This window comes from Methylobacterium sp. BE186, from assembly GCF_031457035.1.
In the GTDB taxonomy this organism is placed as follows: domain Bacteria; phylum Pseudomonadota; class Alphaproteobacteria; order Rhizobiales; family Beijerinckiaceae; genus Methylobacterium; species Methylobacterium segetis.
In genome coordinates this window covers 1-55600 of sequence record NZ_JAVDVV010000007.1, presented here as the reverse complement: position 1 = coordinate 55600, position 55600 = coordinate 1, and the positions used below count along the sequence as shown (strand labels likewise).

Annotated in this window: 55 protein-coding genes and 2 pseudogenes (1 of these 57 cut by a window edge); 26 read left to right on the top strand and 31 right to left on the bottom strand. The window is 69.8% G+C overall.

Translation table 11 applies throughout. From position 1 onward, the window contains the following. The 7 genes from pqqC to folK all read left to right on the top strand — a co-directional run. Positions 1–806, top strand: partial view of a pyrroloquinoline-quinone synthase PqqC gene (gene pqqC, locus J2X36_RS09795; protein ID WP_310348989.1) — the 3' portion only. Its footprint begins 280 nt before the window's first position; only the last 806 of its 1086 coding nucleotides appear in the window; its start codon lies beyond the left edge, outside the window; it ends in the stop codon at positions 804–806. After that, positions 803–1948 (top strand): pyrroloquinoline quinone biosynthesis protein PqqE, encoded by a 1146-nt coding sequence (gene pqqE / locus J2X36_RS09790; RefSeq protein WP_132255931.1) that lies wholly within the window; start codon positions 803–805, stop codon positions 1946–1948. Before pqqC ends, pqqE begins: the two co-directional genes overlap by 4 nt. After that, positions 1945–2655, top strand: coding sequence for a hypothetical protein (locus J2X36_RS09785; protein WP_310348985.1), 711 nt, complete (start codon positions 1945–1947; stop codon positions 2653–2655). Before pqqE ends, J2X36_RS09785 begins: the two co-directional genes overlap by 4 nt. After that, positions 2636–3004, top strand: a complete 369-nt coding sequence (locus tag J2X36_RS09780) for a hypothetical protein (RefSeq protein WP_132255933.1) — start codon at positions 2636–2638, stop codon at positions 3002–3004. Before J2X36_RS09785 ends, J2X36_RS09780 begins: the two co-directional genes overlap by 20 nt. A 204-nt stretch (positions 3005–3208) precedes the next feature. Then, positions 3209–3985 (top strand): dihydropteroate synthase, encoded by a 777-nt coding sequence (folP, locus tag J2X36_RS09775; RefSeq protein WP_207919269.1) that lies wholly within the window; start codon positions 3209–3211, stop codon positions 3983–3985. Further along, entirely contained in the window at positions 3985–4356 is a 372-nt protein-coding gene (folB, locus tag J2X36_RS09770) for a dihydroneopterin aldolase (RefSeq protein WP_310348981.1), read from the top strand. The genes folP and folB overlap by 1 nt, the downstream gene beginning before the upstream one ends. Continuing rightward, positions 4353–4829: a 2-amino-4-hydroxy-6-hydroxymethyldihydropteridine diphosphokinase gene (gene folK / locus J2X36_RS09765; RefSeq protein ID WP_310348978.1), complete on the top strand. Its 477-nt coding sequence runs from the start codon at positions 4353–4355 to the stop codon at positions 4827–4829. The genes folB and folK overlap by 4 nt, the downstream gene beginning before the upstream one ends. Before the next feature lie 48 nt (positions 4830–4877). Here the strand turns inward: folK and xoxJ are convergent, their stop codons facing one another. The 8 genes from xoxJ to J2X36_RS09725 form a co-directional block, all read right to left on the bottom strand. Next, positions 4878–5732, bottom strand: coding sequence for a rare earth element methanol dehydrogenase accessory protein XoxJ (xoxJ, locus tag J2X36_RS09760; protein ID WP_132255937.1), 855 nt, complete (start codon positions 5730–5732; stop codon positions 4878–4880). Then, the gene (locus tag J2X36_RS09755; protein ID WP_132255938.1) at positions 5732–6340 is read right to left on the bottom strand and encodes a c-type cytochrome, methanol metabolism-related; all 609 of its coding nucleotides are present in this window, start codon (positions 6338–6340) and stop codon (positions 5732–5734) included. The genes xoxJ and J2X36_RS09755 overlap by 1 nt, the downstream gene beginning before the upstream one ends. Positions 6341–6482: 142 nt before the next feature. After that, positions 6483–8285: a lanthanide-dependent methanol dehydrogenase XoxF1 gene (gene xoxF1 / locus J2X36_RS09750; protein WP_310348972.1), complete on the bottom strand. Its 1803-nt coding sequence runs from the start codon at positions 8283–8285 to the stop codon at positions 6483–6485. 694 nt (positions 8286–8979) lie between these two features. Continuing rightward, positions 8980–11184 (bottom strand): molybdopterin cofactor-binding domain-containing protein, encoded by a 2205-nt coding sequence (locus tag J2X36_RS09745; RefSeq protein ID WP_310348970.1) that lies wholly within the window; start codon positions 11182–11184, stop codon positions 8980–8982. 11 nt (positions 11185–11195) lie between these two features. Next, positions 11196–11666 carry a (2Fe-2S)-binding protein gene (locus J2X36_RS09740; protein ID WP_132253177.1) on the bottom strand — a complete coding sequence of 157 codons (471 nt, stop codon included), beginning with the start codon at positions 11664–11666 and terminating at the stop codon, positions 11196–11198. Positions 11667–11823: 157 nt separating this feature from the next. After that, positions 11824–12111 carry a hypothetical protein gene (locus tag J2X36_RS09735; RefSeq protein WP_132253179.1) on the bottom strand — a complete coding sequence of 96 codons (288 nt, stop codon included), beginning with the start codon at positions 12109–12111 and terminating at the stop codon, positions 11824–11826. Between the two features lie 119 nt (positions 12112–12230). Next, positions 12231–13388, bottom strand: coding sequence for a ribonuclease D (gene rnd, locus J2X36_RS09730; RefSeq protein WP_132253181.1), 1158 nt, complete (start codon positions 13386–13388; stop codon positions 12231–12233). 77 nt (positions 13389–13465) lie between these two features. Continuing rightward, positions 13466–13894: a hypothetical protein gene (locus J2X36_RS09725; RefSeq protein ID WP_132253183.1), complete on the bottom strand. Its 429-nt coding sequence runs from the start codon at positions 13892–13894 to the stop codon at positions 13466–13468. 143 nt (positions 13895–14037) lie between these two features. On the opposite strand from J2X36_RS09725, the gene aspS reads away from it, so the two are divergent. From aspS to J2X36_RS09705, 4 genes are all read left to right on the top strand, one after another. Continuing rightward, a complete protein-coding gene (gene aspS, locus J2X36_RS09720) occupies positions 14038–15852 on the top strand; it encodes an aspartate--tRNA ligase (RefSeq protein ID WP_310348964.1) in 1815 nt (604 codons plus the stop codon). 87 nt (positions 15853–15939) lie between these two features. Further along, complete coding sequence (locus J2X36_RS09715; protein ID WP_310348961.1) at positions 15940–16251, top strand: hypothetical protein; 312 nt, start codon at positions 15940–15942, stop codon at positions 16249–16251. Between the two features lie 59 nt (positions 16252–16310). Beyond that, complete coding sequence (locus J2X36_RS09710) at positions 16311–17183, top strand: glycosyltransferase family 2 protein (RefSeq protein WP_310348958.1); 873 nt, start codon at positions 16311–16313, stop codon at positions 17181–17183. A gap of 25 nt (positions 17184–17208) precedes the next feature. Then, a complete protein-coding gene (locus tag J2X36_RS09705; RefSeq protein ID WP_310348955.1) occupies positions 17209–17532 on the top strand; it encodes a hypothetical protein in 324 nt (107 codons plus the stop codon). On the opposite strand, the gene J2X36_RS09700 is transcribed toward J2X36_RS09705, so the two are convergent. Then, positions 17502–17765, bottom strand: coding sequence for a DUF3297 family protein (locus J2X36_RS09700; RefSeq protein WP_132253193.1), 264 nt, complete (start codon positions 17763–17765; stop codon positions 17502–17504). The two genes, J2X36_RS09705 and J2X36_RS09700, sit on opposite strands and share 31 nt — an antisense overlap. A gap of 42 nt (positions 17766–17807) precedes the next feature. Then, complete coding sequence (locus J2X36_RS09695; protein ID WP_310348951.1) at positions 17808–18416, bottom strand: CatB-related O-acetyltransferase; 609 nt, start codon at positions 18414–18416, stop codon at positions 17808–17810. A 78-nt stretch (positions 18417–18494) separates the two neighbouring features. Here J2X36_RS09695 and J2X36_RS09690 point away from each other — a divergent pair, with 78 nt between their 5' ends. Next, positions 18495–20828 carry an NADP-dependent malic enzyme gene (locus J2X36_RS09690; protein WP_310348949.1) on the top strand — a complete coding sequence of 778 codons (2334 nt, stop codon included), beginning with the start codon at positions 18495–18497 and terminating at the stop codon, positions 20826–20828. Positions 20829–20898: 70 nt separating this feature from the next. Here the strand turns inward: J2X36_RS09690 and J2X36_RS09685 are convergent, their stop codons facing one another. From J2X36_RS09685 to J2X36_RS09655, 7 genes are all read right to left on the bottom strand, one after another. Then, on the bottom strand, positions 20899–21780 hold the full coding sequence (locus J2X36_RS09685; RefSeq protein WP_245516514.1) for a PhnA-like protein: 882 nt from the start codon (positions 21778–21780) through the stop codon (positions 20899–20901). A gap of 61 nt (positions 21781–21841) precedes the next feature. After that, positions 21842–22183: a hypothetical protein gene (locus J2X36_RS09680; protein WP_310348945.1), complete on the bottom strand. Its 342-nt coding sequence runs from the start codon at positions 22181–22183 to the stop codon at positions 21842–21844. A 431-nt stretch (positions 22184–22614) separates the two neighbouring features. Beyond that, the gene (ppx, locus tag J2X36_RS09675; protein WP_405029761.1) at positions 22615–24156 is read right to left on the bottom strand and encodes an exopolyphosphatase; all 1542 of its coding nucleotides are present in this window, start codon (positions 24154–24156) and stop codon (positions 22615–22617) included. A 97-nt stretch (positions 24157–24253) separates the two neighbouring features. Next, positions 24254–26665, bottom strand: coding sequence for an RNA degradosome polyphosphate kinase (locus J2X36_RS09670; RefSeq protein ID WP_405029760.1), 2412 nt, complete (start codon positions 26663–26665; stop codon positions 24254–24256). 115 nt (positions 26666–26780) lie between these two features. Then, complete coding sequence (locus J2X36_RS09665) at positions 26781–27482, bottom strand: hypothetical protein (protein ID WP_310348941.1); 702 nt, start codon at positions 27480–27482, stop codon at positions 26781–26783. A 7-nt stretch (positions 27483–27489) separates the two neighbouring features. Next, positions 27490–28617 (bottom strand): AI-2E family transporter, encoded by a 1128-nt coding sequence (locus J2X36_RS09660; protein WP_132253208.1) that lies wholly within the window; start codon positions 28615–28617, stop codon positions 27490–27492. Between the two features lie 58 nt (positions 28618–28675). Continuing rightward, positions 28676–29221, bottom strand: a complete 546-nt coding sequence (locus tag J2X36_RS09655; RefSeq protein WP_310348939.1) for a CDP-alcohol phosphatidyltransferase family protein — start codon at positions 29219–29221, stop codon at positions 28676–28678. A 214-nt stretch (positions 29222–29435) separates the two neighbouring features. Here J2X36_RS09655 and purM point away from each other — a divergent pair, with 214 nt between their 5' ends. Continuing rightward, positions 29436–30494, top strand: a complete 1059-nt coding sequence (purM, locus tag J2X36_RS09650; protein WP_310348937.1) for a phosphoribosylformylglycinamidine cyclo-ligase — start codon at positions 29436–29438, stop codon at positions 30492–30494. Then, the gene (purN, locus tag J2X36_RS09645) at positions 30491–31156 is read left to right on the top strand and encodes a phosphoribosylglycinamide formyltransferase (RefSeq protein ID WP_310348934.1); all 666 of its coding nucleotides are present in this window, start codon (positions 30491–30493) and stop codon (positions 31154–31156) included. Before purM ends, purN begins: the two co-directional genes overlap by 4 nt. A gap of 36 nt (positions 31157–31192) precedes the next feature. Here the strand turns inward: purN and J2X36_RS09640 are convergent, their stop codons facing one another. Both J2X36_RS09640 and ndk read right to left on the bottom strand, forming a co-directional pair. After that, a complete protein-coding gene (locus tag J2X36_RS09640; RefSeq protein WP_310348931.1) occupies positions 31193–31555 on the bottom strand; it encodes a hypothetical protein in 363 nt (120 codons plus the stop codon). A gap of 182 nt (positions 31556–31737) precedes the next feature. Next, positions 31738–32160 carry a nucleoside-diphosphate kinase gene (gene ndk / locus J2X36_RS09635; protein WP_132253222.1) on the bottom strand — a complete coding sequence of 141 codons (423 nt, stop codon included), beginning with the start codon at positions 32158–32160 and terminating at the stop codon, positions 31738–31740. Positions 32161–32409: 249 nt separating this feature from the next. Between ndk and J2X36_RS09630 the strand changes: the two genes are divergently transcribed. After that, positions 32410–32955, top strand: a complete 546-nt coding sequence (locus J2X36_RS09630; RefSeq protein ID WP_310348927.1) for a DUF2147 domain-containing protein — start codon at positions 32410–32412, stop codon at positions 32953–32955. Positions 32956–32993: 38 nt separating this feature from the next. Here J2X36_RS09630 and J2X36_RS09625 read toward each other — a convergent pair whose 3' ends face one another. Beyond that, positions 32994–33629, bottom strand: coding sequence for a glutathione S-transferase family protein (locus J2X36_RS09625; RefSeq protein ID WP_132253227.1), 636 nt, complete (start codon positions 33627–33629; stop codon positions 32994–32996). Between the two features lie 261 nt (positions 33630–33890). Here J2X36_RS09625 and J2X36_RS09620 point away from each other — a divergent pair, with 261 nt between their 5' ends. The 5 genes and pseudogenes from J2X36_RS09620 to J2X36_RS09600 all read left to right on the top strand — a co-directional run bounded on the left by J2X36_RS09620 (position 33891) and on the right by J2X36_RS09600 (position 37959). Continuing rightward, positions 33891–34160 (top strand): hypothetical protein, encoded by a 270-nt coding sequence (locus J2X36_RS09620; protein WP_310348924.1) that lies wholly within the window; start codon positions 33891–33893, stop codon positions 34158–34160. 64 nt (positions 34161–34224) lie between these two features. After that, positions 34225–34641 carry a DUF4345 domain-containing protein gene (locus tag J2X36_RS09615; RefSeq protein ID WP_310348921.1) on the top strand — a complete coding sequence of 139 codons (417 nt, stop codon included), beginning with the start codon at positions 34225–34227 and terminating at the stop codon, positions 34639–34641. A 187-nt stretch (positions 34642–34828) separates the two neighbouring features. Continuing rightward, a pseudogene (locus J2X36_RS09610) lies at positions 34829–36719 on the top strand (FUSC family protein). A gap of 5 nt (positions 36720–36724) precedes the next feature. Next, positions 36725–36919: a DUF1656 domain-containing protein gene (locus J2X36_RS09605; protein ID WP_132253235.1), complete on the top strand. Its 195-nt coding sequence runs from the start codon at positions 36725–36727 to the stop codon at positions 36917–36919. Then, complete coding sequence (locus J2X36_RS09600) at positions 36919–37959, top strand: HlyD family secretion protein (protein ID WP_310348917.1); 1041 nt, start codon at positions 36919–36921, stop codon at positions 37957–37959. The genes J2X36_RS09605 and J2X36_RS09600 overlap by 1 nt, the downstream gene beginning before the upstream one ends. A gap of 518 nt (positions 37960–38477) precedes the next feature. Here the strand turns inward: J2X36_RS09600 and gatB are convergent. From gatB to J2X36_RS09575, 5 genes are all read right to left on the bottom strand, one after another. Further along, on the bottom strand, positions 38478–39950 hold the full coding sequence (gene gatB, locus J2X36_RS09595) for an Asp-tRNA(Asn)/Glu-tRNA(Gln) amidotransferase subunit GatB (protein ID WP_132253239.1): 1473 nt from the start codon (positions 39948–39950) through the stop codon (positions 38478–38480). Positions 39951–40020: 70 nt separating this feature from the next. Further along, positions 40021–40320: a hypothetical protein gene (locus tag J2X36_RS09590; protein WP_132253242.1), complete on the bottom strand. Its 300-nt coding sequence runs from the start codon at positions 40318–40320 to the stop codon at positions 40021–40023. Next, entirely contained in the window at positions 40317–41798 is a 1482-nt protein-coding gene (gene gatA, locus J2X36_RS09585; RefSeq protein ID WP_132253244.1) for an Asp-tRNA(Asn)/Glu-tRNA(Gln) amidotransferase subunit GatA, read from the bottom strand. Before gatA ends, J2X36_RS09590 begins: the two co-directional genes overlap by 4 nt. A gap of 100 nt (positions 41799–41898) precedes the next feature. Then, positions 41899–42186, bottom strand: coding sequence for an Asp-tRNA(Asn)/Glu-tRNA(Gln) amidotransferase subunit GatC (gatC, locus tag J2X36_RS09580; protein ID WP_132253246.1), 288 nt, complete (start codon positions 42184–42186; stop codon positions 41899–41901). 138 nt (positions 42187–42324) lie between these two features. Beyond that, positions 42325–42612, bottom strand: coding sequence for a hypothetical protein (locus tag J2X36_RS09575; RefSeq protein WP_132253248.1), 288 nt, complete (start codon positions 42610–42612; stop codon positions 42325–42327). A gap of 116 nt (positions 42613–42728) precedes the next feature. Between J2X36_RS09575 and J2X36_RS09570 the strand changes: the two genes are divergently transcribed. Both J2X36_RS09570 and ruvX read left to right on the top strand, forming a co-directional pair. Further along, entirely contained in the window at positions 42729–43319 is a 591-nt protein-coding gene (locus J2X36_RS09570; RefSeq protein WP_310348913.1) for an SMI1/KNR4 family protein, read from the top strand. Continuing rightward, the gene (gene ruvX / locus J2X36_RS09565; RefSeq protein ID WP_310348910.1) at positions 43316–43804 is read left to right on the top strand and encodes a Holliday junction resolvase RuvX; all 489 of its coding nucleotides are present in this window, start codon (positions 43316–43318) and stop codon (positions 43802–43804) included. The genes J2X36_RS09570 and ruvX overlap by 4 nt, the downstream gene beginning before the upstream one ends. Here the strand turns inward: ruvX and dprA are convergent. From dprA to J2X36_RS09545, 4 genes are read right to left on the bottom strand one after another with little or no spacing between them, the layout of a single operon-like run. Further along, positions 43798–44991, bottom strand: coding sequence for a DNA-processing protein DprA (gene dprA, locus J2X36_RS09560; RefSeq protein WP_310348908.1), 1194 nt, complete (start codon positions 44989–44991; stop codon positions 43798–43800). The two genes, ruvX and dprA, sit on opposite strands and share 7 nt — an antisense overlap. Before the next feature lie 45 nt (positions 44992–45036). Further along, entirely contained in the window at positions 45037–45642 is a 606-nt protein-coding gene (gene plsY, locus J2X36_RS09555) for a glycerol-3-phosphate 1-O-acyltransferase PlsY (RefSeq protein ID WP_132253257.1), read from the bottom strand. After that, positions 45642–46952: a dihydroorotase gene (locus tag J2X36_RS09550; protein WP_405029767.1), complete on the bottom strand. Its 1311-nt coding sequence runs from the start codon at positions 46950–46952 to the stop codon at positions 45642–45644. Before J2X36_RS09550 ends, plsY begins: the two co-directional genes overlap by 1 nt. Positions 46953–46957: 5 nt before the next feature. After that, entirely contained in the window at positions 46958–47905 is a 948-nt protein-coding gene (locus J2X36_RS09545) for an aspartate carbamoyltransferase catalytic subunit (RefSeq protein ID WP_132253261.1), read from the bottom strand. A 197-nt stretch (positions 47906–48102) separates the two neighbouring features. On the opposite strand from J2X36_RS09545, the gene J2X36_RS09540 reads away from it, so the two are divergent. The 3 genes from J2X36_RS09540 to topA all read left to right on the top strand — a co-directional run bounded on the left by J2X36_RS09540 (position 48103) and on the right by topA (position 52691). Next, positions 48103–48984: a cytochrome b/b6 domain-containing protein gene (locus J2X36_RS09540; protein ID WP_405029759.1), complete on the top strand. Its 882-nt coding sequence runs from the start codon at positions 48103–48105 to the stop codon at positions 48982–48984. After that, positions 48981–49778 (top strand): molybdopterin-binding protein, encoded by a 798-nt coding sequence (locus tag J2X36_RS09535; RefSeq protein ID WP_310348903.1) that lies wholly within the window; start codon positions 48981–48983, stop codon positions 49776–49778. The genes J2X36_RS09540 and J2X36_RS09535 overlap by 4 nt, the downstream gene beginning before the upstream one ends. Before the next feature lie 183 nt (positions 49779–49961). After that, positions 49962–52691, top strand: a complete 2730-nt coding sequence (topA, locus tag J2X36_RS09530) for a type I DNA topoisomerase (protein WP_310348900.1) — start codon at positions 49962–49964, stop codon at positions 52689–52691. A gap of 15 nt (positions 52692–52706) precedes the next feature. Here the strand turns inward: topA and J2X36_RS09525 are convergent, their stop codons facing one another. Then, positions 52707–52892, bottom strand: a complete 186-nt coding sequence (locus J2X36_RS09525) for a hypothetical protein (protein WP_310348898.1) — start codon at positions 52890–52892, stop codon at positions 52707–52709. 343 nt (positions 52893–53235) lie between these two features. On the opposite strand from J2X36_RS09525, the gene parE reads away from it, so the two are divergent. After that, positions 53236–55299, top strand: a complete 2064-nt coding sequence (parE, locus tag J2X36_RS09520; RefSeq protein WP_310348896.1) for a DNA topoisomerase IV subunit B — start codon at positions 53236–53238, stop codon at positions 55297–55299. A 204-nt stretch (positions 55300–55503) separates the two neighbouring features. Here the strand turns inward: parE and J2X36_RS09515 are convergent. Beyond that, positions 55504–55600 (bottom strand): annotated as a pseudogene (locus tag J2X36_RS09515) (porin family protein); the annotation flags it as partial.

Genomic DNA, 55600 nt, shown 5'->3' with positions numbered 1-55600 from the left:
ATCACGATGGCGACCATCCGGGCGACGGCGGCATCGAGCGCTGGCTGAAGCTTGCCGAGGGCGTCGGCTTCGAGCGCGACTACGTGCTCTCGACCAAGGGCATCCTCTCGGCGACCCGCTTTTCGGTCGATGCCTACGTGCATTTCGTCTCCGAGCGCTCGCTGCTCGAGGCGATCGCCTCCTCGCTCACCGAGATGTTCTCGCCGACGATCATCTCCGAGCGCGTCTCGGGCATGCTGAAGAACTACGACTTCATCACGAAGGACACGCTCGCCTATTTCGACAAGCGCCTGACCCAGGCCCCGCGCGACGCGGACTTCGCCCTCGACTACGTGAAGCAGCACGCCACCACCCCGGCCCTGCAGCGGCAGGCGATGGCGGCCCTCACCTTCAAGTGCAACGTCCTCTGGACGCAGCTCGACGCCCTCTATTTCGCCTATGTCGCGCCCGGCATGACCCCGCCCGACGCGTGGCGCCCGGGCGAGGGTCTGGTGGCCGAGATTGCGGCCGTCCCGCAGGCGGCCGGCACCGGCAAGGTCGAGGCCGGCGACGTCCCGCGCCTGCCCCGCGGCGTCCGGATGCGCTTCGACGAGACGCGGCAGAAGCACGTCCTGCTCGCGCCCGAGCGGACCTTCGACCTCGACGACAACGCGGTCGCCGTCCTCAGCCTCGTCGACGGCAGCCGGACGGTCACGGATATCGCGATCAAGCTCGGCGAGACCTACGCCGCCGACCCGAAGCTGATCGAGGCCGACATCCTCGTGATGCTGAACGACCTCGCGACCAAGAGGGTGCTGGAGCGATGAACGCGATCACGCCGAGCCGTCAAGCGGTCCCTGCCCCGGTCGGGCTCCTGGCCGAGCTGACCCACCGCTGCCCCCTGCGCTGCCCCTATTGCTCGAATCCGCTGGAGCTCGACCGCCGCTCGCGCGAGCTCGACACGCAGACGTGGCAGCGGGTGCTGACGGAGGCCGCTGCGCTCGGCGTGCTCCACGTTCACCTCTCCGGCGGCGAGCCGACGGCCCGCAACGACATCGTCGAGATCACCGAGACCTGCGCGAAGCTCGGCCTCTACTCGAACCTGATCACCTCGGGGGTCGGCGGGGCGCTCGACAAGCTCCAGGCCCTCTACGATGTCGGGCTCGACCACGTGCAGCTCTCGGTCCAGGGGGTCGACGCGGCGAATGCCGAGAAGATCGGCGGGCTGAAGAACGCGCAGCCTCAGAAGATGCTCTTCGCCGAGAAGGTGACGAGCCTCGGCCTGCCGCTGACGCTCAATTCCGTGATCCACCGCGGCAACATCCACGAGGTCGAGGGGTTCATCGACCTCGCGGTGAAGCTCGGCGCCAAGCGGCTCGAAGTGGCCCACACCCAGTATTACGGCTGGGCCTACGTGAACCGCGCCTCCCTGATGCCCAACAAGGCCGACGTCGACGCCTCGATCCGCATCGTCGAGGCGGCCCGCGAGCGCCTGAAGGGCCAGCTCGTCATCGATCTCGTCGTGCCGGATTACTACGCGAAATACCCGAAGGCCTGCGCGGGCGGCTGGGGCCGCAAGCTGATGAACGTCACGCCGCAGGGGAAGGTTCTGCCCTGCCACGCGGCCGAGACGATTTCGCACCTTGAGTTCTGGTACGTGACGGAGCATTCGCTGGGCGACATCTGGGCGAACTCCCCCGCCTTCACCGCCTATCGCGGCACCGACTGGATGCAGGAGCCCTGCCGCTCCTGCGACCGCCGGGAGAAGGATTGGGGCGGGTGCCGTTGCCAAGCGCTCGCGCTGGCGGGCGACGCGGCGGCGACCGACCCGGCCTGCTCGCTCTCTCCGCTCCACGCCAAGGTGCGGGCGCTGGCAGCGGAGGAGGCGGCGGAGAACCCGCCCGACTACGTCTATCGGACGATCGGCAGCAACGTCCGGTCGCCGCTGAAGGAGGAAGCGAAGCTGTGAGGATCCTGACGACCGCGGCCTGTCTCGTCCTGCTCGCCGCGCCCGTGCTCGCTCAAACGGCGCCGGCGCAAGCGCCCGCCGCCGAGAAGGTCAATGCCGGAAGCCCGCCGGCCGCCGCCGACCTGCTCTTCGAGCAGCCGCAGATGAAGAACACCACGCCCGGCACGACGCTCACCTACGCGTATCTGCGCCGCTCCGGCATCGCCAAGGGGCCGTTCGGGCCGACCCTCAACGACACGATCAAGCTGAAGCTCGAGCCCGGCAAGGGCGCCGACGACCGCACCATCCGCGTCGAGATGTTCTCGGGCCAGAACCGCTTTCCGGCCGGCCCCTTCGAGGACATGCCGGGCAATCCGGTCATGACGCTCTTCCTGGAGCATCACCTGATGGCGCTCGCCAAGGTGCTGGAGGCGAACCCGCGCTATCTCAAGAACGCGATCCGCAAGGGCCTGCGCGACGGCGCCACAGTGACCCCGACGAAGGTGACCTACCAGGGTCAGGAAGTCGACGGCTGGCGCATCCAGACCAAGCCCTTCGAGGGCGACAAGCTCGCCGACCGGATGCGCGGCATGGCGAACATGACCTACACCTTCGTCACCTCGCCGGCCGTGCCGGGCGAGCTGGTCTCGATCGAGGCCCAGTCCAAGAACGCCGAGGGCGGCGAACTCCTCGAGGAGCGGTTGAGCTATGATCAGAAAGCTGGCTGAGCGCGGCGCGTTCGCGGGGCTCGTTCTCGCGGCTCTGGTCGGGCCGGGTCTCGCGGCTGCGGATCTCGAGAACGACTACCCGACCGAGGCGCGGGCCGACTACGTGTTCGGCTGCATGGCGGCGAATGGGCAGACCCGCGAGGCGCTCCAGCGCTGCTCCTGCTCCCTCGACGCCCTCGCCTCGATCCTGCCCTACGACAAGTACGTGCAGGCGAGCACGGTTCTGTCCATGCGCCAGGGCATCGGCCAGCGCTCGAACGAGTTCCGGTCGACCAAGATGTTCGACGACAAGGTCGCGGAACTGCGCCGCGCCCAGGCCGAGGCGGAGATCCGCTGCTTCCGCGGCTGAGCGAGCCGGCACCCCGCGCCACTCTCGGGAACGGGCCATCGTCGCGTGGCCCTTCCCCGTTGCCTCCCCGGCCGCTTTCGTCCAAACCCGGGCGCTTCCGGGGCTGCGACGCCCCGCTCGTGCAGGGCCCCGCGTTTTACCGTGAGCGACACATCCTCCGCCCTCGCCCGCCTCCTGCCCGGCCTCGGCCAGCGGACGCTCGTGATGGGCATTCTCAACGTCACGCCGGACTCGTTCTCGGACGGTGGCCGCTTCCTGGGCGAGGACGCCGCGACGGCTCAGGCGGACGCCCTCGTCGCTGAGGGCGCCGCCCTCGTCGATATCGGCGGGGAATCGACCCGCCCCGGCCACACTCCGGTGACCGCCGAAGAGGAACAGGCCCGCGTCCTGCCGGTCATCAAGGCGCTCGCCTCCCGCCTGCCGGTTCCGATCTCGATCGATACCTACAAGGCCTCGACCGCCGAGGTCGCGCTGCAGGCGGGCGCTCGGATCGTCAACGACGTCTGGGGCCTCCAGCGCGAGCCCGACATCGCCCGCGTCGCCGCCGCGCACGGCGCGCCCGTCATCGTCATGCACAACCGCGAGACGATCGACGCCAGCCTCGACATCGTTGACGACATGCGGCTCTTCTTCGAGCGCTCTCTCGCCATCGCCCGCCGCGCCGGCATCCCGGATGCCGACATCGTCCTCGATCCCGGCATCGGCTTCGGCAAGAGCTGGGAGCAGCATCTCGAAGCCCTGCGGCGCCTGCCCGAGATCCGGGCCCTCGGCTTCCCGCTCCTCGTCGGCGTCTCGCGCAAGTCGCTCCTCGGGCGGCTGCACGACCGCGAGACCCGGCCCGTCGACCGCCTGCACGGGTCGATCGCGGCGCACGTCCTCGCCGGCACCCTGGGGGCGGACATCGTGCGCGTGCACGACGTCGCCGCCCATATCGACGCGATGCGCGTGGTCGACGCCGTGATGCGGCGGGACGCCCGCTGATGGCGGACCGCATCCTCGTCCACCGCATTGCTGTCTACGGCTATCACGGCCTCCTCGCGGAGGAGGCGCGGCTCGGGCAGCGCTTTTACATCTCCCTCGATGCCCGCCTCGACCTGAGCGCGGCGGGCCGCTCGGACGACGTTGCGCAGACCGTCAGCTACGCGGACCTGACCGAGATCGCGGTCGGGATCGCGATAGGACAGCGCTTCGCCCTGATCGAGGCGCTGGCCGAGGCGATCGCGGAGGCCGCCCTCGCGCGATTTCCGCCTCTCCTCTCGATCACCGTCCGGGTCGACAAGCCGAGCGCGCCGGTGCCGGCGGTGATCGAGGGTGTCAGCATCGAGATCACGCGCGGAAGGGCCGCCGGATGAACCATCAGGCCTATCTCGGGCTCGGCAGCAACATCGGCGACAAGCGCGCGAATCTCGAAGCCGCCGTCGAGGGGCTTCGCGCCCGGCGCGGTATCCGGATCACCGCGCGCTCGCGCGACTATCGCACGCCACCCTGGGGGGACACGGACCAGGACTGGTTCCTCAACGCCGCGATCGGCATCGAGACCGACCTGAGCCCCCACGACCTCCTCGAAGCCTGCCTCGCCACGGAAGCCGCCCTCGGGCGCGTGCGCGAGCGCCGCTGGGGCCCGCGCGTGATCGACATCGATGTCCTGTCCTATGCCGGTGCCGAGGTCTCGGACGAGCGCCTTGTCCTGCCCCACCGCTACGTCCGCGAGCGGGCCTTCGTGCTCGTGCCCCTCGCCGAGATCGCCCCGGACCTCGTCATCGGTGGCGAGACCGTCGCAGAGGCGCTGGCAAAGCTCGACGCCACTGGCATCACGCCGGTCTGACCGGGGAGCGGATATGCGAAGGGCCGGAACGCTGTCCCGGCCCTCGCCTCAGTTCTTCTCCGGCTCGAGGAGCTTGTTCTCCTCCTCCTGCAGGAGCGGCACCTGATACTCCCGCAGCACCTGCTCGATGTCGGCGCGGCGCTTGCGCAGGATGGTGTTGAGGGTCCGCTTCCAGTCGTTCTCCTCGTGCCGCACCCCCATCGAGATGCGGAAGGTGAGGGCCGGACGGTCGGGCTCCTGCAGAAGAGGGACCACGTCCATCTCGACCCCGCTCTGCTTGGCGAGCCAGCCCGCGGCCGGGCCCCAGAGGATTGCGGCGTCGAGCTTCTTCTCGGCGAGATCCGCGATGACCTCGGCCGCCACGGTCTGGTGCTTGCGCGAGGGATCGAGCTGATAGGGCGCGTAGGCCTTCATCACGCTGACGAGGCCGAGATCGCCCATACGGCTCACCGGCGGCGTGCCGGCGATGACGCCGATCGCCTTGCCCTTGAGCTTCGGGTCATCGAGGCGCGTCACGCCCGCGAGGTCGCCCTTTCGCGAGACCAGCGTGTAGGCCGAGCGGTAATAGGGGTTGGTGTTCTGCACGAGCTCGGCACCCGAGGCGGAGCCGATGATGAGGTCGCACAGGCCGGTGCCGAGTGTGTTCCGGACGAAGCCCGGCCCCTGAGTCAGCCAGTAATAGCGGAGCTTGACCTTGAGTTCGTCCGCGACGATCGCGGCGATCTTGTTCTCGAAACCATCCTCCTTGCGCTGGGAGAACGGCATGTTGCCCGGGTCGCCGCAGACGCGCAGAACGTCCGTCGTGACGAGGTCGGGCAGATGCTGCGCGGCGGCGTCCCGCGCTCCTGCTGATCCGAGCAGGAGCGCGAGCGTGGCAGCGAGAAGCCGGCTGGAGCGGGACATTAACCGCCCAGGCACTCCTTCTCGGTCGTCTTGACCGCCTCCGGCTTCTCTTCCTTCTCGCCCGGGCGGGCACGGCCCCAGGCGCCGGCGGCGCGGGCCTTCAGGTAGACGTAGAGGTCGTCGGCGTAGCACATCACGTTCTTGTTATCGCCGAAGGCCGGCATGACCTTCTCCTGGCCGGCCTCGGTGTCGCGCTTTCCGCCGGCGAGAATGCCGATGAACTCCTCGTAGGAGAGGCGCTTCAGCGAATCCTTGAGAGCGGGGGCGTAGGTCGAGCCCATCGCGTCCGGGCCGTGACAGACGTGGCACTCCGCGTGATAGCGGCGGTAGCCGGAATACAGATACCAGTCGACCTTCTTGCCCTCGTTGGTGACGCGGAAGGTCGGGTGACCCTGACTGTCGAGATACTTGCCGTCGTCCACCTTCACGGCAGCGTCGCGAGCCAGGAGCTTCTCGTCCTTCTCCTTGTCGTTCGGATTCAAGGAGTTGGCGAGGGCGGGATCGGCAGCGGGCTTGGCATCCTCAGCATGTACGGCGACCGATGAGACGGCCGCTAGGGCGAGGGCAGCCACGATGGGCCGCAGGACGGTGTTGCTGAGGTAATGCAAGAGACGTTTCTCCCTGAGACACCCGGCCGGACCGGGATCTGTGCCCGGCCGCTCTTCCTTACTTACAAGACATCTAAATCATAAGGATGCCGGCGCGGAAACCCGCGCCGGCACCCGTTTCATGCTGATCCTCTGCGACCGATTAGTTCGGCAGCGTGAAGACGGTCAGCTGACCACCGAGGTTGGTGTAGTTCGACAGAGCCGCGTAGCCGCCGACCGCGCCGAGACCGGCATTCGGATCGGTCAGGCCCGCCGCCAGGCCGATGCCGGCCCAGCCGCCGACACCCGACAGGACGCCGACATACTGCTTGCCCTTGTGCTGGTAGGTCATCACGTTGCCGATGATGCCCGACGGGGTCTTGAACTTGTACAGTTCCTTGCCCGTCTTCGAGTCGACCGCCTTCAGGTAGCCTTCCAGCGTGCCGTAGAAGACCACGTCACCGGCGGTGGCGAGCGCGCCCGACCACACCGAGAACTGCTCCGGGTTCGACCACTTGATCTTACCGTTCACACCGTCCCAGGCGATGAAGTTGCCCATGCCGCCATGCGAGTTGGGGGCCGGGTACATCGACAGGGTCGCGCCGACATAGGGCTGGCCCGGGGTGTAGGACACCTTGAAGGGCTCGTAATCCATGCAGACGTGGTTGGTGGGCACGTAGAACAGCTGTGTCTTCGGCGAGTAGGCCGCGGGCTGCTGGTCCTTCGAACCGAGGGCGGCCGGGCAGATGCCCTTCGAGTTCACGTCCTCGCCGTTCTGCTCGGTCGAGTATTTCGACACGACCAGCGGGCGGCCGTAGGTCTTCGAACCCTTGTCCATGTCGACCTTGGTGGCCCAGTTCACCACCGGATCGTACTTCTCGGCGACGACGAGTTCGCCGGTCGCGCGGTCGAGGGTGTAGCCGAAGCCGTTGCGGTCGAAGTGGGTCAGCAGCGGACGCTCCTTGTCGCCGACCTTCTGGTCGGAGAGGATCATCTCGTTGATGCCGTCGTAGTCCCACTCGTCGTGCGGGGTCATCTGGTAGACCCACTTGGCCATGCCGGTGTCCGGGTTACGCGCCCAGATCGTCATCGACCACTTGTTGTCGCCCGGACGCTGCTTCGGGTTCCAGGTCGAGGGGTTGCCCGAGCCGTAATACATCAGGTCGAGCTTCGGGTCGTAGGAGAACCAGCCCCAGGTGCAGCCGCCGCCCGTCTTCCACTGATCGCCTTCCCAGGTCTTCAGCGAGGAATCCTTGCCGACCGGCTTGCCGAGCGAGGTGGTCTTCTCGGGATCCATGATCATGTCGGCGTCCGGGCCCTGGGAGTGGCCGCGCCACACCTTCTTACCGGACTTCAGGTCGTAGGCGGTGACGTGGCAGTTCACGCCGAACTCGCCGCCCGAGATGCCGACGATGACCTTGTCCTTCACCGGTAGCACGGTGGCGGTGTTGGTCTCGCCCTTCTTCGGGTCGCCGTTGACGACCGACCAGTTCACCTTGCCCGACTTGGCATCGAGCGAGACGAGGGTGGTGTCGGCCTGGTGCAGCAGGATGGCGCCGTCGGCATAGGCCAGGCCGCGGTTGACCGTGTCGCAGCACATGACCGGGATCACGGACGGGTCCTGCTTGGGCTCGTACTTCCAGACGATCTTGGCGTCGTGGTCGAGGTCGAGCGCGTAGACGATGTTGGGGAAGGGGGTGTGCACGTACATCATGTTGCCGACGACGAGCGGGGAGCCCTCGTGGCCGCGCAGCACGCCGGTCGAGAAGGTCCAGGCGACCTGGAGGTTCTTGACGTTGCCGGCGTTGATCTGGTCGAGCTTCGAGTAACGGGTGTTGGCGTAGTCAACCGTCTGAAGCACCTGCTGAGCAGGATTGTTGATTTCTTTGATGAGGTTTTCGTTGGCGATGGCCGGGGCCGCAGCCGCCATGCCAGCACCGAGTGCGAGAAGATGGACCGCTCTCATGGATTCCTCCGACAGATCTTAAATCCCCGCGCGCAATCTTTCTGATTACGAAGGAGGACCTGACCTGTTGTTTGCGACAGGGATCAAAGCTCCGATAGCGGGCAGTTGAGTCGGGGGCCGCGAGGCCACCGAGCCAGAAGCCACCATCCCTTTGGCGACCTCCTCGAAACCGAAGCTTGAACGAACTCTAAGAAAAATTTGGCCGCCGTCAACTCGCTTGCGGGCTCCAAAAACGGGTCCCGTTCAAGTCCTAGTGACCCGCGCGCGGGGGATCGATCGTCTATCGCTCTGCAATACGAATTGTTGCAGTGCAAAACAAAAGTCTTGCCCTACAAAGTTACTTTTCAGTTCCCCAGCTTCGGCTCATGACGATGCTGCATGGACGAGACGCGAAAGCGCCACCGCCATGCTCGGTGCGAGGGAGGCGTGCCCGCCGCGGAGGCACCGGCCGCGTTCAGGAGAGTTCGGCAAAGAATGCATTGCAAAATGCCCAAGCTTGCGTTCGGGACCCGCAGAGGCCCGCCGAACGCGTCGGACCGTCGCGACCGGGGCGTTTGGCGGGCCTCTGCGGCGAGACGGCGCAGACACGTCGCGCGCTCGAACCGAGCCCGTTCTTCCAAGGACCTGTGGAGGAGCGGACCGCGAGCCGCCCCCTGAGTACCTCGTGAGAGCGATTTCGGCGCGACTCAGCGCGTCAGGTGCGCTGGAGGCCGGCCTTCACCTTGTCGGGCGTGAACGGCACTGAGCGCAGGCGCGCGCCGCTCGCATCGAACACGGCGTTCGAGATCGCGGAGGAGACGATGGCGGCCGAGGGTTCGCCGGCACCCCACGGCTTGTCGCGCGGCCGGTCGATCAGGTCGATCGCGATCTCCGGCACCTCGGGGAAGGTGAGGATCGGGTAGCTCTCCCAGTCGAGGCTCGTCACGCGGGAGCGGTCGAAGGTGACCTCCTCCTTGAGCGTGCGGCTGACCGTCTGGATGATGTTGCCCTCGATCTGGTTGCGCACCCCGTCCGGGTTGATGATCTGGCCGCAATCCTGCGCCACGCAGAACCGGGTGACCCGGATGGCGCCTGTCCGGCGCTCGACCTCCACCTCGGCGATGGCCGCCACGTAGGTCCGGTAGAGTTCGTACTTCACGTAGGAGAGGCCGCGCCCGCGCAGGATCTCGCCGTCCTGCTGGCGCGGCGAGGGCCGGCTGTCCCAGTTCGCGAGGGCCGCGGCCCGTCGCAGCACCGTGATCCCGCGCTCGTCGCTCAGGCTGCGCAGCCGGAATTCCAGCGGGTCGACGCCTGCGGCGGCGGCGAGTTCGTCCAGGAAGGATTCGTTGGCGAAGGTGTTCTGCATCCGCCCCGGCGTCCGGATCCAGGAGGGACGCAGCGGCGTCTCGGCGAGCCGGTGGCAGACCGTGCGCACATTGGGGAAGGCGTACGGCACCCCGGAATTGTGGATGATGTTCCCGGGCGCGTTGTTCGTCTCGTGCGGCAGGCCCGCGAGGCTCGCGGCGACGAGCGGCACGTTGCCGGCCGCGCCGTCGGGGATGAAGAACTCGGAGGCCCAGGCCGCGACGTTCCCCTCCCCGTCCAGGCGGGCCGAGAGGTCGATCAGGGTCGGCGGCCCCTTCGGGTCCCAGCCATGCTCGTCGGCCCGCGACCATTGCACCCGCACCGGATGGCCGACTGCGCGGGCGAGCAGCGCCGCATCGCCCGCCGCGTCCTCGTGCCCGTTTCGGCCGTAGCAGCCCGAGCCCTCGATGTAGATGCAGCGCACGTCGTCGAGGGGCAGGCCCATCATCGCGGCGAGCTGCTTGCGGAGGGCGTGCGTCATCTGCGACGCCGTCCAGACGCTGAGCTTGCCCTCGCTCAGCATCGCCACCGCGCAGGAGGGGCCGATCGAGCCGTGCGTGTGGATGGCGAAGTCGTAAGTCGCCTTGAGAATCCTGCCCTCGCCCGGCAGAGAACCGACGGCGTCGCCGACATTCATGGTGACGTCGTCCTTGACGATTCGGGTGCCGCGGACGTGCTCCCAGAGGCGAGCCTGGTCGGGCAGTTCCTCGGCTTCCGACCAGCGCGCCTGGACTTGGCGCGCGGCCTTGATCGCCGCCCACTCGGTGCGGGCGACGATGCCGAGGAAGTTGCCCTCGCGCACGATCCGGATCAGGCCCGGCACGTCGCGCACCGAGGTCTCGTCGACGCTCTGGAGCTGCGCCCCGATCGCCGGCGGGCGCACCACGCGCCCGTGCAGCATGCCGGGGAGCCGGAAATCCTGCATGTAGGCGAAGCGTCCGGCGATCTTCTCCGGGATGTCGAGGCGCTGCACGGACCGGCCGACCAGGGTGTAGCTCCCCGGGTCCTTCGGCGCGGCCTCCTTGTCGACCTTGAGGGAGAAGCGTCCGTCCTTCAGGAGCTCGCCGTAGGCGACGCCCTCGCCGCCTCCCTTCGGACGCACGATCCCGGCCTCGGTCTCGAGGTCCTCGCGCTTGCGGCCGAGGCGCTCGGCGGCGAGCGTCAGGATCTGGCGGCGCGCGGTGGCGCAGGCGAGGCGGATCTGCATGCCGCCGTTCTGGATCGACAGGCTGCCGTAGGTGGGACCCTGGTCGGGGGTGAGCGCCGTGTCCCCCTGGACGAGGGTGACGTGGTCGAGGGGCAGGTCGAGCTCCTCGGCCGCCATCTGGATCAGGGCCGTCCGCACGCCCGTGCCGAGATCGACCTTGCCGGAATAGATGGTGGCGAAGCCGTCGCGGCTGAGCGCCAAGAAGGCGTCGACCTCCTCCGGCGAGACGGGCTTGGAGGGCGCGGTCGCCGAGGCGGCGTGCGCCGGGCCCTGACCGCTCAGGGCGAAGCCGACGACGAGGGCGCTGCCCTTCAGGAGCGCGCGGCGGGAGAGGTTCATCGCGACCATCGTCCCCTCCCCTACAGGCTCGCCGAGGCGCGCTCGACCGCGCGCACGATTCTCAGATGCGTGCCGCAGCGGCAGAGATTGCCGGCGAGCGCCTGCAGGATCTCGGCGCGGCTCGGCTTCGGGTTCTGCGCCAGCAGCGCGGCCGATTGCATGATCATGCCGTTGATGCAGTAGCCGCACTGGGCCGCCTGCTCTTCCACGAAGGCCGCCTGCAGCGGATGCGGCGTGCCGCTCGTCGCGAGACCCTCAAGCGTCACGACCTTCTGCCCCGGCTGCAGCGCCGAGAGCGGAGTCGTGCAGGAGCGGACAGCCTGTCCGTCGACGTGAACCGTGCAGGCGCCGCACTGGCCGAGGCCGCAGCCGAAGCGCGGACCACGCAGCTCCAGCTCGTTGCGCAGCACGTAGAGGAGAGGGGTGTCCGGATCGTCGGGGGAGACGGTGACGGCGCGGCCGTTCACGGAAAGGGATATGGGCTTGCCCATCGCGGCTCCTCGCACCGTCCCCGGCGCGCCTGTCGGGTTCAGATTGAATACAATCTTCCGCGCCGAGGTAGAGACCCGATCGCGGGTGAAGGTCAAGATTCAGCGGGGCTGCACCCCGCGTGAGCCGCTCGACGTGCCGCGCCCCTCCCCCGGACGCTCAGAGGCCGCTCAGCAGCCCCGTGCTCTCGAACTCCGCGACGTCGCCGACGAGGTCGGTCAGCGCGATGTCGATGCGCCGGCCGTTCTTGAGGCGCAGCACGGAATCCGGCTCCAGCCAGATCGGGCGCAGTCCGACGGGGCTGCCGACCAGGGTGCCGTGGGCGACGATGCTGCCCTGGCGGCGCTCGATCACCACCCTGTAGCGCACCCGGACGGGTTCGCAGCCCACGGCAGAGACGTGGCCGCGTCCCGTCAGCGTCTGCAGGACTTCGTTCGGTTCGTACATCGGGCCGGGATACGCGGGAGAGGTGCGGGACGTTCCGGCAATCAACTTGCCGATTAATCCCGGCACCGCAACCGGTCACCGGTCCCGGAGGCCCGAATGATCCTCAAGAATGAGCGAGATCATCCCACGTCGCGAACGACCACGCGCCCTCGCTCGATCGAGAGGGCGAGGCGCCCGCTCTTCAGGGCGAGGGCCTTCTCGCCGAACAGCCCGCGGCGCCAGCCGTGCAGGACCGGCACGTCGGCCTCGTCGTCGTCCGCGAGTGCCTCCAAATCGTCGACGGTCGCGATGATCTTCGGGGCCACGCCTTCCGCCTCGCAGACGGCCTTGAGCAGCACCTTGAGCAACTCGACGAGGGCACCATTGCCGCCGCCGCCGCGCCCGCGGCTGCGCTCGGGCATGGCGATCTCGCCGGTGTCGCGGGCGAAACCCCGCTCGACCGCGGCGAGGATCTCGGCGCCCGTGCGCGAGCGTTCGAAGCCGGCGGGGATCGAGCGCAGGCGGCTCAGCGCCTCGACGCTGCGGGGGGCGGACGTGGCGACGTCGATGACCGCCTCGTCCTTGAGGATCCGTCCCCGCGGGACGTTGCGGGTCTGCGCCTCGCGCTCGCGCCAGGCGGCAACCTCCATCAGCACCGCGATCTCGCGGGGCTTGCGCATCCGCCCGGAGAGCCGGCGCCAGGCCTGGGCAGGGTCGGCCCGGTAGGTCTCGGGCGAGGTGAGCACGCCCATCTCCTCGTCGAGCCACGCGCCACGGTCGGTCTCGACGAGCTGCCCCGCCAGCACCTCGTAGATCTTCACGAGATGCGTCACGTCGGACAGGGCGTAGGCGAGCTGAGCGTCCGAGAGCGGCCGCCGGGACCAGTCGGTGAAGCGGGACGACTTATCGATCTTGGCCTTGGCCACGTCGTTGACGAGCTGCTCGTAGGAGACCGAGTCGCCGTAGCCGCAGACCATGGCCGCGACCTGCGTGTCGAAGAACGGGTGCGGCAGGATCTCGCCCAGCATCCAGATGATCTCGAGATCCTGCCGGGCCGAGTGGAACACCTTCACCACGCCCTCGTCGGCCATCAGGTCGACGAAGGGCTTCAGGTCGATCTTGGGCGCCAGCGGGTCGACGAGCACCGCCGTGCCGTCCGGCCCCGCCATCTGGATCAGGCAGAGCTTCGGATAGTACGTGGTCTCGCGCATGAACTCCGTGTCGACGGTCACGAAGGGCTGTGCGGCCAGGCGGGTGCAGGCGTCGGCGAGCGCCGACGTGGTGGCGATCAGGTCCATGGCCCGGCTATATCGAAGGTTTGTCGGGAAAGGGAGGCGCGGCGCGCGCGAAGTCCCCGCAATTTCAAGCGCGTCCGTCAGGCCGCCTGACGCCCCGGGCGGCTCTTCAGGCGTCGCATCGCCGCAGACCGCTCCCGGCGCTGCGCCTCGGCCCGAGCGAGGAGCAGGTCGAGGATGCCGGCCTCGACGCGCTGCCCGGTCGCCCCGTCGGTCAGCCGACGGATCCGGTCGACCCGGAAACCGCGATAGCCGCCGCGCCCGCGGTCGATGCCGCCGATGAGCGTCCGGCCGGGGCCGAGCTTCAGCTCGCGCGCCTCCAGCCGGCGCGCGCTCCAAGCGCCGTTTCCGTCCTCGTAGACGAGCTCGAAGCTTCCTTCGAGCGGCAGGACGCGCCACGCGCCTTCCTGCCGCTCGGCCGGACGAGGCTCGGGCCGCGCCTCCGGAAAGGCCTCGTCGGCCTGCCCGCCCGGGGCAGCCGCGGAGGCGAAAAAAGCGTGCATGTTCATGGGACTTATATGGGATCGCCGGGTGCGAATCGGAAGGGCTGGCCCCTGCGCATGGCGCGGGTCTCCCGGCTTCGCGGAGCCTTCCGCTTGACTTCCCTCCCCCCGCGTGAATGGTGCCGGCCTCCCACCCGAAGAAGTCCGCCATGCACCGTTATCGTACCCATACCTGTGGGCAGCTCCGCCCGTCCGACGTCGGCGGGACCGTCCGCCTGTCCGGCTGGTGCCACCGCATCCGCGACCACGGTGGCGTGCTCTTCATCGATCTGCGCGACCATTACGGCCTGACGCAATGCGTGGTGGATTCCGATTCCAAGGCGTTCAAGGCCGCCGAGAGCGTGCGCTCTGAGTGGGTGATCCGCATCGACGGGCGCGTGCGCACGCGGCCCGCGGGCACCGAGAATGCGGAACTGCCCACCGGCGCGGTCGAGGTCTACATCGACGATCTCGAAGTGCTGGGCGCCGCCGCCGAGCTGCCGCTCCCCGTCTTCGGCGACCAGGAATATCCGGAGGAGACGCGGCTCAAGTACCGCTTCCTCGATCTTCGGCGCGACAAGCTCCACGCCAACATCATGAAGCGCGGCGCGATCGTCGATTCGCTCCGCCGCCGGATGCGCGAGGGCGGGTTCTTCGAGTTCCAGACCCCGATCCTGACGGCCTCGTCGCCGGAAGGGGCCCGCGATTACCTCGTGCCCTCCCGCGTCCACCCGGGCAAGTTCTACGCGCTGCCGCAGGCGCCGCAGCAGTTCAAGCAGCTCACGATGATCGCGGGCTTCGACCGCTATTTCCAGATCGCGCCCTGCTTCCGCGACGAGGATGCGCGCGCCGACCGCAGCCCCGGCGAGTTCTACCAGCTCGACATCGAGATGAGCTTCGTCACGCAGGAGGACGTGTTCCAGGCGGTCGAGCCGGTGCTGCGAGGGGTCTTCGAGGAGTTCGCCGAGGGCAAGCGCGTGACGGCGAAATTCCCGCGCATCACCTACGCCGACGCCATGATGAAGTACGGCGTCGACAAGCCGGATCTGCGCAACCCGCTGATCATCGCCGACGTCACCGACGAGTTCGGCGAGGATTCCGTCGAGTTCAAGGCGTTCAAGGGCGTCATCAAGTCGGGCGGCGTGGTGCGCGCCATCCCCGCGACGGGTGCCGCGGGCCAGCCCCGCTCCTTCTTCGACAAGCTGAACGACTGGGCCCGCTCGGAAGGCGCGCCCGGGCTCGGCTACATCGTGTTCGAGGAGGAGGCCGGCCAGCTCTCCGGCAGGGGCCCGATCGCCAAGTTCATCCCCGCCGAGATCCAGGCGTGCATCGCCGCGAAGGCCGGCGCGAAGGCGGGCGACGCCGTGTTCTTCTCCGCCGGCCCTGAGCCGAAGGCGGCCGCGCTCGCCGGCAAGGCCCGCATCCGCATCGGCGACGAGCTGAACCTCTCGGACAAGGATCAGTACGCCTTCTGCTGGATCACCGATTTCCCGATGTACGAGTGGAACGAGGAGGAGAAGCGCATCGACTTCTCGCACAACCCGTTCTCGATGCCGAACTTCGACCATGACGCCTTCCTGAAGCTCGGGGCGGAGGACGAGGCGACGATCCTCGGCATCAAGGCGTTCCAGTACGACATCGTCTGCAACGGCACCGAGCTGTCCTCGGGCGCGATCCGGAATCACAAGCCCGAGATCATGGAGAAGGCGTTCGGGCTGGCCGGCTACGGGCGCGATGTGCTGGAGGCGAAGTTCGGCGGCATGCTGAACGCGCTGCGCCTCGGCGCCCCGCCCCACGGCGGCATCGCGCCGGGCGTCGACCGTATCGTCATGCTCCTGTGCAACGAGCCCAACATCCGCGAGGTGGTGCTCTTCCCCATGAACCAGCGCGCGGAGGACCTGATGATGGGCGCCCCCTCGGAGGCGACGCCGAAGCAGCTGCGCGAGCTTCACATTCGCCTGAACCTGCCCGAGAAGAAGGGCTGAGCCTCTGTCCGTAGCCGGAACCGCGGATATCTCGGAGGCAGCCGGGTAATCGCGTCCGGTCGCCGGGTCTGCGCGATGCCGCCTCACGTGCCGTCTGCCGGCCCCCTCGCCCTCCTCGCAGCCGCGGCGCTCGTGCTCGCGGCGGCGCCCGCGGGGGCGGCCCAGCCGAAATCCTGTCGCCCGACGCTCGGCGAGTATCGGGCGCTCAAGCCCGGTTTCAGTTACGCCGAGGCCAGCGCGCGGCTCGGCTGCGGCGGGCGGCGGGAGACTGCTCTGAAGGTCGGCACGCTGCGCCGGTCGACCTATAGCTGGATGGGGCGGGGAAGCTACGGCGCCAATCTGAACCTGACCTTCGTCAACGACCGCCTGATCGACACGTCGCAGCTCGGGCTGCGCTAGGGATCGAGGCGGCTGGGGCCGAGCCGGACCGTCCATCCGGGAAGCCTCCGGGAGTGACCGTGCCGAGCCTCGTCGCGATCGTCGTCGCCCACGACAGCGCCCACGCCCTTCCGGACTGCCTCGCCGCGCTCGCCGCCGAGCACGTCCCGGCGATCGTCGTCGACAATGCGAGCCGCGATGACTCGGTGAGGATCGCGGAAGCCGCCGGTGCCCTGGTCATCCGCAACAGGTGCAACGAGGGCTTCGGCCGTGCGAACAACATCGGTGCGCGGGCAGCGGAGCATGCGGCGCGCATCCTCATCCTCAATCCGGATCTCGTCCTTCAGCCCGGCGCGGCCGACGCGTTGCTGCGCGCCGCCGACGCCTATCCGGACGCCGGGCTCCTCGCCCCGCGCCTCGTGGAGCCGGACGGCCGCGTCTTCTTCCAGCCCCGCTCGCTGCTCTCGCCCTACCTGCCGAACCCGAAGGGGCGTCTCGCCCTGCCGGAGGGCAACGTCTGCGCGCCCTTCCTCTCAGGAGCCTGCCTGATGGCGGAGCGCGAATTCTTCCTTGGCCTCGGCGGCTTCGACGAGAACATCTTCCTGTTCTACGAGGATGACGACCTCTGCCGCCGGGTCGCGGATGCGGGCCGCGCGCTCGTGCACGTCGATGCCGCCGTGGCGAGCCACGGACGGGGCCGCTCCTCAGTTCCCGAACCCGGCCGGGTGTTCCGCACCCGATGGCACCAATCCTGGTCGCGAGCCTACGTCAGCCGCAAGTACGGGCTGCCGGACCCGAGCCCTCGCACCGTGGCGGTCAACGGCGCGAAGCTCGCCCTGTCGCGCATCGCGCTTCGCCGCGCATCGTGCGAGCGCTATGCCGGCTCGGCCGCGGGCGCCCTCGCGGCCATGCGCGGCGAGACCGCGCTCGCGAAGGAGGGCTTGGCCGGATGAGCAGGTCTAGGGCCGCGCGGCTGCCGTGACCGCGCTGCCCCCTTCCGCGGCGCGCGACCTCGCCGTGCGCCTCCTGTGCGGGCACGGTTTCGTGATGCGCGCCGGGAACGAGCGTGGCGACACCCTCTATCTCGCCCGCGCGGGAGAGGCGTGGCTGGTGCGGGTATCGAACCACGCCCGCACGGCGCTGCAACGCGCCCGCCGCCGGGATATCCTGACGAGCCTCGTGATCCGCGAGCCGCGGACGCCCGCCCAGGTCGAGACCCTCGTCGCGGCCGCGATGCGGGACTTCGACGCCGAGCGGCGCAGGCGAGCGGATCAGCCCTCGGCCGAGCCGTCGCGGAAATAGGGCTCGACCGCTCCCTTGAGCTTCACGGTCATCGGGTTGCCGGCGCGGTCGAGGGTCTTTCCGGCGCTGAGGCGCACCCACCCCTCGCTGACGCAATATTCCTCGACGTTGGTCTTCTCGACGCCCTTGAAGCGCACCCCGACGCCGCGCTCCAGCGCCTTCTCGTCGTAGAAGGGGCTGTTCGGATTGACCGCGAGGCGGTCCGGAGGCGTGTCGGGCGTGGCGTCGGACATAGGGCTGGTCTCGTCTGCGTCGGATTTCAGCGCCTACGGGATTCAGGGCCGCCCTGCAACGGCGCCGAGAGCCGCGATGAGCGCGTCCGCCCGGGGCGATTGCAGCAGCGGGACGAGGGAGGCGACGTGCTCCGGCGGCAGGTCCCACCACGCGCAGGCGAGCAGGGCCTCGACCGTCTCCGGATCGAAGCGATGGCGCACGATCCGGCTCGGGTTGCCGACGACGATCGCGTAGGGCGGCACGTCGCGGCTGACGACGGCGCGCGCCCCGATCACCGCCCCGTGCCCGATCGTGACCCCGGGCAGGATCAGGCATCCGGAACCCAGCCAGACATCGTGCCCGATCACCACGTCGCCGCGGGAAACTTGGTAGTCCTGGGGCGCCTCGACATCGGGCCAGAGGGCCGTCATCGCCGCGAACGGATAGGTGGAGATCCACTCCGTCCGGTGGCCGCCGCCGAGCAGGATCTCGGCATCATCCGCGATGGAACAATAGCGCCCGATCGTCAGGTGCCGCCCCGACTTCGCGAAGCGCACCCGGGGCCGCCCGTAAGAATAGGCGCCGATGGAGAAACCGTGCTTCCGGGCGAGACGGCGCAGGTGGATGCGGGTCTCGTTGTGCGGGTTGCGCGCATTCCGCAAGCGGTGCAACAGAACTTTCAAGCGGCGCGCCCCGTCCCGGCGCGGGCAGGCACCGTGCCGAGACACGGCGAGCAGGGAGAGAGGGCCATGGCCGACAACATGTCCGAGGATCTCAAATCCGGGGCGCTCGTCTATCACCGTCTGCCCCGTCCCGGGAAGCTCGAGATCCAGGCCACCAAGCCGCTGGGCAACCAGCGCGACCTCGCCCTCGCCTATTCTCCCGGCGTCGCCGCCGCCTGCATGGCGATCCACGACGACCCGCAGGAAGCGGCGACCCTGACCATCCGCCAGAACCTCGTCGCCGTGCTCTCGAACGGCACCGCCGTGCTCGGCCTCGGCGATATCGGACCGCTCGCCTCGAAGCCCGTGATGGAGGGCAAGGCCGTCCTGTTCAAGAAGTTCGCCGGTATCGACGTGTTCGATATCGAGGTCGACGAGCACGACGTCGACAAGCTCGTCGACGTGGTCTGCGCGCTGGAGCCGACCTTCGGCGGAATCAACCTCGAGGACATCAAGGCGCCCGAGTGCTTCGAGGTGGAGGAGCGCTGCCGGGCGCGGATGAACATCCCGGTCTTCCACGACGACCAGCACGGCACCGCGATCATCGTGGCGGCGGCCGTGCTCAACGGGCTCGAACTCGCCGGCAAGCAACTGGCGGACGCCCGCATCGTGACCTCCGGCGCCGGCGCGGCGGCGATCGCCTGCCTCAACCTCCTCGTCTCGCTCGGGGCCAAGCGCGAGAACATCACCGTCACCGACATCAAGGGCGTGGTCTTCAAGGGCCGCACCGAGCTGATGGACCGCTGGAAGGAGGTCTACGCCCAGGAGACCGAGGCGCGCACGCTCGCCGACGTCATCGCGGGAACGGACGTCTTCATCGGCCTCTCGGCGGGCGGCGTCCTCAAGCCCGAATACCTGGAATCGATGGCGGAGAACCCGCTCATCATGGCGCTCGCCAACCCCTACCCCGAGATCATGCCGGACCTCGCGCAGGAGAAGCGCCCCGATGCGATGATCTGCACCGGGCGGTCCGACTTCCCGAACCAAGTCAACAACGTCCTCTGCTTCCCCTACATCTTCCGAGGGGCGCTGGACGTCGGTGCCACCTCGATCAACGAGGAGATGAAGAAGGCTGCCGTGAAGGCGATCGCGGCGCTCGCCCGCGAGACGCCCTCCGACGTCGTGGCCCGCGCCTATGGCGGCGAAGCCCGGCCCTTCGGCCCCCGCTCTCTGATCCCGAGCCCGTTCGACCCGCGCCTGATCCTGCGCATCGCCCCGGCCGTGGCGAAGGCGGCGATGGATTCGGGGGTCGCCGGGCGGCCGGTGGCCAACATCCAGGCCTATGCCGAATCCCTCGACCGGTTCGTGCACCGCTCCGGCTTCATCATGAAGCCGCTCTTCTCGAAGGCGAAGGAGGACCCGAAGCGGGTCATCTACGCCGAGGGCGAGGACGAGCGGGTGCTGCGCGCCGTCCAGGCCATCGTCGAGGATGGGGTCGCCAAGCCGATTCTCGTCGGCCGCCCGCGGGTGATCGAGACCCGCCTCAAGCGCTTCGGATTGTCCCTGCGCCTCGGTGAGGATTTCGAGCTGATCGATCCAGAGGACGATCCGCGCTACCGCAAATACGTGCAGACCTACCTCGACGTGGCCGGCCGCCGCGGCATCACCCCGGACGCCGCGCGCACGGTGGTGCGCACCAACACGACGGTGATCGGCGCGATCGCGGTCCATCGCGGCGAGGCGGACGCGCTGATCTGCGGCCTGGAGGGCCGGTTCGAGACGCGGCTGCGGGCGATCCGCGACATCATCGGGCTCAATCCCGGCGTGACCGAGTGCGCCGCGATGAGCCTGATCGTCACGAAGAAGGGGGCCTACTTCCTCGCCGACACCCATGTCCGGCACGACCCGACCGCGGAGGAGATCTGCGAGGTGGCGATCGCCTGCGCGAACCACGTGACGCGCTTCGGGCTGACGCCGAAGATCGCGCTCCTCAGCCACTCCGATTTCGGCCAGTCGGATTCCGCCTCGGCCCGGAAGATGCGCCATGCCCTCGGGCTGATCGAGAAGCGCGCACCGGACATCCAGGTCGACGGCGAGATGCAGGCCGATTCCGCGATGTCGGAATTGGTGCGCGACCGGGTGCTGCCGGGCTCGCGGCTCAAGGGGGCGGCCAACGTCCTCATCTTCCCGAATCTCGACGCGGCCAACATCGCCTTCCAATTCGCGAAGGTCCTGTCCGACGCGCTGCCGGTGGGTCCGCTCCTGATCGGGCCGTCGAAGCCCGCCCACATCCTCACGCCGTCCGTGACGGCCCGCGGCATCGTCAACATCACCGCCGCGGCGGTGGTCGAGGCCCAGGCCGGCGGCCCCCTCCGGGTCGAGGAGGGCGGCGAGTCCGGCGCCGGGATGATCTCGGAATAGGAAATCACCCTAAAACGGTGGAGCCCCGGGCGTCGGCCCGGGGCTCCGGTCTTTCAGTCGAGCCCTCGCCTCAGAGCCGGTATCCCTCCGGCTTCACGGCACCGAGGCGCCCGCCGAAGAAGGCCGCGAGCGCGCCGAGGACGAGGGCCAGCGCCGCGTAGAGCGCTCCCTGTGCCGCCGCGCTGCGGGTCGCCTCGGCGGCGGCCTGCGCCTTCTGCTTGGCCTCGGTCGCGGCCTGCTCGTACTGCTTCTGGTAGGTCTGGACCTGGGCCCGCGCCTGATCCACCGGGATGTTCTGCGCCTTGGCCAGCGCCTCCGCGGCCCGATCCTCGGCCTTGGCCTTCTCGCCGGCATCACCCGACAGATACGCGCGGATGGCGCCGACGGCCGCGTCGCGGAGCGCCGCCGGGTCCTGCCCGCCGGTGGATTGACGGACCTGCTGCTCGATTCCTTCGAGAGGGTTCGAGATCTTGTTCAGGTTCGGTGCCGCGACCTGGGCCGCCGTCTGCACCGAACTGCCGATCGCCTGACCCGCGCCGCCGATCGCGCTCGACACCGTGCCGAAGGCGCCACCGATCAGGCCGCCGACCGTCGAGGTGAGGAGATAGAGCACGACGAGGGTCGTCACTGCCCAGGAGACGAGGCCGTGATAGGCCGCGGTCGAACCGGACGCGCGCCCCGACAGACGCCCCGCGAGATAGCCGCCGATCAACGAGGCGACGATGCCGGATCCGACCCACCACAGGCCGGCCGTGAGGGAGGCCGTGCCGGCGCTCGGATTGCCCGCACCCGTGGTGCTGAGCGCCGACAGGCCGACCCCGAGGCCGATCATGTTGAGGATGATCTGCGCGACCAGGGCCGCGACGGCGCCGGCGAAAATCGCGCCCCAGGAGACCTGATGCAGCAGGACGGCACGGGCTTCGGCCGGTGCGACGGAGGACGAGAGGGCCAAGATGGAACTCCTTGCTGAAGACGATGGTGTGTGAGGGAATGCGCAGGCGAGATTCAGTCGCTCAGCGGCGGCCGTGCAGGATCAGGCCGAGCCCGTATCCGACGAGCCCGGCAACAAGGAGCGCCGCAACGGGTCGGCCGCCGACCTGCTCCGCGACGGCCTCGCCGCCCCTGCGGAGCGACCGCAAACCCCGATCGTAGACTTCACCCGTATGCTCGGCCGCCTCGTCGGCGGCTTGGCCGATCGCCTCGCGGGCACCCGCGAGCAGCCGCTCGCCGCGTGCCTCGGCGGAGCGCAGGCGGCCGCCGATCCGGGCCCCGCTATCCCCCGTGACATCGCCGAGCGCACTCTCGGCATCGCCGGCGATTTCCTTGGCGGCGGCGCTGATGGAATTCAGGGTCATGTGCTTGTCTCCGGACATGGATCCGCTCTCGCGGGCGGCAGGGCCGACCGCGTCGCGGGATCCCGGTAGGATTGATCTGCTCTCGATCGGGAATGGCGCGGCGGAGGCGCATGGCGCCGCCGGTGAGACCGGGACGCCCTCCTGCCGATGCCGGCCCGAACCTCGACGAACACCCTCATGCCAAGGATCGCGAGGATCGGACCGAGACGACGACAAGCCGAGTGTCCCTGTCACGCTCCCGATCGATGCGCCGCGTCTGGCGCGGCGGGTGAACGCGAGATGGGGCGCTTTCGCACCAGGGCAATGATGCGATTTCACCAATCCAGAGCCGAAGGTACGATCACAAAGTCGTGCTTCTACTTTGAATTGTATTATCTAGGTTGTGAGTTGCGGAGTGCGGTGCGGCCCAGGCTGCGTGGGCGCGGCCGGTCTCAGCCGATCTCGATCCTGCCGTCGAGGCCGAGGATGCGCCCGAGGCCGCGGACGCGGTTGAGCAGCCGGTCGCCGGCGAGAGCCTCCCAGGCCGGAGGCAGGCGCAGCACGACCTTGCCGTCCTCCACCACCAGGGGCATCCGTTCCAGCGTCCCGCCCATCCCGGCCGAGATCGGGAAGGCGACGCGCAGGAGGCCACCGACGAGGCGGGCCCGGTCGAACAGACGAGGGCCGGCGAGGCTGCGCAGCATCGGGCTCGCCTTCTCCGGTGCGACGCCCTCGTGGCGGAAATAGACGGCCAGCGCCAGATAGGCCCGGCCCGGGTGATCGACGCCGACGAAGGCCGCGTTCGTGATGATGTTGATGCTCTGCTCGCCGCGGTAATCGGGGTGGGCCCGCCAGCCGATGTCGGAAAGCAGGCAGGCGGCGTGGCGCAGGCGCCGCTCGTCCGCCGTCTCCGGCCCGTCGAGGGTTTCGACGAACCGGTCGGTCCAGGCGAGGAGTTCTTCCCCGTGCGCGGGCGAACGGGCACGCAGGGCGTTCAATTCGGAGGCCGCGGCGATCAGCGGGTCGATCAGTCGTGTCTCGCGGTCGAGCTGCTCGAAGAGCAGGCCCTCCCGCACGCCGGAGGCCGAGATCGCGACCTCCCTCGGGCGGCCCGCCCGGATGATCTCCTCCAGAACCACGGCACCGTAGGCGAGGAGCGGCCGCCGCGCCTCGGAGATCGACTCGACGTCCTGCAACTGCGCCGCGTCGACCTGCTCGACCATCTCCAGGAAGTTCAACTCGTCCGTCGGCTCCACGCTGTAGCCGTGCATCACGTGGACGGGGTAGCCGCGGGCCGCCTGGTGCAGACGCGCCAGCGCCCGCCACGTGCCGCCGACCGCGTAGAAGCTGCGGCCCTTCAGCGTCTCGAGCTGGGGCGCCGCCTTCTTGAGGTGCTCGCGCACGAGCTTGGCCGCCTTCTTGAGGGAGCCGCCAGAGAGGTCCTGGAGCGCGAGACCGCCGAGCGGCATCGTCACCCCCTGCCCCACGATGAAGCCGCGCACGTCCACGAGTTCGAGGGAGCCGCCGCCGAGATCACCCACCACGCCGTCGGGCGCGTGAAAGCCCGAGATCACGCCGAGAGCCGAGAGTTCCGCCTCGCGCCGGCCGGAGAGCAGCTCGATCTTCTGCCCGCAGGCGGCTTCCGCCGCCGCCAGGAAGGCGGGGCCGTTCTCGGCGTCGCGTGCGGCAGCGGTTGCCAGCACGAACAGACGCGAGACCCGCATCGTCGTGCACAGGACCCGGAAGCGGGCGAGGGCGGAGAGGGCCCGGCGCGTCGCGTCCTCGTTGAGCCGGCCCGTGGTCAGCACATTCCGGCCGAGCCCGCAGAGCACCTTCTCGTTGTAGAGCGGGGTCGGAGCCCGGGTCAGCCCGTCATAGGCGACGAGGCGGACCGAGTTCGATCCGATGTCGATGATGGCGACGGGGGCAAGACGCTCGCCGTCGTCGGAGGGGTCGGATTGCACGAGCGTCAGGTTGGTGCGCTGGAGCCCCAAGGCGCGTATCCCTCGTTTCGGGCCCGCGGGCGGCCGCCGCGGGCTCGGCTTCGCTCAGGCGCCGCGCCGAATCCCATCCCGGGCCCGAGGCCCGGGCTCAGGTCCGCTGCGCTCTACGACTGAGCGCGCGGGGGCTCGATTTCTTCGACGACTTGCCGCGCCCGGACAGGCTCGGATTCGTCATGAAATACTTGTGCGCGTTGAACGGCTCCTCGCCGTCCGCGGGCTTCATGCGCTCGCTCGCCCCGGACGCCAGTACACGCCAGCTCTGCCGGTTGTCGAGGAGGTTCGCCAGCATGATCTGATCGAGCACCTGCTGATGCACAGTCGGATTGAGGATCGGCAGGAGCGATTCCACGCGCCGGTCGAGGTTGCGCTGCATCAGGTCGGCCGAGGAGATGTAGACCGTGGCCTTCGGATGGGGCAGCCCGACGCCGTTGCCGAAGGCGTAGATGCGGCCGTGCTCCAGGAAGCGTCCGACGATCGACTTCACCCGGATCGTCTCGGAGAGCCCGGGGATCCCTGGGCGCAGGCAGCAGATGCCGCGCACGATGCAGTCGATCTGCACGCCGGAGCAGGAGGCGTCGTAGAGCGCGTCGATGATCTGCTGGTCGACGAGCGAGTTGCACTTGATCCAGATCGCGGCGGGCCGGCCCGCCTTGGCGTGCTCCACCTCCGCCTCGATATGCTCCAGGAGCCGCGTCTTGAGGGTCAGTGGGGAGACCGCCATCCGCTCGAGCTCGGCCGGCTCCGCGTATCCGGTGATGAAGTTGAAGAGGCGGGAGACGTCGCGGGCGATGGCGGGATCCGCCGTGAAGAAGGACAGGTCCGTGTAGATGCGGGCCGTGATCGGGTGATAGTTGCCGGTGCCGACATGGCAGTAGGTGACGAGCCGGTCGCCCTCGCGCCGGACCACCATCGAGAGCTTCGCGTGGGTCTTCAGCTCCACGAAGCCGAACACCACCTGCGCACCCGCCTTCTCGAGGTTGCGCGCCCAGCGGATATTGGCTTCCTCGTCGAAGCGGGCCTTCAATTCGACAAGGGCGGTGACCGACTTCCCGGCCTCGGCGGCCTCGGCGAGCGCCGCGACGATCGGCGAATTCGAGGAGGTGCGGTAGAGGGTCTGCTTGATCGCCACCACGTTCGGGTCGCGGGCCGCCTGGAAGAGGAACTGCACCACGGAGTCGAACGACTCGTAGGGGTGGTGGACGATGAAGTCCTTCTGCCGGATCGCCGCGAAGACGTCGCCGCCCGATTCCCGGATGCGCTCGGGGAAGCGCGGGTTGTAGGGCTTGAACTTGAGATCCGGCCGGTCGATCCCGACGATCTGCGACAATTCGTTGAGCGCGAGCATTCCCTCGATCAGGAACACGGCCTCGCTCGCGATCTCCAGCTCGTCCGCCACGAAGGCGCGGAGATCCTCCGGCATCCCGGCCTCGACCTCGAGGCGGATCACCACCCCGCGGCGGCGCTGCTTCAGCGCGGTCTCGAAGTGGAGGACGAGATCTTCCGCCTCCTCCTCGATCTCGAGATCGGAGTCGCGCACCACCCGGAAGGCGCCCTGGCCGCGGACGAGATAGCCCGGGAAGAGCCGGCCGGTGAACATCACGATCACCTGCTCGATCGCGATGAAGCGGGCGACCGGATCTCCGGCGAGGTCCGGCAGGCGCACGAAGCGGTCGAGCACGGCCGGCAGGCGGATCAGGGCGCGCAACACCCGTCCGTCGCGCGGGCGCACCAGCATCAGGGCGATGGTGGAGCCGAGATTCGGGATGAAGGGGAAGGGGTGGGCCGGGTCGATCGCGAGGGGAGTCAGGACGGGGAAGACGTGGTTGAGGAAGTAATCCTCCAGCCAGCGCCCGTGCTCGGCCGCGAGCTCACCCGGATCGACGAGGTCGATGTCGACGCCGTGCAGCTCGGCCTTCAATTCGCGCCAGCGCGCCTGCTGGTCCTCGGCGAGGCGCGAGACCTCGTGGCCGATCCGCAGGAGCTGCTCGGAGGGCGTCAGGCCGTCCTGCGAGGGCACGACGAGGCCCGCGCGGACCTGATCGTGCAGGCCGGCCACGCGCACCATGAAGAACTCGTCGAGGTTGTTGGCCGAGATGGAGAGGAAGCGCAGCTGCTCCAGCAACGGGTGATTGGTGTTCGAGGCCTCTTCCAGCACGCGCCGGTTGAACTGCAGCCAGGACAATTCGCGGTTGACGAAGCGCTCGGGCGAGTGCCGCAGATGACGCCCCGCCTCCAGCACCGGCTCGCGGGCCGTGCTGCCGGCGAGGTCGGCGGCCGGCTCGGTCCGCGTCTCGGCGGATTCCGCCGTCGCTGGCCAATCATCGGCGGCCTCGGCCGGTGCCTTGGACGCGCCGCCGCGGGTCGCGGGCATGCGGCGCACGGCCGCCGTGCGCGCCGCGGCAGCCTGCGCCGGGGCGCGCCGGCGGGACGGCGCGGCGGGATCGCGGTTCTCGACGGCCTCCGGAGCCTCGTTCTCCCGTGCGTCCGTGCTCGGCTCCATCTCCGACACCCTTCATCCTCCGCTTGCCGTCTTCCGGGCGGGCTCACTAGCACGCGCGCCCGGCATTGATTTGACAGTTCCGTGACGCCGGCCGCCGAATTCGCCGTCGGCCGGCTCAGTCGCCCTCCTCCTGCATCCCGAGGCGCTCCAGCACCGCGAGCGCGAGCGGCCGGGTGATCCGGCGCCCTCGGCCGAGGGCGTCGCGGTCGAGCTCGCTCACGACCTCGCGGGCGCCGGCGAGCGACCGGTCGATGCGGAGCGCCAGAGCATCGACGACGCTCAGATCGACCACGAGTTGCCGGTCGACGAACAGCTTCACGATCACCGCCCTGAGCAGGGCGTCGTCCGGGGGCAGGATGCTCGCGCCCGGGGCGAGCCGCAGGCGCGAGCGCAGGTCCGGCGTCCGGATCCCGAGCCCGTCGACAGGCTCCGCGCTGGTGACCAGCACCGGGCAGCGCCGCTCGCGGGCGAGGTTGAGAAGGTGGAACAGGGCGGCCTCGTCGAGGCTCCCGGCCCTGTCGACATCCTCGACGACGAGGGCGCCGTTCGAGACGAGGTGCGTGACGCTGGCGGCGCCGACCTCGGCGGCGGTCACGGTCCAGGCATGGGCCCGCGTCGCCCAGATCGAGGCGAGATGGCTCTTGCCGCTGCCCGACGGGCCGGTGAGGACGAGCACCGTATCCGGCCAGTCAGGCCACGCCTCGATCAGGGCGTAGGCCGCCTCGTTGGCGGGGCTCACGAGGAAGTCCTCGCGGCCGTAGCGCGGGTCCAGGGGCAGATCGAACGTGAGTTGTCGGGGCGGTGCGTTCTCGCGCATGCGGGCTCTAGTCTCGCCGGGGCGGCTGCCCCGTCAAGGGCTGCATGCCGTCCCGATGCGGCAGGAGGGGCGGCTCGTCGGCGTGGTAGAGCCGGCTCTGCAGATAACGCTCGATGGCGAAGCGCACGACCACGCCGATCGAGGCCGCGATCGGCACCGCCAGGAGCAGGCCGACGAAGCCGAACAGGGAGCCGAAGGCGAGGAGCGCGAACATCAGCCAGACCGGATGCAGGCCGACCGACTCGCCGACGAGCTTCGGCGAGATGATGTTGCCCTCCAGGAACTGCCCGACCAGGAAGACTCCGACGGTGAGGCCGATATGCAGCCAGTCGGAGCCCGGCCAGAACTGCACCAGGGCGACGCCGACCGAGAGCAGGAATCCGGTGAGAGTGCCGACATAGGGGATAAACGTGAGGAAGCCCGCGATCAGCCCGATCAGGACGCCGAAATTCAGCCCGACGAGCCAGAGGCCCACCGCGTAGAAGGTGCCGAGGATCAGGCATACGAGGGTCTGCCCGCGCACGAAACCGGTGATCGCGCCGTCGATCTCACGGCCGAGACGGCGCACCACCGGACGGTGGCGGGGCGGAACCCAGGAATCGAGCTTGGCGATCATCCGGTCCCAATCGACGAGAATGTAGAAGGCGACGACCGGCGTCACGACAAGGAGCGAGGCGATCGAGATCAGCGCCTGGCTCCCGGACCAGAGCGACTTCAGGAAGGTGAGGAGCCACGCGCCGCCCTGGCTCGCCAGCGTGCCGACCGACGATTGCAGCTCGGTGAGCACATCCGTGCCGCCGATCCGTTGGAGCAGCGGCCCGACCCGCTCGGCCAGGATCCCCTGCAGGCGTGAGATCGTGCCGGGCAGCGTGGTGATCAGCGCGGCGATCTGGCTCGCGGCGAGCGGGATCACGATCAGCAGCGTGATGACGAGGACGACGACGAAGAGCGCGAGGATCAGCAGGCTCGCCGCGAGGCGCCCGAGGCCGAGCCGCTCCAGCCGGTCCGCCAGCGGGTCGAGCAGGTAGGCGAGCGCGATGCCGGCCACGAAGGGCAGAAGCACGTCGCGCAGCAGGTAGAGGAGGATCAGCAGGACGAGCGCCGCGCTGAACCCGATCAACGTCCTGCCGCGCATCTGTGCCGTTCCTACACCGTTCGACCGGCGCCGAGAGTGGGAACGAAGCTGCGCCCGATCAAGGGCGCGCCCCCGGGGATCCGGTGCCGTCCCGCAGGACGCGGCCGTAGGCCGCGAGCGACAGGAGGCTCGTTCCCGCCACGATCCAGCAGCCGACCAGAACGGATCCGCCGATGGGAAAGTCACCAGCGCGCGCCACGAGGACGAGGGTCGCGAGGCCGATCTGCGCCGCCGTATTGAGCTTGCCGATGAGCAGAGGCCGGATCGCGAGGCGGCGGCCGTTGAGCCGGGCGAGGAGGATCGCCCCGATCACGATGAGGTCGCGGGCGATCACGACCGCGAGAAGCCAGACCGGCAGCGCGCCGACGGTCGCAAGCGCCACGAAGACGGAGACGAGAAGCGCCTTGTCGGCGAGGGGGTCGAGAAGGGCGCCGAGGGGGCTTTCCATTCCGAACCGCTTGGCGAGGAAGCCGTCCAGCGCGTCCGAGGCCCCGGCGACGACGAAGACGGCGAGCGCCGCGCCCCAGGCGCCCTCCCCGATCAGGACGAGGATGACGGGCACGAGGCCGAGGCGGCCGAGGGTGATGAGGTTCGGAAGGGTCATGCGGTGACTGGCAAGGCGCACGGCTCGCCTCTGCGACCGACGCCACTGCCGTGCTAGCATCCGCGAGCGGATATGCAGAAGCCTGATCGACCGGCGCGGCCGCGACGCCCGGCTCTCCTTCGGGGTGGTGACGCACGGTGCGGGCGGAGCCGACTCGCCCTTCCCGCCGCAACCCGATAGAGGAACCGCGGGATCGCGGCTGGGACGAGCGAGCATGACGGACAAGGGGCTGACCTACGCGCAGGCGGGCGTCGACATCGATGCCGGCAACGCCATGGTCGAGACGATCAAGCCGCTGGTGCGCGCGACGCGCCGCCCCGGGGCGGATGCCGAGATCGGCGGATTCGGCGGCCTGTTCGACCTCAAGGCCGCGGGCTTCAAGGACGCGATCCTCGTAGCGGCGAATGACGGCGTCGGCACCAAGGTGAAGATCGCGATCGAGACGGGGCGCCACGCGACGATCGGCATCGACCTCGTGGCGATGTGCGTCAACGACATCATCGTCCAGGGCGCCGAGCCGCTCTTCTTCCTGGATTACTACGCCACCGGGAAGCTCGTGCCCGGCGTCGGCGCCGACATCGTGCGGGGCATCGCCGAAGGGTGCCGGCAGGCCGGCTGCGCGCTGATCGGCGGCGAGACCGCCGAGATGCCGGGCCTGTACGAAGGCCAGGATTACGACCTCGCGGGCTTCGCCGTGGGTGCGGCCGAGCGCGGCACGCTACTGCCGCGCGACGGGATCGCCCCGGGCGATGGGGTGCTCGGCCTGCCCTCATCCGGCGTGCACTCGAACGGCTTCTCGCTGGTGCGCCGGATCGTGGCGAAGACCGGCTTGGCCTGGGACGCACCCGCTCCGTTCGCGCAAGGGGTGAGCCTCGGCGAGGCGCTTCTGGAGCCGACCCGAATCTACGTGAAGCCGCTGCTCGCCGCGCTCGGCGCGAACGACGGCATCAAGGCTCTCGCGCACATCACGGGCGGAGGGTTTCCCGACAACCTGCCCCGCGTGCTGCCGGACGGCGTCGGCATCGAGATCGACCTTTCGGCCGTCGCGCCGCCTCCCGTCTTCGGCTGGCTCGCCCGCGAGGGCGGCGTGGCCGAGCCCGAGATGCTGCGCACGTTCAATTGCGGCATCGGCATGGTGATCGTGGCCGCGGCGGCTGAGGTCGAGGCGGTGGCCGAGGCCCTGAGAGCGGCCGGCGAGGCGCCGGTGCGGCTCGGGCGGATCACCGAGCGAGGGGCGGAGCCCGTCACCTTCACGGGCGCCCTCGCGCTGTGACGGGCGCCATGCGCAAGCCCCGCGTCGCAATCCTGATCTCGGGACGCGGCTCGAACATGGTCTCGCTGATCGAGGCGGCGCAGGCGCCCGATTTCCCGGCCGAGATCGTGCTCGTTCTGTCGAACCGGCCCGAGGCGGCGGGACTCGCGCGCGCCTCGGAGGCGGGAATCCCGGCCCGCGCGATCGACCACCGGGCCTATCCCGACCGGGCGAGCTTCGACGCGGCGCTCCAGGCGGCGCTCGAAGCCGAGAGGATCGACCTCGTCTGCCTCGCCGGCTTCATGCGGATCTTCACGCCGGGTTTCGTCGAGGCGTGGTCGGGCCGGATGCTCAACATCCACCCCTCGCTGCTGCCCCTGTTCCGGGGCACCCACACGCACGAGCAGGCGCTCGCGGCGGGCGTGCGCCTGCATGGCTGCACGGTGCATTTCGTGGTGCCGGAACTCGACGCCGGGCCGATCGTGGCGCAGGCGGCCGTGCCGGTCCGTCCGGGCGACGATGCCGACAGCCTCGCGGCGCGCGTAATCGTCGAGGAGCACCGCCTCTACCCTGCCGCGCTCGCCCTGGTGGCAGGAGGGAGGGCGCGGCTCGCAGAGGATCGGGTCGTGTTCGACGAGGCTCTGCCGCGGGCGCAGGGCGCCCTCCTGAGCCTCGTCGCGTAGCGGGAATGCTCCCGCGTCAGGGACGAGCGCCGCGGCTCAGACCGGGCGCTGCAGCTTGCAGGAATCGAGAGCCGACAGCGCCTTCGCGCGGGCCGAATCGTTGAAGTAGCCGGTCGTGCGGTAGGCCTCGATCTCGGACTCGTCGAGGGTGCGTAGCGTCTGCTTGGCGTAGCAGCCGCAGGGGCGCTCCAGCGAGGCTTCCGACGCGCTGGTCAGGCGGGCCTGGATCACCGCGCAGGCGTGGCGCACGCGGCTCTCGAGGTTGGCCTTCGGTGCCGTGCGGAGCGCCGGGTCGGGCTGGTACTGCTCGAAGGGAGCCGAGGAGCCACCGGCGAGGGCGGCGGTCGCGCCGAGCGCGAGCAGGCCGGCGGCGATCAGCGTGGGGAAGCGGCGGGTCATGGTGGGATGAGTCCGTTGGCAGGCACGTGGAACCTTCGCCGTTGGACTCCTCGCTACCCCGCCCCGTCAAGGGCGCCCCGGCCACACCGCATCCCGATCGTGAGATCCGGCAAAACGGCGTCGCCGAAGGCGCATCGGTGTGGCGCGGCGGTCACCGCGGACCGCCGGCGCCGGGTCCGCACTCAGCCGGCGATGTCGCTGTCCTGGAAGAACTGAGCGATCTCGATCCGGGCGTTCTCGGCACTGTCCGAACCGTGCACGGTGTTCTCGCCGACCGACTCGGCGAACTTCTTGCGGATCGTGCCCTCGGCGGCCTGGGCCGGGTTCGTCGCGCCCATCACCTCGCGGTACTTCGCAACCGCGTTCTCTCCCTCGAGAACCTGCACCACGACCGGGCCCGAGGTCATGAACTCGACGAGCTCGCCGAAGAACGGGCGCTCCTTGTGCACCTCGTAGAACTTTTCCGCCTGCGCGCGGCTCATCTGAATGCGGCGCTGGCCGACGATGCGCAGGCCCGCCTCCTCGATCACGGCATTGACCGCGCCGGTGAGGTTCCGCCGGGTGGCGTCGGGCTTGAGGATGGAGAAGGTGCGCTCGGTGGCCATGATCCGTCCGGGTTTCTCGTGTCGGGAAAGCGTGGGCGAGCGGAAAACCGCTTCGGCGCCGGGCTTATAGCGGGGGCGATGCCCGCCCTCAACCCGAGCACGGGCCGGGGCGGAGCATGTTCGGCGGGGCCCGAATATGGCGTTGCCGCAACACTGCCGAAAAATCGCCAGAAAGCCACCGTTGATTGCACCTCCGACTCCCCCCTCCCGCCGAGCCTGCGCGCAGGCCCCAGCCCAGGAGACCAGGACATGCGTATCGCCCTCTCGTCCGCCCTCATTCTCGCCGGTATCGCGGGGGCCCATGCCGACACGGCCAAGGACCCCTCGGGGACGTGGCTGACGGAGGATGGCCGGGCGAAGATCCGCCTCGATCGCTGCGGCCCCGCCCAGGCGAATGTCTGCGGCAAGGTGGTCTGGCTCAAGGTGCCGAACACGGATGCGGGCACGCCGCGCACGGACCTGAAGAACCCGGACCCGAAGAAGCGCACCCGCCCGATCATCGGCCTACCGCTCATCGATGGGCTGAAGCCGGACGAGGCCAAGTTCTCGGGTGAGATCTACAACGCGGACGAGGGCAAGACCTATCAGGTCAGTCTGGAGCGCGAGAGCGGCAGCGAGCTCAGCGTGACCGGCTGCCTGCTCAAGGTTCTCTGCGGCTCGCAGACCTGGACCAAGGTGCCGGACGTGAACCAGCAGGCCGCCGTGGTGACACCGGAGCCCGGCGCCAAGCCGGCGCCGAAAGCCGCCGCGAAGCCGGCCGCACCCGCCGCCAAGGCCGACAAGCCTGCCGAGTGAGGCCCTCGCCCCTCCCCTGTTCGGGGAGGGGCGACCTCTCAGATCGCGGCGAGCCCCCGCTGCACGGCCGGGCGCGCCAGGACCCGGTCGAGCCAAGCCTTCACGTTCGGCAACGGACCGACGTCGATGCCCTGCTTCTCGTGGAACTTGGCCCAGGTGAGCGTGGCCATGTCGGCGACGGAGTAATCGCCCGCGAGGTAGTCCCGCCCGGCCAAGCGGTGATCGAGCACGCCGTAGAGGCGGTTTGCCTCCGCCGTGAAGCGGTCGATCGCGTAGGGGATCTTCTCCTGCGCGTAAATGCGGAAATGGTGCGCTTGGCCGAGCATCGGCCCGAAGCCCCCCACCTGCCAGAACAGCCACTCGTCGACCGCCACCCGCGCCCGCTCGTCGGCCGGGTAGAACTGGCCGGTCTTGCGGCCGAGATATTGCAGGATCGCGCCCGATTCGAAGATCGTGATCGGCTGCCCTCCCGGGCCGTCCGGATCGACGATCGCGGGAATCTTGTTGTTCGGCGAGATCCGCAGGAAATCGGGCGCCATCTGCTCGCCCTTGCCGATGTTCACGGGCACCACCCGGTAGGGCAGCCCGCATTCCTCGAGCATGATCGGGATCTTCCAGCCGTTCGGCGTGCTCCAGGTGTGCACGTCGATGGGTGTGCCCGTGACGGCGGCCATGGTGCCTGCTCCTGAAGGATGTCCACGGTCCGCCCGGCTCAGCGCCTGGCCCGTGCAGCCCCTCGCGCAGCTAGCCCAGATTCCGGGATGGCCTCAAGGGTTCCGCGCGGATCCGTCACGATCGCGAGATCGCGCCCGGCTTGGCGGGGACGGCGGGTTCGCGCCTCGGCACGCCCTCTTGCCGTTCGGGCCTATCGGCGCTGTGATGGTCGCCGCGCACGGCCGCGCCCGAGGCCTGCGGCAGGTCGGGGATCCATCACGATGCTCTCACGTCTCATCGTCGCGGCGCTCGCCGCGCCGCTCTTCCTCGTGCAGCCCGCGCTCGCCAAGGATCCGCCGGCGGCCAAGCCTGCCGCTGCGGAGCCCGCGGCCAAGGAACTCACGCCCGGCCAGAGTGCGGCCCGCGAGCGCCAGAAGAAGTGCGGCGCCGAGTGGCGCGGCCTCTCCGCGACCGAGAAGACCGCCCAGGGGCCGAAATGGCCGCAATATTTCAGCAAGTGCGTCAAGCGCCTGAAGCCGCAGAAGGCGTGAGAGCGAACCTCCCGGGCGTCCCGCGGGTTCTTCGCCGGCGGAGGAGGCGAGGAGGCTGCGAGGGATGATGGGTGAGCGGCGCGCCCTGCAACGCGTGGTGGCCCTGGCCGCCGTGATCCCGATCTCGGCCGGGCTCTACGGAGTGTTGTTCGGGATCAACGGACTCGCGGGCGGCGTCGAGAACGTCTCGGCCGACAGTCATTTCCGCTACCTGTCGGGCCTCCTGACCGGCATCGGCCTGCTGTTCTGGTCTTGCGTGCCCGGCATCGAGGGAAAGACGCGTCTGTTCCGCTTCCTCACCCTCGTCGTGGTGCTCGGTGGTCTCGCCCGGCTGCTCGGGCTCTACCTCACCGGGCTGCCCTCGCTCACGATGCTCGCGGCCCTCGGAGTGGAACTCGTGCTGACCCCCCTCCTCTGTCTCTGGCAGGCGCGGGTCGCGGTGCGCGCCGGTGAGGCCGCGCCCCTGCCGAGGGACGTGTGACGATGCCGCGCGCGATTGGCCCCCGCCGTCACGCGCAGCCGCCCGGGCGGGACGCCTCGGGGTTCGCCGGATGAGCGGGGCCGTCGCCCCCGCATCGTCGCGGATCGATCGCTGGCTCGACCGGATCGAGGCCGTCGTGCCTCGCCCCTCCGCCTGGGCCTTCGCCCTGCGGATCTGGCTCGCGATGATGCTCGCGCTCTACGCGGCCTTCTGGCTTCAGCTCGAGAGCGCCTCGTCGGCGGCCGTCTGCGTGGCAATCCTCGCCCAGCCCAAGCGCGGGCAGGCCCTGTCGAAGGCGTTCTACCGCTTCTTCGGCACGCTCGTCGGGGCCGCCGTCGCACTCCTTCTCGTGGCCGCTTTCGGGCAGGACCGCGTGCTGCTCCTCGTGAGCTTCACGGTGTGGCTGTCGCTGTGCGTGTTCGTCGCCAACTTCCTGCAGGACACCCGCGCCTACGGCGCGATGCTATCCGGCTACACGGTGGCGATCATCGCGATCGCCAACATCGACACGCCTGAGGCCGCGTTCGACTCGGCCGTATCCCGGGTGGCCGCGATCGCGGTCGGGATCGTCTCCATCACGTTCATCAACGACGCGCTCGCCTCGCCCACGACCTGGCAATCCCTGCGCACGAGCCTGTCGGACGTCCTCGACCGGGTGACGGCCTTCGCCCATGTCTGCCTGACGCGGGGCGATCCGGGACCGGAGGCGGCGCTCGGCCAGATCAGGGCCATCGCCCCCCTGCGGGCCGATGCCGGCGCCGTCGCGGGCGAGCTCGACGATGGCCCGCAGCGCGATCGCGGCGCTCTACGCCGTCTCAGCCTGCGCCCGCACCTTCGCCATCGCGGCCGGGTGGATGAGGGCCCCGACGCCGGCGGTCGAGGAGGCCCGCGGGATTTGCGCGCGCCTGACCGGAGAGGAGCGCCCGAGCGCGCAGAGCCTCGCGGAGGCGCGGGCCCGCCTCTGCGAGCTCCTGCGGACAGCGGCGATGCGGGACGAGCCCGACGTCGACGAGGTGCTCGCCCTTCAGCGCGCCCTCGACCTTGCCCGCGCCCTCGACTTCGCCCGCGATGGGCTCGGCTCGCTCAGCGAGGGCAACCGGCCACTGCGCGACGTGAGGCTGCCGACGCACCGCGACTTCGCGGTGGCTCTGCGCGCTGCCGCGCGGATCGCCCTCGCCTTCGGCCTCACCTGCCTCCTCTTCGTCTTCGCCGGCTGGCCCGCCACCTCCTTCGCCCTGGTACAGGTCGCGGCGACGGGCGCCCTGTCCTCCCTCAACCCGGATCCGAAGAAGTTCGCCAACGGCGTGCTCATCGGGATGAGCCTCGCCTCGGCCGCGGCGGGTATCGTGCTCTTCGTGGTGCTGGCCGGGGGGCAGGGCTTCCCGCTCCTCGCCATCGCGATGGCGCCGGTGATCATGCTCGCCTGCTTCCTCAGCCTGCGGCCGGCCACCTTCGGGATCGGCTTCATCCTGCTCGTGTTCTTTCCCGTCCTCGTGTCGCCCGCCAATCCTCAGGTCTACGATCTGCAGGTGTTCTTGCAGAACGCCCTGCTCGTGCTCGTCGCCGCCGGGATCCTCTGGTTGACCGTCCGCCTCGTGCTGCCGGTCTCGCCGGAACAGGCGCGCCGCTACGCCTTCGAATCGGCGCGACGGGATCTGCGCGACGCGCTCGTCGGCGAGGGCGGCGACGCCACGACCCGCACGAGCCTCAACAGCGACAGGCTGTTCCAGTACGCGCAGGTGAATACGGGGTCCGAGCCCGTGCGCAGGCGCCGCCTGGAACTCGCCTTCGCCATCGCGCAACTCGAGGCCTCCGCGGCGCGCGCGCACGCGCAACTGCGCGCGCTCTGGCCCGATCCGGGGCTGAGGCAGGTCTCCGTCCGGGGGCGCCTGCTCCTCGACGAGGAGCGGTTCGGCGAGATCCCGGAGGCGGCCGCCGATCTCCTGCGGGCGGCGCGTCACCGTGGGCGGGAGATCGAGCTCGGCGCCGCCCGCGCGGCGAGCGACCTCGTCGCGTCCGCGCACGTCATCGGGCATCACCGGCGGTTCCTGCACCGCCTCGGCCTGCCGGGATCGTGACCGTCATGCACCGCGACCTCGACCTCGGCGGCATCCTGATCTCACCCTTCGTGGCCTATGCCGCCGCTTCCCTCGTCATCCTGGTGCTGATGCGCGCCCTCTTCGCGCGGATCCGCCTCGCCCGGTACGTCGCCAACCCGCCCCTCGTCGAGGCCGGGCTCTACATCTGCATCGTCGCCCTGATGGTCGCCCTGTTCTGATGACCGATCCCGATCCGAGATCCCGCCCAGACGCCGACCCGCTCCACGCCGCGGAGCCGGCCGCCAGCGACGCGCCGATTCTGCCGGCCCGCCGCCGGGTCCGGCTCGGCCGCATCCTCCGGCTCGTCGCCACCGCGCTCGTCCTCGTCCTCGCGGCGGCGGCGGCTGCCTTCGTCTGGTCCTACTACGTGACCGCGCCCTGGACCCGCGACGGGCAGGTGCGCGTGCAGGTTGCGAGTGTCGCGCCGCAGGTCTCGGGCCAGATCGTGGAACTGCGCGTCACGGACAACCAAACCGTGCGCCAGGGCGACATTCTCTATCGGATCGACCCGTTCGACTACGAGGTCGCGATCGCGTCGGCCGAGGCGGAGTTGAAGAACCGGGAGGCCGACCTCCAGGTCAAGCGCACCCAGGCCCAGCGGCGCGAGCAACTGACCACCCTCTCGACCTCCGTCGAGGAGAAGCAGCAATACGAGGGCACCGCCAAGATCGCGGAGGCGGCCCTCGACAGCGCGAAGGCCCAGCTCTCGCAGGCGAAGATCAACCTCGCGCGCACGGAGGTCCGCTCGCCGGTGAACGGGCGGGTGACCAACCTGCTCCTGCGCAACGGCGACTACGCGACCAAGGGCACCGTCAACGTCGCGGTGATCGACACGGACTCGTTCTGGATCGACGGCTACTTCGAGGAGACGAAGATGCCTCATATCCGCGTCGGCGATCGGGCGGAGGCCGTCCTGATGGGGTTCGGCGAGAGCCTGCGCGGGACCGTCGAGAGCGTGACGCTCGGCATCAGCACCGCGAATGCCGCGCCGAGCACGCAGGGCCTGCCCTCTGTGAACCCCGTCTATACCTGGGTGCGCCTCGCCCAGCGGGTGCCGGTGCGCATCCGCATCGACCACGTCCCCGACGGCATCACCCTCGTCGCCGGCATGACCTGCACCGTCTCCCTCGGCGAGGCCGGCCTGCGCGGGCGCGACTGGTTGCTGACGGCCTGGGCCCGCCTGCGCGATCAGGGGCGGCGCCCGCCGCGCGAAAACTGATCCGGCCCAGCGTCCGCTTCGCAGTGCAGCAAAACATTGGCGTAAGTTCTTGCAAGCTGGAGGTGCAATGCGAAGAGCAGAGCGACGATGAGAAACGTCAAGCGTCGCCGCATTTTCCGACTTGACTGAGTGCGAATACGCTCGCAGGCTACGCGTGTGCTTCGGAAAAGGAAGCACAGGCCGCACCGGAAGTGGTTCCCTGCCACGCGGGCGAGCCCGGATGCGACGGAGCCGGTGCGAGCCGGGAGATCGGGCTGAAGGAGACGGGCATGACGCCACCTCAGCAGAGTGCCGCGACGATGACCCCGGGACCGGTTCGGCCCGAGGCCTAGTGGCGACCACACGGACAACCGGACGGAGACGGCTCTAGGGGCGCAGAAGCGGCCGCAACGGCGCGACTTCGAACACGCACCAGCCCCACCTGAAGCCGTTTCCGCCGCGGTTCCTCCCGGCTAAGCCGGACCATGTCGGCGGAAGCGCGGCCCGCGCCGAGAGGCGGACGGGCCTTCTCGCGCGACTTACTCGATCCCGAGCTTGGACTTGAGCAGCGCGTTCACCGCGGCCGGGTTCGCCTTGCCGCCGGTGGCCTTCATGGTCTGCCCGACGAACCAGCCGAGCAGGGTCGGCTTCTCCTTCGCCTGGGTCACCTTGTCCGGGTTCTGCGCGATGATCGCGTCGATCGCCGCCTCGATGGCGCCGGTGTCGGTCACCTGCTTCAGGCCGCGCGCCTCGACGATCTGGCGCGGGTCGCCGCCTTCCGTCCAGACGATCTCGAACAGATCCTTGGCGATCTTGCCGGAGATCACGCCCTCGCCGATCAGGTCGATGATCGCGCCGAGCTGGGCGGCCGAGACCGGTGTCTCCTCGATCCCCCTGCCTTCCTTGTTGAGCCGGCCGAACAGCTCGTTGATCACCCAATTCGCCGCGGCCTTGCCGTCCCGGCCCTTGGCGACGGCCTCGTAGTAATCGGCAGAGGCGCGCTCGGCGACGAGCACGCCCGCGTCGTAGGCCGAGAGGCCGAATTCCGAGACGAAGCGCGCCTTCTTCGCGTCGGGCAGCTCCGGCAGCCCCCCGGCCAGACCGTCGACATAGGCCTGCTCGAATTCGAGCGGCAGCAGGTCAGGATCGGGGAAATAGCGATAATCGTGCGCCTCTTCCTTCGAGCGCATCGAGCGGGTCTCGCCCTTGCCGGGATCGAAGAGGCGGGTCTCCTGGTCGATCTTCCCGCCATCCTCGAGAATCGCGATCTGGCGGCGGGCCTCGGTCTCGATGGCCTGCCCGATGAAGCGGATCGAATTGACGTTCTTGATCTCGCAGCGGGTGCCGAGCGGCTCGCCGGGGCGGCGCACCGAGACGTTCACGTCGGCACGGAGATTCCCCTTCTCCATGTCGCCGTCGCAGGTGCCGAGATAGCGCAGGATGGTACGCAGCTTCGTCACGTAGGCGCGCGCCTCCTCGGAGGAGCGAAGATCCGGCCGCGAGACGATCTCCATCAGCGCCACGCCCGAGCGGTTCAGGTCGACGAAGCTCTGATTCGGGCTCTGGTCGTGCAGGGACTTGCCGGCATCCTGCTCGAGATGCAGGCGCTCGATGCCCACCGTGATCGACTCGCCGTCCGCGAGATCGACCAAGACCTCGCCCTCGCCCACGATCGGGTCCTTGTACTGCGAGATCTGATAGCCCTGCGGCAGATCGGGGTAGAAATAGTTCTTCCGGTCGAACACCGAGCGCAGGTTGATCTTCGCCTTGAGGCCGAGGCCGGTGCGGATCGCCTGCGCCACGCATTCCTCGTTGATCACGGGGAGCATGCCGGGCATCGCCGCGTCGACGAGGGAGACATGCGCGTTCGGTTCCGCCCCGAAGGCGGTGGGCGCGCCCGAGAACAGCTTCGAGCGGCTCGTGACCTGGGCGTGGATCTCCATGCCGATCACGACCTCCCAGTCGTGCAGGCCGCCCTTGATCAGCTTCTTCGGGTTCACGGGTGCGTTCATGGTCGTCCGGGCCGGATGGATGGGGTCGGGTCCGCTCGTTCGGTCAGTTACGGGCCGCCGACGCGGAGGGTCAAGCGCGCGGCCGGATCGCCCGGCGGGCGAGGAAGCCGACCATCGCCCAGACGAGGGCGCCGATCGTGCGCACGGGGAAGAAGGTCGGCCCGTCATGGCTCACCGGCGCGGGCCAGGGGATCCCGATCGCGGAGATCGCCCAGGAGGCCAGCACCGAGACCGCGAGAGCGATGATCGCCGCGATGAAGACCTTGCCGAACTGGCTGGCCGTCCATCCGAGATAGAGGGCGAGGCCGACGAGGATGGGATCGAAGGCGGCCCAGATCCAGACGGTCCAGGGATAGTAGGGGACGCTCACGCCCACCACGCCCTGGGCAGGCTCATGCGGCCGGCCGCATCCTCGATCGCCTGCGCGGTCGCGAACAGGGTTTCCTCGTCGAAGGGGCGGCCGATGAGCTGCAGCCCGAGCGGCAGGCCCTGCGCATCGAGCCCCGCCGGGACCGCGATGCCGGGAAGCCCCGCCATGTTCACGGTCACCGTGAAGACGTCGTTGAGGTACATCTCGACCGGGTCGGCCGAGGCCTTCTCGCCGATGGCGAAGGCGGAGGACGGGGTCGCCGGGGTCAGGATCGCGTCGACGCCGGCCGCGTAGACCGCCTCGAAATCGCGCTTGATCAGGGTGCGGATCTTCTGGGCGCGCACGTAATAGGCGTCGTAGTAGCCCGCCGAGAGCACGTAGGTGCCGATCATGATGCGCCGCTTGACCTCGCGGCCGAAGCCGGCGGCGCGGGTGTTCTCGTACATCCCGACGATGTCCTTGCCCGGCACGCGCAGGCCGTAGCGGACGCCGTCGTAGCGGGCGAGGTTCGAGGAGGCCTCGGCCGGGGCCACGATGTAATAGGCCGGCAGCGCGTACCGGGTATTCGGCAGCGAGATCTCCCGGATTTCGGCGCCTGCCGCGCGCAGCCACTCGGCGCCCTGGTCCCAGAGGCGCTGGATCTCGGCGGGCATGCCGTCGACCCGGTACTCCTTCGGAATGCCGATGGTGAGGCCCTTCACGCCGCGCGACACGGCGGCCTCGAAATCCGGCACCGGCAGGTCGACGCAGGTCGTGTCACGGGCGTCCGGGCCGGCCATGGAGCCAAGCAGGATCGCGCAGTCGCGGACCGTGCGGGCGATCGGGCCGGCTTGGTCGAGGGAGGAGGCGAAGGCCACCGTGCCCCAGCGCGAGCAGCGCCCGTAGGTCGGCTTGATGCCGACCGTGCCCGTGAAGGCCGCGGGCTGACGGATCGAGCCGCCGGTATCCGTCGCGGTGGCGCCGAGGCAGAGATGGGCAGCGACCGCGGCGGCGGAGCCGCCCGACGATCCGCCCGGCACGATCGGCGCGTCGGAGCCGTTGCGCCGCCAGGGCGAGATCACGTTGCCGTAGGCGCTGGTCTCGTTCGAGGAGCCCATGGCGAACTCATCGAGGTTGAGCTTGCCCAGCATCACGGCGCCGTCGCGCCAGAGGTTGTGGGTGACGGCGGATTCGTAGTGCGGCTCGAAGCCTTCGAGGATCTTCGAGCCGGCGGTCGTGACCACGCCGTGCGTGCAGAACAGGTCCTTGATGCCGAGCGGCAGACCTTCGAGGGGGCGACCCTCGCCCTTGGCGATCTTCGCGTCCGAGACCTCGGCCATCGCGAGGGCGCGGTCGGGCGTCTCCAGGAGGTAGGCGTTGAGGGCGCGCGCCTTCTCGAGGGCCGCGATATGGGCCTGCGCCAACTCGCGCGCGGAGAAGTCCTTGGCCCTCAGGCCGTCGCGCGCCTCGGCGAGGGTGAGTTCGTTGAGTTCCGTCACGATTGTCCGTCCTCAGCGGCCCGCCCAGGTGGCGGCCGGCCTGCCCGCCGGGCGGCGGGCGCGTCGCAAGTGGCGGGCCTGAAGGCCCGCGCCTCCGGTCCTACTCGACCACCTTGGGAACGATGAAGTAATGGTCCTCGGTCTCGGGCGCGTTGGCGACGACCTCCTGCGCCCGGTCGCCGTCCGTGATGACGTCCGCGCGCTTCTTCATCGCCATCGGCGTCACCGAGGTCATCGGCTCGACATTCGCCACGTCGACGGCGCCGAGTTGCTCGACGAAGGCGAGGATCGCGTTGAGCTCGCCCTGGAGCGGCGCCACGTCCGCCTCGCTCACCGCGATGCGGGCGAGATGCGCGATGCGCCGGACTGTCTGTGCGTCGACCGACATGCTGACTTGTTCATCCTCGCGCGGGAGGCCCGAAGCGGGGCGGCCGCGTGCGGCGCCCGGGGCAATCGTCCGCGCTATAGCACCGGCCTTCGCGCGCCCGCAACGCGGGCGGCGGCACCGTCGGCCAGGGGGGCCCCCTCAGGTCACGACATGGTTCGGAGTCACCGAGATCTCGATCACGATGCCGGGACGCTTGGGATGGCGCTCGGCCTGGGCGAAGCCGAAGACCAGGGTCTCGAACGCCAGGAGCAGCATCAGCTTGTGCCGCCGCCGCAATCCCCGGCGCTCGCCCGGAGCGTCGGGCTGTGCCTCCGGGCGGATTCTGCCGACCGCGACGAGGGCGGCGGCCGGCACGGCCCGGCCCGCGGCGGAGGTCACGAGGCGCAGGATCGGCTTCATCCGCGGCATCCGGCTCGGCGCTGTCACGGGCGACCTCGAAAAGGGTTAAGGAATTCTTAAACGCGACTATGGCCGAACGGGTGCCGGCACGGCTAGAGCAAGGTTTCGTTATGGTTAATGCGTCTGACGTGCGGAGGGGCGGGATGTGGCAGGCGGTGTTCGGGGACCTTCGCCCCGGCTGTCCGTCCAGCGAGGCCGAGATCGCGCGGGCTGAGGAGGAGCTCGGCTTCGCCCTGCCGGATTCCTACCGGAGCTTCTGCCGCGATTGCGGGGCCGGGCTCGCGGGCGGCCTCATCCGGATCGCGACGCCGCTGCCCTTCGAAGCCGCCGATCTCGTCACGCGCGGCGGCCTCATCGCGCACAGCGTGGGCAGCGCCGCGCAGGCGCTCGCCGCGAATCCGGCCTTCGCGGACCGGCCCTTCCGCTTCGACGTCGCGGGCGACGATCCGAGCGTGCTCGATCGCGCCTTCTTCTTCGGAGAGACCCTCGACGGGGCCTTCCTGTTCTGGGACGTCCGGGGGACCGGCGAGTACGACATCTGGGTGATGGGGGCCGACTTGGAGAGCGTGCGCTTCGGTGCGGAGAGCCTCGACGAACTCTTTCGTGCCCTGCAGGGGCCGCGCGCCGGCGCGATCCTCGGACCCGAAGCGGAGCCCCTGCCCTCCCGTTTCGAGGGCATCGAGGAGGCGGTGCTGGCACGGGCCGGGGCGCCTGCAAACCCGGACGCGCCGTGACCGCCGACGAGATCCTCGCTTTCGCCGAGGCTTCGCGCGCGGGCGCACGCCTGATCGGGATCGATCTCGGCACGAAGACGATCGGGCTCGCCCTCTCCGACCTCGGCCGGACCATCGCGACGCCGCTCGAGACCATCCGCCGGGTCAAGTTCACGCAGGACGCGACGCGCCTCAAGGTCCTGTGCGGGCAGCATTCCGTGGGCGGGCTGGTGATGGGCCTGCCCCTCAACATGGATGGCAGCGCCGGGCCGCGGGTCCAGTCGACGCGCGCCTTCGTGCGCAACCTCAAGCCCCTGCTCGACCTGCCGGTCCTCTACTGGGACGAGCGCCTCTCGACGGCGGTGGTGACGCGCGCGCTGATCGAGGCCGACGCCTCGCGGGCGCGCCGGGGCGAGCTCGTGGACAAGCTCGCCGCCACCTACATTCTGCAGGGCTGCCTCGACGCGATGCGGGACCGCACGGCGACGGACGACGACGACTACTGACCGATCAGCGAGACGGTGCCGCTGCCGTGGCGCTCGATCCGGCCGTCGAGCTCCAGTTCGAGAAGCGTGGTCTGGACGATCCGCACGCTGAGGCCGCTCGCGCGGGCGAGTTCGTCCGTCCCGACCGGCGTCGGGCTCAGGTAGGCGATCAGTCGGCTGCGGTCATCCCATGCTTCCGTGAGGGAGGAAGGGGCGGATGCAGGCTCGGCGAGCCCGTCTGCCGGAACCGTCAGCGCGATCCCGTCGAGGTCGATCTCGTCCCAGAAGATGGGCTCGTCGGCGAGGTCGGGCCGGTCGACGGCGAGGGCCGAGCCGGTGCCAACCTCCGCCACCAGGGGGGCGAGGACGAGGAGGACATGGTCGGGTTCGGCCACGAGCGTCGCGCCCTGGCGGATCAGGTCGTTCGTCCCTTCCGCCCGCGGATCGAGGGGCGAGCCCGGCACCGCGAAGACCTCGCGCCCCTGCTCAAGGGCGAAGCGGGCCGTGATGAGGGAGCCCGAGCGCCGCGCCGCCTCGACGACGACGCTGCCGAGCGAGAGCCCCGAGATGATGCGGTTGCGCCTCGGGAAGTCGCGGCCCCGCGGCTCCCAGCCCATCGGCATCTCGGCGACCACCGCGCCGCCATCCCCGAGGATCGCGTCCACCAGCCCGGCATGGTTGGCGGGATAGATCCGGTCCTGCCCGCCCGCGAGCACGGCGACCGTACCGGTTACCAGCGCCGCCTTGTGCGCCCGCGCGTCGATGCCGCGGGCGAGGCCCGAGACGACGACGAGACCGGCCTCGCCGAGCGCCCGCGCCAAGCGCTCGGTGAAGGCGAGGCCTGCGGCCGAGGCGTTGCGCGAGCCGACGATGGCCACGCAGGGCCGCCGCAGCACGGCCGCCTCGCCGCGAATCGCGAGGAGCGGCGGCGCGCTGTCGGTCGCCTGCAGGGCTCTCGGATAGTCGGGCTCGCCCATGGCCACGAGGCGGATCCCGAGCCGGGCCGCCGCCGCGATCTCGGCCTCGGCCTCACCGCGCGTCGGCGGCAGGATCCGCCGCCCCCGCGCCGCGGTCAGGTCCGGCAGCGCGTCGAGGGCGGGGCCGGCCCCGCCGAAACGGTTGATCAGCCCGCGGAAGGTGCGCGGGCCGACGCCCTCGGTGCGGATCAGGCGCAGCCAGTCGAGCCGCTGCGCGTCGGTGAGCTGCATCCCCCCTCCTTGGTCCCTCCCCCGAAGGACCGGCAGGCGGGCGGCTCAGCCCTTCTGCCCGATGCGCCCCTCGGTGCCGGCCATCAGGCGGCGGATGTTGGGCGCGTGCTTCCACCATAGCAGGGCGGCGAGCACGAGGAAGAGCAGCGCCGCGCGCGGGTCGCCGAGCGCCCAGAGGACGAAGGGGGTCGCCGCCGAGGCGACGAGGGCCGAGAGGGAGGAATAGCGGAGCGCGAAGGCGAGGCCGAGCCAGAGCGCCGCGAAGGCGAGCACCGCGAGGGGATTCAGCGCCAGGAGAACGCCGATGAAGGTCGCCACGCCCTTGCCGCCCTTGAAGCCGAGCCAAGCCGGGTAGAGGTGCCCGAGAAAGGCGCCCAGCCCGGCCAGCAGGGCCGCCGTCTCGCCGAATCGGGCGGCGACCAGCACGGCGGCGGTGCCCTTCAGGGCATCGCAGAGTAGCGTCGCCGCGGCGAGGCCCTTCCGGCCCGTGCGCAGGACGTTCGTCGCGCCGATATTGCCCGAGCCGATCGCCCGCACGTCGCCGAGCCCGGCAATCCGCGTGAAGATCAGCCCGAACGGGATCGATCCCAGGAGATAGCCGCCCACGAGCCAGGTGGCGAGGATCGGCCACGCGGCCGCGCCCGAATCCATCAGGCGGTCTCCGCGAGGTCGTGGCCGCGATGCACGACCTTGCCGCCGACGAGGGTCAGCACGGCCGCCCCCTGCAGGCGTGCCTCGTCGAAGGGCGAGTTCTTCGAGCGGGACTTCAACTGCCGCTTGTCGAGGAGATAAGGCACGTCCGGATCGATCACGACGAGGTCGGCCGGCGCGCCGACTGCAAGGCGGCCCGCCTCGCGACCGAGGATCTCGGCCGGGCGCGTCGACAGCGCCCGCAGGAGTTGCGGCAGGGCGACGTCGCCGGTGTGGACGAGGCGCAGGGCCGCGCCCAGCAGCGTCTCGATGCCGAGCGCCCCGTCCGCGGCCTCGGCGAAGGGCAGGCGCTTCGTCTCGACATCCTGCGGATTGTGGTCCGAGACCACGACGTCGATCAGCCCCTCGGCGAGCGCGCCGACCACGGCCTGCCGGTCGGCCTCGTGCCGGAGCGGCGGCGAGAGCCGGCAGAAGGTGCGGTAATGCCCGATGTCGCCCTCGTTGAGGACGAGGTTGTTGACCGAGACGCCGCAGGTAACGGGCAGCCCGTCCGCCTTCGCGCGGCGGACGATCTCGACCGAATCGGCGCAGGAGATCATCGCGGCGTGGTAGCGGCCGCCGGTCAGCCGTACGAGGCGGATGTCGCGCTCCAGCATCACGGTCTCGGCCTCGCGCGGGATGCCGTGGAGCCCGAGGCGGGAGGCCATCTCGCCCTCGTTCATCACCCCGTCGCCGACGAGATCCGGCTCCTCGGCATGCTGCATCAGGAGCACGCCGAAATCCCGGGCATAGGTGAGCGCCCGGCGCATCACCTGGGCATTGGTCACCGCCCGCAGCCCGTCCGTGAACGCCACGGCTCCGGCTTCCCTCAGGAGGCCGAACTCCGTCATCTCGGCGCCCGCCAGCCCCTTGGTGATGGCGGCGGCCGGCAGGACGTTGACGCTCGCCGTGTCGCGGGCGCGGCGCAGCACGAAATCGACGATGGCCGGCCCGTCGATGACCGGGTTCGTATCCGGCATGCAGACGAGCGTCGTGACGCCGCCCGCGGCCGCGGCGGCGCTCGCGCTCGCCAGCGTCTCCCGATGCTCCGCACCGGGCTCGCCGACGAAGGCGCGCATGTCGATGAGGCCGGGCGCGAGGACGTGGCCGGCGCAGTCGACGACCTCCGCGCCTTCCGGCGCCGGGGGCGTTGTGCCCCAGACGATGTCGGCGATGCGGCCTTCGCGCACGAGGATCGCGCCGGAACCTTCGCGGCCGGCGGCGGGATCGATCAGCCGGGCATTCGAGAGGAGAAGGGGGCGAAGCGACATCGGCATCACGCGTTCGGCAGGTGCGTCGCGAGGGCTTCCAGCACCGCCATCCGCACGGCGACGCCCATCTCGACCTGCTCGCGGATCAGCGACTGGGCCCCATCCGCGATGTCGGAGGCGATCTCGACGCCGCGGTTCATGGGTCCCGGATGCATCACCAGGGCGTCCGGCTTGGCGAGCCGCAGCTTGTCGTGATCGAGGCCGAAATAGCGGAAATACTCCTTCACGGAGGGCACGAAGGACCCGTTCATGCGCTCGCGCTGGAGGCGCAGCATCATCACGATGTCGCAGCCGCCGAGGCCCTCGCGCATGTTCGTGAACACCTCGACGCCGAAGCGCTCGATCCCGGTCGGCAGCAGCGTCGAGGGGCCGATCACCCGCACGCGGGCGCCGAGCGCCTGAAGCAGGATGATGTTGGAGCGCGCCACGCGGGAGTGCAGGACATCGCCGCAGATCGCCACCTGGAGCCCTTCGATCCCGCCCTTGTTGCGGCGGATCGTCAGCGCGTCGAGGAGCGCCTGGGTCGGATGCTCGTGGGCGCCGTCGCCGGCGTTGACCACCGCGCAATCGACCTTCCGGGCGAGCAGGTGCACGGCGCCGGCGGCGTGGTGGCGCACCACGATGATGTCGGGCCGCATGGCATTGAGGGTCGCCGCCGTGTCGATCAGCGTCTCGCCCTTCTTCACCGACGAGGAGGCGACCGACATGTTCATGACGTCGGCGCCGAGGCGCTTGCCCGCGAGCTCGAACGAGGATTGCGTCCGGGTCGAGGGCTCGAAGAACAGGTTGATCTGGGTGCGGCCGCGCAGGGTGGTGCGCTTCTTCTCGACCTGCCGGGAGATGTCGACGGCGGCGTCGGCCCGGTCGAGCAGGCCCTCGATCTCGGGGCGGGTCAGCCCCTCGATACCGAGCAGGTGGCGATGCGGGAAGCTCGGGGTCACGGGCGCACTCATGTCGAGGCCGGGCTATAGGTCGCGGGCACGGGCGCCGCAAGGCTCGGCGCCCCTCGCCCCCACAAACTCGTGAGACGACGACCCCTCGCAACCTTCCCGTTCTGCCCAACGTAGACGCGTAACTTCCGGCGGTGCCGCGGCGAACGAGTCCGCAGCGGCTTCCCGAGCGCCGGCCAGCGGATCACGAGCGCCTGCCCTTGTCTCTCTCATCGGCCCCGACCCGTCCTGCCGAGGAGGCTCGCGGACCCGCCCGGGTCTGGACCTTCCGGCATCCCCTGGTGATCCGCCTCGCACATTGGATCAACGTCGCCTGCCTCGCCGTGCTGCTGATGAGCGGCCTGCAGATCTTCAACGCGCACCCGGCCCTCTACTGGGGCGCGGCTTCCACCTTCGACGCGCCCGCCCTCGCCATCACGAGCGACGAGGGGCCGAACGGGACTCCGCGCGGGATCACGCAGATCGGGACGCACACCTTCGACACCACGGGCTGGCTCGGCCTCTCCTCGGTCGGTGGCGAGCAGACCGACCGCGCCTTCCCGTCCTGGGCGACGCTGCCGGCCGGCCAGGACCTCGCGACCGGTCGCCGCTGGCACTACCTGTTCGCCTGGGCCTTCGTGATCAACGGGCTGGTCTACATCGCCTACGGCCTCGGCACGGGGCAGTTGCGGCGCCGCCTGATCCCGGACGGGGACCAGATCCGCGACATCGGCGGCTCGATCCGCGAGCACCTGACCCTGCACTTCCCGGAGGGCGAGGAGGCGCGCCGCTACAACGTCCTGCAGAAGCTGACCTACCTCGTGGTCGTGCTCATCCTCCTGCCCGTCATGGTGCTGGCCGGCCTCGCGATGTCGCCCGGGCTCGACGCGGCCTTCCCCTTCCTCACCGAAGTGTTCGGGGGTCGGCAATCGGCCCGCAGCGTGCACTTCATCGTGGCGAACCTGCTCGTCCTGTTCGTCATCATCCACGTGCTGCTCGTGCTGCTCTCGGGCTTCTGGAACAACATGCGCGGCATGGTCACGGGATGGTTCGCGATCCGACGGATGCCCGGCGAGACGATCGAGGCGGGAGAGCGCCGATGAAGAGCCTCGCACCCCATCGCCGCCGCTTCCTGCGCGGAGCGGCCGGTCTCCTCGGCGCGGCCGCCCTCGGCGGCTGCGACCGGCTCGCCGAGACCACGTTCGGTCGTCGCACGCTCAAGCTCGGCGAGGACGCGAACCTGTTCGTGCAGCGCCTGCTCCTGACGCCGCAATCGCTCGCCCGCGAATTCCCGGAGACGGCGATCTCCAGCTATTTCAAGCCGAACGGCACGATCGACCCGCCCGACGAGGCGTACCGCGCCCTCGTCGCGAACACGTTCTCCGGCTACCGGCTCGGGGTCGGCGGCCTCGTCGAGGCGCCGCAGGCCCTCACGCTCGCAGATCTCCGCGCCCTGCCCGCCCGCACCCAGATCACGCGCCACGATTGCGTCGAGGGCTGGAGCTCGATCGGCAAGTGGACCGGCGTTCCCCTCTCGCAAATCCTGAGCCGCGCCCGGCTCAAGCCGGAAGCCCGCTACATCGTGTTCCATTGCGCAGACACGATGGAGGTGTCCGGCGGCGGCCTGGAGGAGAGCGGCACGCCGATCCGCTATTACGAGAGCATCGACCTCACCGACGCCTACCATCCGCAGACGATCCTGGCCTACGACATGAACGGCAAGGCGCTCCCGGTGGAGCACGGAGCCCCCTTGCGCCTGCGCCTCGAACGCCAGCTCGGCTACAAGATGGCGAAGTACGTGATGCGGATCGAGGTGGTGGATTCGTTGGCCAAGCTCGGCGCCGGTCAGGGCGGCTACTGGGAGGACCGGGGTTACGAGTGGTACGCGGGGATCTGAGCGCCGTTCGACCCCCTTCTCCCAGCGACGGCGGACGGACGGGCAGCCCGCGCGATTTGACATCCCGCCGCCCTTCCACCACTTCTGCCGGCGAGATGGCCCCTCCCTCGGAGGCGGCCGGCATCCGACACAATTGCATCTGACCGTCGCTGCGGTGGGCTCTGGCAAGAGGCTGACCCGTTCATGAAAGTCGTCGTCGTCGAGTCGCCGGCCAAGGCCAAGACGATCAACAAATATCTGGGCCGCGACTACGAGGTCATCGCCTCCTTCGGGCATATCCGCGACCTGCCGGCCAAGGACGGCTCGGTCGATCCCGAGAACGACTTCCTCATGCTGTGGGAGTTGGAGGATCGCGGTGCGAAGCGGGTCTCCGAGATCGCCAAGGCCGTGAAGGGCGCGGAGAAGCTCATCCTCGCCACCGACCCGGACCGTGAGGGCGAGGCGATCTCCTGGCACGTGATCGAGGCGCTCGCCGCCCGCAAGGCGCTGAAGGGCGTGCCGGTCGAGCGGGTGACGTTCAACGCCATCACCAAGGACGCGGTCCAGACCGCGATGCGCCAGCCCCGCGAGATCGACCAGGCCCTGGTCGACGCCTACCTCGCCCGCCGTGCGCTCGACTACCTCGTCGGCTTCAACCTCTCGCCCGTCCTCTGGCGCAAGCTCCCCGGCGCCCGCTCGGCCGGCCGGGTGCAGTCGGTGGCGCTCCGCCTCGTCTGCGAGCGCGAGTACGAGATCGAGACCTTCCGTCCCCGCGAGTACTGGTCGATCGTCGCGACGCTGGCGACGGAGGCCGGCGCCGTGTTCGAGGCGCGGCTCGTCGGCGCCGACGGCAAGCGCATCCAGCGCCTCGACGTCGGCAACGGCGAGGAGGCGGCGGCCTTCAAGCGCGACCTCGAACTCGCGACCTTCCAGGTGGCGAGCGTCGAGGCGAAGCCCGCCAAGCGCCACCCGCAGCCGCCCTTCACGACCTCCACGCTGCAGCAGGAGGCCTCGCGCAAGCTCGGCATGGCGCCGGCCCAGACCATGCGGGTCGCGCAGCGCCTCTACGAAGGCGTCGAGATCGGCGGCGAGACGGTGGGCATCATCACCTACATGCGGACCGACGGCGTCGACATGGCGCCGGAGGCGATCCAGGACGCCCGCCGCGTGATCGGACGCGAGTTCGGCGACGCCTACGTCCCCGGCGCCCCGCGCAAGTACAGCACCAAGGCGAAGAACGCGCAGGAGGCTCACGAGGCCGTGCGCCCGACCGAGATGAGCCGCCTGCCGAAGCAGGTCGCGCGCTACCTCGATCCCGAGCAGGCCCGGCTCTACGACCTGATTTGGACCCGCACCGTGGCGAGCCAGATGGAATCGGCCGAGCTCGAGCGCACGACCGTCGACGTGACGGCGAGCGTCGGCCCGCGCCGGATCGATCTGCGCGCCACCGGCCAGGTGGTGAAGTTCGACGGCTTCCTCGCTCTCTACCAGGAGGGCAAGGACGACGAGGCCGACGAAGAGAGCCGCCGCCTGCCGCCGATGAAGGCGGGCGATCCGCTCAAGCGCGAGCGCATCACCTCCACGCAGCACTTCACCGAGCCGCCGCCGCGCTATTCGGAGGCCAGCCTCGTCAAGCGCATGGAGGAACTCGGCATCGGGCGGCCCTCGACCTACGCCGCGATCCTGCAGACGCTGCGCGACCGCGAATACGTCAAGATCGAGAAGAAGCGCCTCGTCCCCGAGGACAAGGGCCGGCTCGTCACGGGCTTCCTGGAGAGCTTCTTCAAGCGCTACGTTGAGTACGATTTCACGGCCGATCTCGAGGGCCAGCTCGACCGGGTCTCGAACGCCGAGATCGATTGGCGCGAGGTTCTGCGCGAGTTCTGGCGCGACTTCTCCGCCGCGGTCGGGGGCACGAAGGAGCTTCGGGTCGCGGAGGTGCTGGAGGCGCTGAACGAGCTCCTCGGCGCCCACATCTTCCCCGAGCGGGCGGACGGCGCGAACCCGCGGTCCTGCCCGAATTGCGGCTCGGGCTCGCTCTCGCTCAAGCTCGGCAAGTTCGGCGCCTTCGTCGGCTGCTCGAACTACCCCGAGTGCAAGTACACCCGCCAGCTCTCGGCCACCGGCATCGAGGGCGAGGGCGACGGCTCCTCGTCCGAGGGTGGCCAGCCCGGCGTGCGGGTGCTCGGAAACGACCCCGCCACGGGGTTGCCGGTGACGCTGCGCGACGGCCGGTTCGGCCCCTTCGTGCAGCTCGGCGAGACCTCCGCCGAGAAGGGCGCCGAGAAGCCGAAGCGCTCCTCGCTTCCCAAGGGCGTCGCCCCCTCGGCGGTCGATCTGGAGAAGGCGCTGCGCCTGCTGGCCCTGCCGCGCGAGGTGGCGCGCCATCCCGAGACGGGGGAGCCGATCCTGGCCAATCTCGGCCGGTTCGGGCCCTACGTGCAGCACGGCAAGACCTACGCGAACCTGGGCAAGGACGACGACGTCCTCGAGATCGGCGCCAATCGGGCGATCGACCTCATCGTGGCCAAGGAGCAGGGCGGCGGCCGCGGGCGCCCCGCCTCGGATCCCGGCCGCGCGCTCGGCAAGGACCCGGCCTCGGGCCGCGAACTGACGGTGAAGGCCGGGCGATACGGCCCCTACGTCACCGACGGGGAGGTCAACGCCACGCTGCCGAAGGCGGTGAGCGCCGAGGCCCTGACGCTCGAGGAGGGGATCGGGCTCGTCAACGCCAAGCGTGCCTCGGGCGGCGGCAAGGCTCCCGCGCGCGGCCGCAAGGGCGCAGGAACCCGCAAGGCGCCGGTCCGGAAGGCGGCGTCCGAGGGCGAGGAGGCGGCGCCGAAGAAGCGGGCGGCTGCGAAGTCCGCGGGCAAGGCCAGTGGCGGCAAGGCTGCCGCCAAGCCGGCAGCCAAGAAGACGGCGGCCCGGGGCTGAGACCCCGGCCGTCCCTCAGACCAGGTAGGTGATCGTCGCGGCGAGTGCGGTCGCGAAGGTCGCCAGCGCGAGGGCCGCCGGGGTGACGAAAGCGGCCCGCGCGGCAACCCGGGCCTCCTCGGCGAAGCCGAAGGCCTCGCCGGCCGCCCGCTCGTAGCGTGCGAGGGCGATGTGGCGGGCTTGAGCGGCGGCGTTGCTCATCGGCGTCCTGCTCCCACTTCCCGTCGCGGAGCACCGCGCTACGGCAAAGCTTTGCCGTGACAATGCGCCAGCGCACATAAAGGTTCCCTGAACGGTCGCGGTGTCCGCGATCGACTGTGAGGCGATCTTAACCATCCCTCCCGCATCAGTTTGATGACGGTCGCCGGGCCGGCGAGCGGGTCCGCCGTGCCGGCGGCGCATTTGGCCGCTACGGCGCCCCCATGCGATGCTCGACCGCACCGGCACAGCCGCCGGTCGCTTTGATGTTTCCGGTTTGTTCCGGTAGAACGGGCGGATGAAGGCACATGCTGCGAAACGAAATCCGGCGGCACGGGGGACACGCGTGAGCGATCCGGCACGGGATCTGTTCGGTCCGGGCGCGAAGGCGCCCGCCGCGGGCCTCGGCAGCCGGGAGGAGGCGCGCCGCCGCGTGAGCCTGACGCCCCCTCCCCCTGCGCCCAATTCCGCTGAAGCGGGCTACGACGCCTCCGCCATCGAGGTGCTGGAGGGGCTGGAGCCGGTGCGCCGTCGGCCCGGCATGTATATCGGCGGCACCGACGAACGGGCGCTGCACCACCTCTTCGCCGAGGTGATCGACAACTCAATGGACGAGGCGGTGGCGGGCCACGCGAGCTTCATCGAGGTGGAGCTCGAGGAATCCGGCGCCCTCGTCGTCACCGACAACGGCCGCGGCATCCCGGTCGACCCGCACCCGAAATTTCCGGGCAAGTCCGCGCTCGAGGTCATCATGACCACGCTGCATGCGGGCGGGAAGTTCGACTCGAAGGTCTACGAGACCTCCGGCGGCCTGCACGGGGTCGGCATCTCGGTGGTGAACGCGCTCTCCGACCTCCTCGAGGTCGAGGTCGCCCGCAACCAGACGCTCTATCGCCAGACCTTCTCGCGCGGCCACGCGCAGGGTGGGCTGGAGACGGTGGGGCGCGTCCAGAACCGGCGCGGCACGCGGGTGCGCTTCCACCCGGATGCCGAGATTTTCGGCTCGCTCAAGTTCGATCCGCGCCGCCTCTTCAAGATGGCGCGCTCCAAGGCCTACCTGTTCGGCGGCGTCGAGATCCGTTGGCGCTGCGCTCCTGCCCTGCTGGAGGGGCTCGAGGGCGTGCCGGCCGAGGCCGTCCACCGCTTTCCCGGAGGCTTGCGCGACTACCTCGCGCGCGACATCGAGGGGAAGGAGCTCGTCACCGACGCGATCTTCTCCGGCAAGGTCACGAAGCCGGGCAGCCACGGCTCGCTCGAATGGGCGGTGGCCTGGATGGTCCAGGACGACGGCGTCTCCTCCTCCTACTGCAACACGATCCCGACGCCCGAGGGCGGCACCCACGAATCCGGTCTGCGCGTCGCCCTGCTGCGGGCGCTGCGCGAGCACGCGGAGCGGGTGAACCAGGCCAAGCGCATGGCCGCGGTGACGACCGACGACGTGATGGCGACCTGCGCATCGATGCTCTCGGTCTTCATCCGCGAGCCCGAGTTCCAGGGCCAGACCAAGGACAAGCTCGCCACGGTGGAAGCCTCCCGCATCGTCGAGACGGCGGTGCGGGACGCCTTCGACCACTGGCTCGCGGATTCGCCCGCCCAGGCCAACAAGCTCCTCGACTGGGTGATCGACCGGGCCGAGGAGCGCCTGCGCCGCCGCCAGGAGAAGGAGGTCGCCCGCAAGACCGCCACCCGCAAGCTCCGCCTGCCCGGCAAGCTCGCCGATTGCTCGGCCGCCGGAACCGCGGGCTCGGAGATCTTCATCGTCGAGGGCGACTCGGCCGGCGGTTCGGCGAAGCAGGCCAGGGACCGGGCGACCCAGGCGATCCTGCCCTTGCGCGGCAAGATCCTGAACGTCGCCTCGGCGAGCCGCGACAAGCTCGGCGCAAACCAGCTGATCTCGGACCTGACCCAGGCGCTCGGCTGCGGCACCGGCCACCAGTATCGCGAGGAGGATCTCCGCTACGAGAAGGTGATCATCATGACGGACGCCGACGTCGACGGCGCCCACATCGCCTCGCTTCTGATCACCTTCTTCTACCGGCAGATGCCCCGCCTGATCGACAAGGGGCATCTCTACCTCGCGATCCCGCCCCTCTACCGGCTCCAGCAGGGCACCAAGACCGCCTACGCGCGGGACGACGCCCACAAGGACCAGCTGATCAAGGCCCAGTTCAAGAGCGGCAAGGTCGAGATCGGGCGCTTCAAGGGCCTCGGCGAGATGATGCCGGCGCAGCTCAAGGAGACGACGATGGATCCGAAGAAGCGCACGCTCCTGCGCGTCGCGGTCCTCGACGAGGCGCGGGAATCGACCGGCGACACGGTCGAACGCCTGATGGGCAACAAGCCCGAGGCCCGCTTCGCCTTCATCTCCGAGCGCGCGGCCTTCGCCGACGGGACTGACCTCGACATCTGAGTCGAGCGGGCGCCTCCCTGCGGAGCGCCTGCTGTCCGCAGGCGGCGCGTTCGCCCCTTCCCGCGAGGCCGGCGCCTCGAGCGCATCCCGTGCCCCGCGTATCTCCCCCACCATCCTCGAAAACGAGAAAGCCCGGCCGTGAGGCCGGGCTTTCCGCTCGTCGTCCCAATGGGCGGCGCCGGAGCGCCGCCCAAGAGGCCGATCTTAGTAGGAACCGAACTTGTAGTTGAGGCCGGCGCGGACGACGGCGAACTCGTCGTTGCGGCGGGAGACGAAGTTCGGGACGGCGTAGACGACGCCG

Coding starts and splice junctions, on each gene's coding strand:
- pqqE (WP_132255931.1), top strand. CDS start 803: ATGAACGCGATCACGCCGAGCCGTCAAGCGGTCCCTGCCCCGGTCGGG.
- J2X36_RS09780 (WP_132255933.1), top strand. CDS start 2,636: ATGATCAGAAAGCTGGCTGAGCGCGGCGCGTTCGCGGGGCTCGTTCTC.
- folP (WP_207919269.1), top strand. CDS start 3,209: ATGGGCATTCTCAACGTCACGCCGGACTCGTTCTCGGACGGTGGCCGC.
- folB (WP_310348981.1), top strand. CDS start 3,985: ATGGCGGACCGCATCCTCGTCCACCGCATTGCTGTCTACGGCTATCAC.
- folK (WP_310348978.1), top strand. CDS start 4,353: ATGAACCATCAGGCCTATCTCGGGCTCGGCAGCAACATCGGCGACAAG.
- xoxJ (WP_132255937.1), bottom strand. CDS start 5,732: ATGTCCCGCTCCAGCCGGCTTCTCGCTGCCACGCTCGCGCTCCTGCTC.
- xoxF1 (WP_310348972.1), bottom strand. CDS start 8,285: ATGAGAGCGGTCCATCTTCTCGCACTCGGTGCTGGCATGGCGGCTGCG.
- J2X36_RS09745 (WP_310348970.1), bottom strand. CDS start 11,184: ATGGTCGCGATGAACCTCTCCCGCCGCGCGCTCCTGAAGGGCAGCGCC.
- J2X36_RS09740 (WP_132253177.1), bottom strand. CDS start 11,666: ATGGGCAAGCCCATATCCCTTTCCGTGAACGGCCGCGCCGTCACCGTC.
- J2X36_RS09735 (WP_132253179.1), bottom strand. CDS start 12,111: ATGTACGAACCGAACGAAGTCCTGCAGACGCTGACGGGACGCGGCCAC.
- rnd (WP_132253181.1), bottom strand. CDS start 13,388: ATGGACCTGATCGCCACCACGTCGGCGCTCGCCGACGCCTGCACCCGC.
- J2X36_RS09725 (WP_132253183.1), bottom strand. CDS start 13,894: ATGAACATGCACGCTTTTTTCGCCTCCGCGGCTGCCCCGGGCGGGCAG.
- aspS (WP_310348964.1), top strand. CDS start 14,038: ATGCACCGTTATCGTACCCATACCTGTGGGCAGCTCCGCCCGTCCGAC.
- J2X36_RS09700 (WP_132253193.1), bottom strand. CDS start 17,765: ATGTCCGACGCCACGCCCGACACGCCTCCGGACCGCCTCGCGGTCAAT.
- J2X36_RS09690 (WP_310348949.1), top strand. CDS start 18,495: ATGGCCGACAACATGTCCGAGGATCTCAAATCCGGGGCGCTCGTCTAT.
- J2X36_RS09680 (WP_310348945.1), bottom strand. CDS start 22,183: ATGACCCTGAATTCCATCAGCGCCGCCGCCAAGGAAATCGCCGGCGAT.
- J2X36_RS09670 (WP_405029760.1), bottom strand. CDS start 26,665: ATGGAGCCGAGCACGGACGCACGGGAGAACGAGGCTCCGGAGGCCGTC.
- J2X36_RS09665 (WP_310348941.1), bottom strand. CDS start 27,482: ATGCGCGAGAACGCACCGCCCCGACAACTCACGTTCGATCTGCCCCTG.
- J2X36_RS09660 (WP_132253208.1), bottom strand. CDS start 28,617: ATGCGCGGCAGGACGTTGATCGGGTTCAGCGCGGCGCTCGTCCTGCTG.
- J2X36_RS09655 (WP_310348939.1), bottom strand. CDS start 29,221: ATGACCCTTCCGAACCTCATCACCCTCGGCCGCCTCGGCCTCGTGCCC.
- purM (WP_310348937.1), top strand. CDS start 29,436: ATGACGGACAAGGGGCTGACCTACGCGCAGGCGGGCGTCGACATCGAT.
- J2X36_RS09640 (WP_310348931.1), bottom strand. CDS start 31,555: ATGACCCGCCGCTTCCCCACGCTGATCGCCGCCGGCCTGCTCGCGCTC.
- ndk (WP_132253222.1), bottom strand. CDS start 32,160: ATGGCCACCGAGCGCACCTTCTCCATCCTCAAGCCCGACGCCACCCGG.
- J2X36_RS09630 (WP_310348927.1), top strand. CDS start 32,410: ATGCGTATCGCCCTCTCGTCCGCCCTCATTCTCGCCGGTATCGCGGGG.
- J2X36_RS09625 (WP_132253227.1), bottom strand. CDS start 33,629: ATGGCCGCCGTCACGGGCACACCCATCGACGTGCACACCTGGAGCACG.
- J2X36_RS09620 (WP_310348924.1), top strand. CDS start 33,891: ATGCTCTCACGTCTCATCGTCGCGGCGCTCGCCGCGCCGCTCTTCCTC.
- J2X36_RS09615 (WP_310348921.1), top strand. CDS start 34,225: ATGATGGGTGAGCGGCGCGCCCTGCAACGCGTGGTGGCCCTGGCCGCC.
- J2X36_RS09605 (WP_132253235.1), top strand. CDS start 36,725: ATGCACCGCGACCTCGACCTCGGCGGCATCCTGATCTCACCCTTCGTG.
- J2X36_RS09600 (WP_310348917.1), top strand. CDS start 36,919: ATGACCGATCCCGATCCGAGATCCCGCCCAGACGCCGACCCGCTCCAC.
- gatB (WP_132253239.1), bottom strand. CDS start 39,950: ATGAACGCACCCGTGAACCCGAAGAAGCTGATCAAGGGCGGCCTGCAC.
- gatC (WP_132253246.1), bottom strand. CDS start 42,186: ATGTCGGTCGACGCACAGACAGTCCGGCGCATCGCGCATCTCGCCCGC.
- J2X36_RS09570 (WP_310348913.1), top strand. CDS start 42,729: ATGTGGCAGGCGGTGTTCGGGGACCTTCGCCCCGGCTGTCCGTCCAGC.
- dprA (WP_310348908.1), bottom strand. CDS start 44,991: ATGCAGCTCACCGACGCGCAGCGGCTCGACTGGCTGCGCCTGATCCGC.
- plsY (WP_132253257.1), bottom strand. CDS start 45,642: ATGGATTCGGGCGCGGCCGCGTGGCCGATCCTCGCCACCTGGCTCGTG.
- J2X36_RS09550 (WP_405029767.1), bottom strand. CDS start 46,952: ATGTCGCTTCGCCCCCTTCTCCTCTCGAATGCCCGGCTGATCGATCCC.
- J2X36_RS09545 (WP_132253261.1), bottom strand. CDS start 47,905: ATGAGTGCGCCCGTGACCCCGAGCTTCCCGCATCGCCACCTGCTCGGT.
- J2X36_RS09535 (WP_310348903.1), top strand. CDS start 48,981: ATGAAGAGCCTCGCACCCCATCGCCGCCGCTTCCTGCGCGGAGCGGCC.
- topA (WP_310348900.1), top strand. CDS start 49,962: ATGAAAGTCGTCGTCGTCGAGTCGCCGGCCAAGGCCAAGACGATCAAC.
- J2X36_RS09525 (WP_310348898.1), bottom strand. CDS start 52,892: ATGAGCAACGCCGCCGCTCAAGCCCGCCACATCGCCCTCGCACGCTAC.